The 55,423-nt window shown below is 48.7% G+C and carries 53 protein-coding genes and 1 tRNA gene (1 of these 54 running past the window's edge); 24 read left to right on the top strand and 30 right to left on the bottom strand.

Features of this window, described 5'->3' with window-relative positions; all coding sequences use genetic code 11:
• Positions 1–531 precede the first annotated feature (531 nt).
• From Q1A54_RS19130 to rpmH, 5 genes are all read right to left on the bottom strand, one after another.
• Positions 532–1,044: a DUF2480 family protein gene (locus Q1A54_RS19130; RefSeq protein WP_299991374.1), complete on the bottom strand. Its 513-nt coding sequence runs from the start codon at positions 1,042–1,044 to the stop codon at positions 532–534.
• Positions 1,045–1,053: 9 nt separating this feature from the next.
• Entirely contained in the window at positions 1,054–1,752 is a 699-nt protein-coding gene (gene tsaB / locus Q1A54_RS19125; protein ID WP_299991371.1) for a tRNA (adenosine(37)-N6)-threonylcarbamoyltransferase complex dimerization subunit type 1 TsaB, read from the bottom strand.
• A 105-nt stretch (positions 1,753–1,857) separates the two neighbouring features.
• A complete protein-coding gene (locus tag Q1A54_RS19120; RefSeq protein WP_299991369.1) occupies positions 1,858–3,507 on the bottom strand; it encodes a S41 family peptidase in 1,650 nt (549 codons plus the stop codon).
• Positions 3,508–3,536: 29 nt separating this feature from the next.
• Entirely contained in the window at positions 3,537–3,941 is a 405-nt protein-coding gene (gene rnpA / locus Q1A54_RS19115; protein ID WP_299991366.1) for a ribonuclease P protein component, read from the bottom strand.
• Between the two features lie 41 nt (positions 3,942–3,982).
• A complete protein-coding gene (rpmH, locus tag Q1A54_RS19110) occupies positions 3,983–4,141 on the bottom strand; it encodes a 50S ribosomal protein L34 (RefSeq protein ID WP_007659000.1) in 159 nt (52 codons plus the stop codon).
• A 229-nt stretch (positions 4,142–4,370) separates the two neighbouring features.
• Here rpmH and Q1A54_RS19105 point away from each other — a divergent pair, with 229 nt between their 5' ends.
• Positions 4,371–6,095: a M61 family peptidase gene (locus Q1A54_RS19105; protein WP_299991358.1), complete on the top strand. Its 1,725-nt coding sequence runs from the start codon at positions 4,371–4,373 to the stop codon at positions 6,093–6,095.
• Here Q1A54_RS19105 and Q1A54_RS19100 read toward each other — a convergent pair.
• From Q1A54_RS19100 to Q1A54_RS19060, 9 genes are all read right to left on the bottom strand, one after another.
• On the bottom strand, positions 6,092–7,327 hold the full coding sequence (locus Q1A54_RS19100; RefSeq protein WP_299991356.1) for an NAD(P)/FAD-dependent oxidoreductase: 1,236 nt from the start codon (positions 7,325–7,327) through the stop codon (positions 6,092–6,094). The genes Q1A54_RS19105 and Q1A54_RS19100 overlap by 4 nt on opposite strands.
• A 196-nt stretch (positions 7,328–7,523) precedes the next feature.
• Positions 7,524–7,748: a hypothetical protein gene (locus Q1A54_RS19095; protein WP_299991315.1), complete on the bottom strand. Its 225-nt coding sequence runs from the start codon at positions 7,746–7,748 to the stop codon at positions 7,524–7,526.
• 152 nt (positions 7,749–7,900) lie between these two features.
• A complete protein-coding gene (locus Q1A54_RS19090) occupies positions 7,901–8,824 on the bottom strand; it encodes a PfkB family carbohydrate kinase (protein ID WP_299991311.1) in 924 nt (307 codons plus the stop codon).
• A 153-nt stretch (positions 8,825–8,977) separates the two neighbouring features.
• Positions 8,978–9,054: transfer RNA gene (locus Q1A54_RS19085), tRNA-His, on the bottom strand.
• Positions 9,055–9,187: 133 nt separating this feature from the next.
• On the bottom strand, positions 9,188–9,556 hold the full coding sequence (locus tag Q1A54_RS19080) for a hypothetical protein (protein ID WP_299991308.1): 369 nt from the start codon (positions 9,554–9,556) through the stop codon (positions 9,188–9,190).
• A gap of 62 nt (positions 9,557–9,618) precedes the next feature.
• Complete coding sequence (locus tag Q1A54_RS19075) at positions 9,619–10,089, bottom strand: DinB family protein (protein ID WP_299991305.1); 471 nt, start codon at positions 10,087–10,089, stop codon at positions 9,619–9,621.
• A 23-nt stretch (positions 10,090–10,112) separates the two neighbouring features.
• A complete protein-coding gene (locus tag Q1A54_RS19070; protein WP_299991303.1) occupies positions 10,113–11,447 on the bottom strand; it encodes a dihydroorotase in 1,335 nt (444 codons plus the stop codon).
• 103 nt (positions 11,448–11,550) lie between these two features.
• A complete protein-coding gene (locus tag Q1A54_RS19065) occupies positions 11,551–12,783 on the bottom strand; it encodes a serpin family protein (RefSeq protein ID WP_299991300.1) in 1,233 nt (410 codons plus the stop codon).
• A gap of 64 nt (positions 12,784–12,847) precedes the next feature.
• Positions 12,848–13,267, bottom strand: coding sequence for a hypothetical protein (locus tag Q1A54_RS19060; protein WP_299991298.1), 420 nt, complete (start codon positions 13,265–13,267; stop codon positions 12,848–12,850).
• Positions 13,268–13,584: 317 nt separating this feature from the next.
• Here Q1A54_RS19060 and Q1A54_RS19055 point away from each other — a divergent pair, with 317 nt between their 5' ends.
• Entirely contained in the window at positions 13,585–14,925 is a 1,341-nt protein-coding gene (locus Q1A54_RS19055; RefSeq protein WP_196120701.1) for a DEAD/DEAH box helicase, read from the top strand.
• Between the two features lie 37 nt (positions 14,926–14,962).
• Here the strand turns inward: Q1A54_RS19055 and Q1A54_RS19050 are convergent, their stop codons facing one another.
• Genes Q1A54_RS19050 through upp form a run of 3 tightly spaced genes read right to left on the bottom strand, consistent with a single transcriptional unit; the run spans position 14,963 to position 16,574 of the window.
• Positions 14,963–15,412: a small multi-drug export protein gene (locus Q1A54_RS19050; protein WP_299991295.1), complete on the bottom strand. Its 450-nt coding sequence runs from the start codon at positions 15,410–15,412 to the stop codon at positions 14,963–14,965.
• Between the two features lie 40 nt (positions 15,413–15,452).
• Positions 15,453–15,896 carry a GNAT family N-acetyltransferase gene (locus Q1A54_RS19045; RefSeq protein WP_299991292.1) on the bottom strand — a complete coding sequence of 148 codons (444 nt, stop codon included), beginning with the start codon at positions 15,894–15,896 and terminating at the stop codon, positions 15,453–15,455.
• 15 nt (positions 15,897–15,911) lie between these two features.
• The gene (gene upp, locus Q1A54_RS19040; protein ID WP_299991289.1) at positions 15,912–16,574 is read right to left on the bottom strand and encodes a uracil phosphoribosyltransferase; all 663 of its coding nucleotides are present in this window, start codon (positions 16,572–16,574) and stop codon (positions 15,912–15,914) included.
• Between the two features lie 216 nt (positions 16,575–16,790).
• Here upp and Q1A54_RS19035 point away from each other — a divergent pair, with 216 nt between their 5' ends.
• The 8 genes from Q1A54_RS19035 to Q1A54_RS19000 all read left to right on the top strand — a co-directional run bounded on the left by Q1A54_RS19035 (position 16,791) and on the right by Q1A54_RS19000 (position 26,102).
• Complete coding sequence (locus Q1A54_RS19035) at positions 16,791–18,470, top strand: hypothetical protein (protein ID WP_299991286.1); 1,680 nt, start codon at positions 16,791–16,793, stop codon at positions 18,468–18,470.
• Between the two features lie 258 nt (positions 18,471–18,728).
• Positions 18,729–20,567 carry an ABC transporter ATP-binding protein gene (locus tag Q1A54_RS19030; protein WP_299991283.1) on the top strand — a complete coding sequence of 613 codons (1,839 nt, stop codon included), beginning with the start codon at positions 18,729–18,731 and terminating at the stop codon, positions 20,565–20,567.
• Between the two features lie 128 nt (positions 20,568–20,695).
• Positions 20,696–21,037, top strand: coding sequence for a hypothetical protein (locus Q1A54_RS19025; RefSeq protein WP_196120707.1), 342 nt, complete (start codon positions 20,696–20,698; stop codon positions 21,035–21,037).
• Positions 21,038–21,045: 8 nt separating this feature from the next.
• On the top strand, positions 21,046–21,621 hold the full coding sequence (gene lpcA, locus Q1A54_RS19020) for a D-sedoheptulose 7-phosphate isomerase (RefSeq protein WP_299991280.1): 576 nt from the start codon (positions 21,046–21,048) through the stop codon (positions 21,619–21,621).
• Between the two features lie 274 nt (positions 21,622–21,895).
• A complete protein-coding gene (locus Q1A54_RS19015) occupies positions 21,896–23,434 on the top strand; it encodes a YifB family Mg chelatase-like AAA ATPase (RefSeq protein ID WP_299991277.1) in 1,539 nt (512 codons plus the stop codon).
• 244 nt (positions 23,435–23,678) lie between these two features.
• Positions 23,679–24,263 carry a porin family protein gene (locus tag Q1A54_RS19010; protein ID WP_230392297.1) on the top strand — a complete coding sequence of 195 codons (585 nt, stop codon included), beginning with the start codon at positions 23,679–23,681 and terminating at the stop codon, positions 24,261–24,263.
• A gap of 357 nt (positions 24,264–24,620) precedes the next feature.
• Positions 24,621–25,286, top strand: coding sequence for a porin family protein (locus Q1A54_RS19005; protein WP_230392298.1), 666 nt, complete (start codon positions 24,621–24,623; stop codon positions 25,284–25,286).
• A gap of 156 nt (positions 25,287–25,442) precedes the next feature.
• Complete coding sequence (locus Q1A54_RS19000; protein WP_299991273.1) at positions 25,443–26,102, top strand: porin family protein; 660 nt, start codon at positions 25,443–25,445, stop codon at positions 26,100–26,102.
• Positions 26,103–26,194: 92 nt separating this feature from the next.
• Here the strand turns inward: Q1A54_RS19000 and Q1A54_RS18995 are convergent, their stop codons facing one another.
• The 7 genes from Q1A54_RS18995 to uvrA all read right to left on the bottom strand — a co-directional run bounded on the left by Q1A54_RS18995 (position 26,195) and on the right by uvrA (position 38,369).
• Positions 26,195–27,556, bottom strand: a complete 1,362-nt coding sequence (locus tag Q1A54_RS18995) for a dipeptidase (protein ID WP_299991271.1) — start codon at positions 27,554–27,556, stop codon at positions 26,195–26,197.
• 93 nt (positions 27,557–27,649) lie between these two features.
• Positions 27,650–28,294, bottom strand: coding sequence for a glycerol-3-phosphate 1-O-acyltransferase PlsY (gene plsY / locus Q1A54_RS18990; RefSeq protein WP_007655617.1), 645 nt, complete (start codon positions 28,292–28,294; stop codon positions 27,650–27,652).
• 162 nt (positions 28,295–28,456) lie between these two features.
• Positions 28,457–33,247 (bottom strand): hypothetical protein, encoded by a 4,791-nt coding sequence (locus Q1A54_RS18985; RefSeq protein ID WP_299991266.1) that lies wholly within the window; start codon positions 33,245–33,247, stop codon positions 28,457–28,459.
• An 18-nt stretch (positions 33,248–33,265) separates the two neighbouring features.
• A complete protein-coding gene (gene prmA / locus Q1A54_RS18980) occupies positions 33,266–34,096 on the bottom strand; it encodes a 50S ribosomal protein L11 methyltransferase (protein ID WP_196120713.1) in 831 nt (276 codons plus the stop codon).
• A 9-nt stretch (positions 34,097–34,105) separates the two neighbouring features.
• Positions 34,106–34,477: a DUF6150 family protein gene (locus Q1A54_RS18975; RefSeq protein WP_040574044.1), complete on the bottom strand. Its 372-nt coding sequence runs from the start codon at positions 34,475–34,477 to the stop codon at positions 34,106–34,108.
• Positions 34,478–34,569: 92 nt separating this feature from the next.
• A complete protein-coding gene (gene tpiA / locus Q1A54_RS18970; RefSeq protein WP_196120714.1) occupies positions 34,570–35,331 on the bottom strand; it encodes a triose-phosphate isomerase in 762 nt (253 codons plus the stop codon).
• A gap of 230 nt (positions 35,332–35,561) precedes the next feature.
• On the bottom strand, positions 35,562–38,369 hold the full coding sequence (uvrA, locus tag Q1A54_RS18965) for an excinuclease ABC subunit UvrA (RefSeq protein ID WP_299991262.1): 2,808 nt from the start codon (positions 38,367–38,369) through the stop codon (positions 35,562–35,564).
• Between the two features lie 347 nt (positions 38,370–38,716).
• On the opposite strand from uvrA, the gene Q1A54_RS18960 reads away from it, so the two are divergent.
• From Q1A54_RS18960 to nth, 6 genes are all read left to right on the top strand, one after another.
• On the top strand, positions 38,717–38,839 hold the full coding sequence (locus Q1A54_RS18960; RefSeq protein ID WP_196120716.1) for a 30S ribosomal protein THX: 123 nt from the start codon (positions 38,717–38,719) through the stop codon (positions 38,837–38,839).
• Between the two features lie 403 nt (positions 38,840–39,242).
• Positions 39,243–39,578: a hypothetical protein gene (locus Q1A54_RS18955; RefSeq protein WP_007655597.1), complete on the top strand. Its 336-nt coding sequence runs from the start codon at positions 39,243–39,245 to the stop codon at positions 39,576–39,578.
• Positions 39,579–39,736: 158 nt separating this feature from the next.
• A complete protein-coding gene (locus Q1A54_RS18950) occupies positions 39,737–40,126 on the top strand; it encodes a group III truncated hemoglobin (protein WP_299991258.1) in 390 nt (129 codons plus the stop codon).
• Between the two features lie 381 nt (positions 40,127–40,507).
• A complete protein-coding gene (locus tag Q1A54_RS18945) occupies positions 40,508–41,110 on the top strand; it encodes a sigma-70 family RNA polymerase sigma factor (RefSeq protein ID WP_007655595.1) in 603 nt (200 codons plus the stop codon).
• Positions 41,085–41,315, top strand: a complete 231-nt coding sequence (locus Q1A54_RS18940; RefSeq protein WP_196120718.1) for a hypothetical protein — start codon at positions 41,085–41,087, stop codon at positions 41,313–41,315. Before Q1A54_RS18945 ends, Q1A54_RS18940 begins: the two co-directional genes overlap by 26 nt.
• Positions 41,316–41,334: 19 nt before the next feature.
• The gene (gene nth, locus Q1A54_RS18935) at positions 41,335–42,021 is read left to right on the top strand and encodes an endonuclease III (protein ID WP_299991254.1); all 687 of its coding nucleotides are present in this window, start codon (positions 41,335–41,337) and stop codon (positions 42,019–42,021) included.
• A gap of 64 nt (positions 42,022–42,085) precedes the next feature.
• On the opposite strand, the gene Q1A54_RS18930 is transcribed toward nth, so the two are convergent.
• The gene (locus Q1A54_RS18930) at positions 42,086–42,610 is read right to left on the bottom strand and encodes a DUF4890 domain-containing protein (RefSeq protein ID WP_299991251.1); all 525 of its coding nucleotides are present in this window, start codon (positions 42,608–42,610) and stop codon (positions 42,086–42,088) included.
• Between the two features lie 306 nt (positions 42,611–42,916).
• On the opposite strand from Q1A54_RS18930, the gene Q1A54_RS18925 reads away from it, so the two are divergent.
• A complete protein-coding gene (locus Q1A54_RS18925; RefSeq protein ID WP_299991248.1) occupies positions 42,917–43,450 on the top strand; it encodes a hypothetical protein in 534 nt (177 codons plus the stop codon).
• A gap of 3 nt (positions 43,451–43,453) precedes the next feature.
• Here the strand turns inward: Q1A54_RS18925 and Q1A54_RS18920 are convergent, their stop codons facing one another.
• Together Q1A54_RS18920 and gldB are read right to left on the bottom strand one after the other, a co-directional pair.
• On the bottom strand, positions 43,454–44,656 hold the full coding sequence (locus tag Q1A54_RS18920; RefSeq protein WP_299991246.1) for a glycosyltransferase family 4 protein: 1,203 nt from the start codon (positions 44,654–44,656) through the stop codon (positions 43,454–43,456).
• 29 nt (positions 44,657–44,685) lie between these two features.
• Positions 44,686–45,681 (bottom strand): gliding motility lipoprotein GldB, encoded by a 996-nt coding sequence (gene gldB, locus Q1A54_RS18915; protein ID WP_299991243.1) that lies wholly within the window; start codon positions 45,679–45,681, stop codon positions 44,686–44,688.
• A gap of 67 nt (positions 45,682–45,748) precedes the next feature.
• Between gldB and Q1A54_RS18910 the strand changes: the two genes are divergently transcribed.
• Entirely contained in the window at positions 45,749–46,426 is a 678-nt protein-coding gene (locus Q1A54_RS18910) for a porin family protein (RefSeq protein WP_299991240.1), read from the top strand.
• An 83-nt stretch (positions 46,427–46,509) separates the two neighbouring features.
• Here Q1A54_RS18910 and Q1A54_RS18905 read toward each other — a convergent pair whose 3' ends face one another.
• The 3 genes from Q1A54_RS18905 to Q1A54_RS18895 all read right to left on the bottom strand — a co-directional run bounded on the left by Q1A54_RS18905 (position 46,510) and on the right by Q1A54_RS18895 (position 49,544).
• Entirely contained in the window at positions 46,510–48,096 is a 1,587-nt protein-coding gene (locus tag Q1A54_RS18905) for an Rne/Rng family ribonuclease (RefSeq protein ID WP_196120724.1), read from the bottom strand.
• A 208-nt stretch (positions 48,097–48,304) separates the two neighbouring features.
• Positions 48,305–49,165, bottom strand: coding sequence for a tetratricopeptide repeat protein (locus Q1A54_RS18900; protein WP_299991235.1), 861 nt, complete (start codon positions 49,163–49,165; stop codon positions 48,305–48,307).
• Positions 49,166–49,238: 73 nt separating this feature from the next.
• Positions 49,239–49,544: an HU family DNA-binding protein gene (locus Q1A54_RS18895; protein ID WP_007655567.1), complete on the bottom strand. Its 306-nt coding sequence runs from the start codon at positions 49,542–49,544 to the stop codon at positions 49,239–49,241.
• A 352-nt stretch (positions 49,545–49,896) separates the two neighbouring features.
• On the opposite strand from Q1A54_RS18895, the gene mutY reads away from it, so the two are divergent.
• From mutY to recG, 6 genes are all read left to right on the top strand, one after another.
• Positions 49,897–50,988, top strand: coding sequence for an A/G-specific adenine glycosylase (mutY, locus tag Q1A54_RS18890; RefSeq protein WP_299991233.1), 1,092 nt, complete (start codon positions 49,897–49,899; stop codon positions 50,986–50,988).
• Positions 50,989–51,099: 111 nt separating this feature from the next.
• Positions 51,100–51,591 (top strand): single-stranded DNA-binding protein, encoded by a 492-nt coding sequence (locus Q1A54_RS18885; protein ID WP_299991231.1) that lies wholly within the window; start codon positions 51,100–51,102, stop codon positions 51,589–51,591.
• A 143-nt stretch (positions 51,592–51,734) separates the two neighbouring features.
• Entirely contained in the window at positions 51,735–52,988 is a 1,254-nt protein-coding gene (gene gldE, locus Q1A54_RS18880; protein WP_299991229.1) for a gliding motility-associated protein GldE, read from the top strand.
• 25 nt (positions 52,989–53,013) lie between these two features.
• Positions 53,014–53,568, top strand: a complete 555-nt coding sequence (gene gldD, locus Q1A54_RS18875) for a gliding motility lipoprotein GldD (RefSeq protein WP_299991383.1) — start codon at positions 53,014–53,016, stop codon at positions 53,566–53,568.
• 101 nt (positions 53,569–53,669) lie between these two features.
• Entirely contained in the window at positions 53,670–54,287 is a 618-nt protein-coding gene (locus Q1A54_RS18870; protein ID WP_299991227.1) for an HNH endonuclease, read from the top strand.
• 119 nt (positions 54,288–54,406) lie between these two features.
• On the top strand, positions 54,407–55,423 hold the beginning of the coding sequence (gene recG, locus Q1A54_RS18865; RefSeq protein ID WP_299991223.1) for an ATP-dependent DNA helicase RecG. Its footprint extends 1,080 nt past the window's final position; the window shows 1,017 of its 2,097 coding nt (coding positions 1–1,017); the start codon lies at positions 54,407–54,409; its stop codon lies off the right edge, out of view.

Here is a 55,423-nt window from a genome sequence, read left to right as displayed (position 1 = left end):
CTGCCGGAGTCCCTTTTTCCCGACCCGTTGTACCGTGTGGGGAGTGCAAAGGTCAGAAAAAATCCCGTACATGCAAGGGCCCGCCCCCGTCTTTGCCCCCTCTCCCCGGGCGGTTTCGCTTAAGTGCCTGATCCGCACAGGGAATAGTTTCAAACTTTTTTTCGGGTTTTTGCCGTCTCTTAACAATACAGGCTGTTCTTTCCTGCAATGCTAAGAGTCTGTTTGTTTTCAGAGCTCTTTAAGACTCCAAAAAAGGTTGTTTAGTTGGCAACTACATAAGGAGACTGCTTATACAATCTATGGATATGCCCTATGCTTCTCGCTTCAGTTCCCCGCGCGCTAGAGTGTAACATCGTTTTCCCTCCCTGAAGTTCCAAACGCGATTTATTTTTTAATCTTTTCTTCTTCGCTTTCACTTGCGCTTCTCTATACCCTTTCAACTACTGCTCCTTTATTCCTACACTATATATAAAGCAGCAGGGCCCTTTCTTCAGGAAAGGGCCCTGCTATCTGTCTTATGCTAAAATCAGCTTACGCTGTTTTTGGCTTCTTATATAATGGAACCGTACTACATGGTTCGCCATACATCAGGCTACTTACAACTGGCAAGAGTTTTCGCATGATCTCTACATAAGCATATGTTGGAACAGGTATACTGCCGCATCCTTTAATAACAACTTTTCCATCCCGATATTCTTCCGGATCTATTTTAGCAATCGCTTCCTGCATTAATGCTTGCTCGAGTGCTTCCAGGTCGCCGAACACATAGTAATTAGCATGCGACTGAAGCTTAGTCGCGAGCAGCATATAGGCCCAGGTCGGCACGATGGCGTCAACTGAGCAAATGATGGCTACGTTCTTTCCTGCATACATGGACCAATCATGCTCTTTTACGAAGGCTCTGAAATCCTTCTCCCGAAGAATCAAACCCTGAAACAGGTTATCTTTAATATCATACACCACCCGCTCTCCCGGATGAAGCAGCTCTTCCAGGTTTAGCGTCACGAGTGCGCTTTGTGCTACTTTGTTTATTATATCTGACATTGCTATAGCTTATTTAATCGTGTTCTTAGTAGGACTTGTTATATAAACATCCTTCAGATAGAAGGGTTCATAATAGGCCACGTCTTCGAATGCCTGCTGCTCGTACTTCGCCATTGCCAGTTGACCGATCGTTTTTGCGGATGGCTGTATACTATCTACGAACAACGCATGCTTATTTCCCTCCACCATCTTTTTGAACTTGCCAGCTCCGTTGCCGAAGAAAATAATCGGTTGACTTGTTAGTTGCTCCTGAAAGCTTTGCTCGTCTAATACTACAGGAGTCACTGGCGTCAGCTCTTCCAGGTCGGAGCTGAGCAGACAGGTATAGACTTCCATACGGCGGGCATCTATCATAGGGCAAAACAAGTAGTGCTGCGCATTAGGTACACTATCGATCGCCTGCTTCGCCAACCCATATAAAGTAGAGACCTCCAGCAAAGGTATATCTAGAGAATAACAAAGTCCTTTGGCAGTAGAGCTGCCTATACGCAAACCCGTATAAGACCCCGGTCCTCCTGACACAGCTACCGCACTCAGGTTGTGCAAGGTATAGCCACAGTTCTCAACAAGCTGCGAGATCATGACCGTTATATGGGAGGAGTGGGACTTTTCAATCTGCAGCTCAGATGCCCCAAGCAGGTCTTCTCCTTTATATAAGGCAACAGAACATACAGTAGAAGAGGTTTCGAGCGCGAGCAGTAGTGGCATAATTGAACTTATAATGAATGTGATGACAAAAGTACGCCCGAAAGACCAAGAAACAAAAAGGGTGATACCGGACCGGCATCACCCTTTTATTTATACCTTATCCTTTTACTTCACTTTCAGGAAAGATGCATACTCCTGCTGATCGCTGAGCACACGCTTTGCCATCAATATATCCGGGTCGTCATCGAATGAAGATTCGATATAGCCTTTCTGCAGATAGTAGCGGGAAGCGATTTCAGCCTCCAGCATTTCCTGAATCTCAGCACGGAAACGCATCAGGTCATTCGACTTGTTATGCGAAACCTTCTTCTTAATGGCATCCAGTTCCAGTTTGATGTCATCCAAATGCTTACCATCTTTTGCCTGCTCTGTCAGATCTTCCAGCTCGCGTTCTATCTTAGTCGTATAGTTCACGTCTTTGTTATCCAGGAAAGCGACGAACTTCTGGTAGTCGGCATCAGTCAACTTAAACTGCTTGGCCGAAGGTATAGTGGGGTTCTCTGCTCTATACTTATTGGCGTACTCAAAGAAGTAACCTTTGGCTGCAATGGTTCTGGCGATTTCAGAGTAAGTTTTGCGGGTAACTTCCACATCCGGGCTTACGCCGCCGCCGTCGTAGACAATACGTCCACCGGCTGTTTTGTGAGCCACTTTAAGTGAATCCGGAATTTTGCCGGCGCTACCGTCTTCATTGCGATGCTTGTAGTCGATCGCCTGGATGCTACGGCCGCTCGGAATGTAGTATTTGGCAGTTGTTACTTTTAGTTGTGAGTTATAGGAAAGCGGACGGGTAGCCTGCACCAGACCTTTACCAAATGTGCGCTCCCCTACCAGCACGGCACGATCATAGTCTTGCATCACACCAGCCACAATCTCCGAGGCCGAAGCACTCCGTGAACTGGTCAGGATGACCATAGGCATGCTCTTGTCGAGTGGTTCATCCAAGGCCTTGTAAGTCTTGTTCCACTCCTTTACTTTGCCTTTGGTGCTAACGATATCCCGGCCTTTGTCAACAAACAGGTTGGAGATGTTCACGGCTTCGTGCAGCAAACCACCCGGATTGTCACGCAAATCGAAAATAATCTTCTTAGCTCCCTGCTCTTTCAGTTTCTGCACGGCGGTCCTTACCTCCTTAGAAGCATCGACGGTGAAGCCTGACAGTTGGAAGTAGCCGATCTCATTGTCAATCATGCCGTAGTAAGGCACATTGTCAACCATAATGTTGGCGCGGGTTAGCTCTACTGTTCGGGATTTACTCTGACCGTAGCTGCGCACTTCGAGTTTCACAGTGGAGTTGGCCTGCCCCTTGAGTAGTTTACTCACTTCAGAAGTAGTCTTGCTGGAAACGTTTACGCCGTCAATTTTAACGATCTCGTCGCCGATCACCAGCCCCGCTTTGTGAGCCGGGGAGTTTTCGTACGGCATTTGCACCACAATCTTGTTGTTGCGGCTACCGATGAGCGCACCAATACCGCCATACTGACCGGTGGTCATGGTACGAAAATCTTCAATATCGTCTTCGGGAATGTAGTTGGTATAAGGGTCGAGCGATTTGAGCATCGCGTCTATACCTGTGCGCACCAGTTTGGAAGGCGGCACCTCATCTACATAGTAGGTATTTACTTCTTTGAAAAGCGTGGCAAAAACGTCGAGGTTTTTGGCAATTTCGAAATAGCGCTCCGACTCTGTCTTAAAAGAGAAGAGGGTCAGCGCAAGGCAGCCAATGAGGAGGCCGGCTATAGACTTCTTGTACATAATATTCCGGGTTTAGGGGCGGGGTAAGACTATCTAGTCAAACAACGTTCCAAACCGGAAATTAGTTTTTTTTGGATTGTATCAAAGGATTTTTTTTCCTTGCCAATGTAAATAATGGCAAGGAGGCTGGGGGCCTGCCCTTGATGCTGGGTAAGAATGTGCTTGTTAAGGCGGTAAGCCTCACGTATCTGACGCTTCAGGCGGTTGCGGTCGACGGCACGCTTAAAATGGCGCTTCGAGACCGATATAACCAACTGTGTGCTGTCGGAAAGAGCATGTTCAGGTGTGTGGTACACAAACCTGAGCGGATACAAATTAAAAGAAGAACCCTTGCTAAACAGCAGCGAGATAAGGCGCTTACTGCACAAGCGTTCTTCTTTCGAATATGTATAAGAAATCGGCTGCTCTGCTGGTTTGTCTTTAGCTGGATCCATACGCATGACGGCTCCGGGCTGAGCAAAGCACAACCAGATTACTAAGCTTTGTGTCTTCTTTCGTCAGAAACAGTCAGTTTCTTTCTGCCTTTAGCTCTTCTGCTAGCTAGCACTCTTCTTCCGTTAGCGGTTTCCATTCTTGATCTGAAACCGTGCTTGTTTCTTCTTTTTCTCTGCGAAGGCTGGAATGTTCTTTTCATCGTCTGCCAATGGTTTTATTATGGCCTGCAAAATTAGGGAAGCTTTTCTAAAATAGCAATCCCACTTCCTATATTATTTCAAAAAATACAGAAAAAGGGGCTTGCTGATCATTCTAAACCATTAATAACGCGTAGCTATACCTTAATTTGGACATCCTGCGAGCCCCGTATACCTGGGTTAAGCGCAAATTACTTTAATTTTAAACCGAACCCCATACCATCATCTGTTATGATCCGGCACCATATTTCCTATACCAACCCGCTCACGCACTTTCTGGATATCACCCTCACCATACCTGATAACAGTCAGCAGGAGCTATACCTGCAGCTGCCCGCCTGGCGCCCTGGCCGCTACGAGCTGCAGCACTTCGCCCAGAAGCTGCGCGGTGTTACAGCCCATGCAGCCGGCGTGGCTATACCTGTGCGCAAGGTCACCAAGGACCGGTGGCTGGTTGAGACAAGTGGTGCAGCGCAGATCGAGATACGCTACAGCTTCTATGCCCGACAGATGGACGGAGGCGGTTCCTGGCTCGACGAGGAGCAGCTATACCTGAATGGCATCAACTGCCTGATGGCGGTGGAAGGCCGCGAGCAGGAGCCACAGCAATTGCAGCTCGCTATACCTGCCGACTGGCAGATTGCTTGCGGACTCCCCGAAACTGAGCGCCATACCTTGCAGGCTGAAAACTATGATCAGTTGGTGGACAGCCCACTGATTGCTAGCGCCTCGCTCAAAAAGGAAACCTATACCGTAGCCGATATACCTTTCCACATCTGGATACAAGGCGACTGCCGACCGGACTGGGAGCGAATCAAAAAGGATTTTGAGGCGTTCACGAAGGAACAGCTTGAGGTGTTTGGCGATTTTCCAGTAACAAATTATCACTACCTGAACGAGATCCTCCCCTACCGCTTTTATCAAGGAGTGGAGCACGTGAATTCCACGGTCATCACGCTTGGCCCAAGTGAACTGTTGGTGACGCCTGCTCTGTACAAGGAATTTTTGGGCGTTAGTTCGCACGAGCTCTTCCACACGTGGAACGTCAAGCAGATCAGGCCTAAAGAAATACTGCCTTATGATTTCACCGGTGAGAACTACTTCCGGACAGGCTATGTGGCGGAAGGTATAACGACCTACTACGGTGACTACATGCTGGCCCGCTCGGGTGTGTTTACAGCAGCACAATACTTCGACGAACTCAACACGACCCTCCAGCGCTACTTCGCTGACCACAGCCGAAATAATATGTCCGTTGCAGACTCCTCGTTTGACCTCTGGCTGGACGGCTACAAACCGGGTATACCTGATCGTAAGGTTTCAATCTATATTAAAGGAGCTTTAACGGCCCTGTTACTCGACCTGCAACTACGGCAGCGCACGAACAATCAAGCCAGCCTGGACGTGGTAATGCGCCAGCTTTGGGAAGAGTTTGGCAAAAAAGGTATAGGCTACACCGAACAGGATTATGAACAGCTCGTGCTACGTATCGGAGGGGAAGAGTTTAAGCATTACTTTGAACGGTATATCAACAGCACCGCTCCTATTGAGGAGGCTTTAGAGGAGGCGCTAAGGTATGTGGGCTGCACGCTCAAGGCAGAAGAAAACGCCATGATCACGGAGCGACTATTCGGTTTTAAAACGGTTGCTGATACCCAAATGACCAAAATAACAGCCATTGCACCTGACTCACCTGCTAGCAAGGCATTAGGTGTAGAGGATGAACTGATAGCAGTAAACGGACGGAAAATTGAGCAAAACCTGCAGCCTTTGCTGACTGACATGGACCTCAGACAAGGTATAGAGCTGATGCTGTTCAGGAATAAGCAGCTTCGCCAGGTAGTTCTGCAGCCAGCCCAGCAAACCTATTACACCAAGTATAGCGTTGCCAAGCGATCGGACGCGACAGATGCTGAGAAGCAAAACTTTAAGCTCTGGCTAAAACAGGAATTTTAGTTAAAAAGTAGCTTGAGGTAGAAAGACGGCTGCTTGAGCCGCTCTCGCAGGTCCAGGTCAGTGAACATGCAGGAAATGGTTTCGGCCAGCGCCTGGTTCTTGGAGGCTTTGCTGGCTACTTGGTTGAAAAGCCACGGATAGTCTAGCAGGCGCTGCATACGGCGGCTTAGCTTCAACTCCTTCCATAGGCGGTTATACACTGCCTTGTCGTAGCCTTGCATGAAGTCAGCAGAGAAGTTTTGCTGTTGCAGACACAGCTCGGCTTGTGTGGCAGCCCAGCGACCGCTGATCATGGCATTGCTGATACCCTCACCGGTAAAAGGGTCTATCAGGGAAGCGGCATCCCCCACCAGCATGTAGTTGTCGCCAGAAATCATGCGCTTCTTCGAGCCTAGCGGCAGGCCATAACCTTTGATATCGCCCATTAGTTCGGCACCAGCAAAGCGCTGCTTGAACTCCGGATGGCTCTCGATCATGCGGAGCATTTCCTTTTTCAGGTTTACCTTCTTCTGGCTCACCGTCTCGCTCAGCATACCCACACCTACGTTAGCATAGCCACCCGGCAGCGGAAAGATCCAGAAATAGCCCGGCAGAAAATCTTTGAGGAAGTGCAGCTCTATGAAGTTATCCTTGTCCAGCCCTGTTACATCTTTGTAGTAGGCTCGTAAGCCGGCGCAGTAGTGCTCCGGCTCCTGCTTTATACCTGCCTCGTGTCGCGCAAAGGCCGAGTGCGCCCCGTTGGCGACGATCAGCAGACGGGTGTTCAGTTGAAAATGCCCGCTCTTGTCTGTTAACGCAAAGCCATGATCATCACGCTCCACATTGGTGATGTCAACACCTTCCAGCAGTGTTATCTCAGGCCGCAGCCTTACCTGCTCGATCAGGAAGTTGTCGAAGTCTATCCGCTTGGAGATATAGCCGGACGGAGTATCCTGTGTAGGATCGTAATTATGCTTGAATGGTACGCTCAGTTTATGTCCGGCTGGCGAGATAAAATGAATACCCCACGAAGGCAGCTGTTCTTTTTGTTCGCCCAACAAAGCAGGCAAGCTGGCATCGATACGCTTTAGTTCGTTCACCACTTTGCCGCTCAGGGCATCGCCGCATACCTTGTCTCTGGGGAATGCGGCTTTGTCAAGAAGCACACAGGGTATGCCCTTATTGGCCAGGTGTAATGCTGCCGTAGCCCCGCCCGGTCCGGCTCCCAATATACAGATGTTGTGTTGCTGCATGCAGTTGAATTGAGACTAAAAATAAACAGCAAACCTGAGCCTAGCGCTATATCTGTTCAAAAAAGAACATAAAAAAAGGAAAGCCCTCAGGCCTTCCTCTCCTTTTCCATAGTCTTATTTTGTATTCCTAGTGTGCTTACTTATTGTAAGGGGTGTTGTTAATACCATCCACTAGGTTAGGTTGGGTCGCATTAATTTATTTTTTGTCGTAAGGCATGTTGTTACCGCCCTTTGCTAAGTTGCGGTTCGGATTCTGCACTTTAGAGTCATCCTCTTGCTGCAATTTTTTCGCTGGGTCAATGGCTACACGCTCGTTGTACCCTTCTTGCTGACGCTTATTCTCTATTTTAGAAGTAGCGTTCTGCTCTCCTTGTTTCTGCAAGTTTCCTTTTTGGTTTTGCTTATTTTTATCGTCATTCATAGTTGTCTTCATTTAGCGTTATAGTATAGGTTTACCACCGGAAGCTTTACTTTGTTACATTTCAATGCAATTCAGGTTGCTAGCTATACCTGCCAGAAAACGAAAAAGGGAAGCCGAAGCCTCCCTTTTAAAAACATATAAACTACTTATATTTAAGACAATACCGCATCGAAAGCCACCAGGCTCACAAACTGCTGCACGCGGTTATTAATCTCCTGCTGATCCAATTTCTTCAGACGTTCAGTACCAAATTTCTCTACGCAGAACGAAGCCATAGCCGAACCGTGGATGATGGCACGCTTCATATTCTCGAAGCTGATGTCACCTGTAGCGGCGATATAACCGATGAAGCCACCAGCGAAGGTATCGCCAGCGCCGGTTGGATCAAACACCTCTTCCAATGGAAGGGCTGGAGCGAAGAATACTTTGTCGTCGTGGAACAACAGGGCGCCGTGCTCTCCTTTCTTGATGATCAGGAATTTTGGTCCCATCGCCATGATCTTACGGGCAGCCTTCACCAAAGAGTACTCGCCGCTCAGCTGGCGTGCCTCCTCATCGTTGATTGACAGCACGTCTACCATACCAATCGTTTGCTGCAGCTCGTCCATAGCGATGTCCATCCAGAAGTTCATGGTGTCCATCACAATCAGTTTCGGACGGTTAGTCAGGCGCTCCAGCACTGTGCGCTGTACCTGTGGCGCCAGGTTGCCCAACATCAGGTATTCGCAGTTCTGATAAGCCTCAGGTATAATCGGATCGAAGTCGCCCAGTACGTTGAGCTCCGTTACCAGTGTCTCGCGGCTGTTCATGTCGTTGAAGTAGCGGCCAGACCAGAAGAAAGACTTCTCGTTCTCCTTTACCTGTACGCCTTCGGTACTGATGTTGCGCTGGTGCATCAAGTTGATGTGATCCTGATCAAAATCACCACCCACAACCGACACCACGTTCACGGGCTTTACAAAGTAAGAAGCCGACAGCGAAATGTATGTGGCAGCACCGCCAACGATCTTATCTGTTTTCCCGAAGGGTGTTTCCAGCGCGTCAAACGCCATCGAACCTACTACTACTAAGCTCATATTTTCTAATTGTTGATTGTTAACTTAATTGTTGATTGTTAAATGGTCAAATTGTTGTTTCACTAATGAATTTATTATCAACAATTTAACAATTCAGCCATTTAGCAATGCAATATAAATGAAAAAAGCCCCTGAAGGTTTGCTTCAAGGGCTTGGGGTGGAAGATGGGTCTCGAACCCACGACCCCCAGAATCACAATCTGGTGCTCTAACCAACTGAGCTACAACCACCGTGTCTCGTTTGAGAATGCAAATATACGTGTCGTTTTCTTATTTACAATACGCAGAACGCAATTTTTTGAATAAAATTCGTATCTCCCTGTTTGCTTTAGACTTACAAATCAGCCTCCGTAAGGTATAGCATCTACTTATTCAGTTTCGTGCCGCACCAAGGGCAGTAGTTGATCACGACCATGGTGGCGCTGCCGTTGTGCACAGGTATACCGTACAGTCCTTCATCCCACTGATTGATCACTACTTCCGGATCATCATACCTGATCTCACCGTCGGCATCCAGGCTTTCGTATACCTTGTCAGCCATCATCAGGCAACAGTAACTTTCATAAGCAAAGCCTTTGCTCTTTAGTTTATCGGTAATTGCCCAGTTATAGCAGGCCTCGTCTTCATGGATAGCTTCTTCGTACGCCTCGTACTCCTCCGACTGTAGCTCCTCCTCCGACAGTACTTTCCCGAAAAAGCGGGCGTGCAACTCCTTGAACTTTGTTAACTCCATTTACTTGTTCCCTATATTCTCCTACCTGAGGTTTTCTATCAAAGGTAATTCCCTTTTTTAATCTAACGCATAATGTCGGTATCAAATGGAACATAGCCCAGGTGCCGGCTCAGCGATAGGATTTGGCCTTTGTGGTGATACTCGTGCGTGATGACATGGGTAAACAGCTTGAGCGGATTGGCCTTGGTACTCGTATCGTCGATACTGACTTCTAGATTTGCAAGGTAACTTCGGCCAAAGCTCGCCACAAATTCCTCTACCAGTTTATCTACCTCATGGAACAGTAGCCAGGCATCTTTAATATTCTGAACGGCTTCGTAGGACGTAAATGTCATCTCTTTTTGCAGCGCCTGCTCACCAAGCCAGAATTCATAGGTATTGGCGATATGCACCAGCAGGTTACGGATGCTTCCTCTTCCGAAGGAGCTGTTTTCCTGGCAAAAGTCCGCTGCTGAAATGGTTTCACAGTATTGCAGGAGGACTTCTCTCGATCCTCTTACCCAATCATACTGCAGCGACATAATGCTCTCCATACCTTTCTTATTAAATCATGGAATTATCTGTCGAACAAAAGGCGCTCTCCTTTCTTGCTCTCGTCGAAGGTGCCGTTGGCGAAGGCCAGATGACCGGAAACCAAGGTATGGGTGATCGTGCTGCTAAAGGTATGGCCTTCGAAAGGTGACCAGTTGCACTTGTAATAAGTATTCTCTTTGCTAACGGTGTAAGGCTTGTTCAGGTCCACCAGCACCAGGTCGGCCCAGTAGCCTTCACGAATATAGCCGCGTTCGCGCACATTGAACAGAATAGCCGGCGCATGGGCCATTTTCTCCACCACTTTCTCGATCGTCAGTTTGCCCTGCTTCACAAACTCGAGCATCATCTGCACCGAGTGCTGTACCAGCGGCACACCACTCGGTGCCTGCTTGTACTTGCCCTGCTTCTCTTCCCAGGTATGCGGGGCATGATCAGTGGCGATCACATCGAGTTTGTCATCCAGCAGTCCTTGTAGCAGGCCCTCTTTATGACGGTGTTCTTTTATAGCCGGGTTACACTTGATCTGGGTGCCGAACGTGTCGTAGTCTTCTTTATCAAACCACAGGTGGTGCACGCATATCTCAGCGGTTATACGCTTCTGCTCCAACGGAATGTCATTGCGGAACAGCTTCAGCTCTTCTTCCGTGGAAATATGCAGAATGTGCAGGCGGGTATTGTGCTTCTCAGCCAGCTTTACGGCCAGGTAGGATGATTTGAAACAGGCCGCCTCGTTGCGAATCTCCGGATGGCACTTCACAGGTATATCCTCTCCGTACTTTTCCTCATAGATGGCCATGTTGTCGCGAATAGTCTGCTCGTCCTCGCAATGCACGGCAATCGGCAGTTTGGCCTTCGCAAAAATTTGGTCCAGCGTCTGCTCATTGTCCACGAGCATGTTCCCCGTGGAAGAGCCCATGAAAATCTTGATGCCGCAAACAGTATTGGGGTTGGTGAGCAGTACCTCCGCCAGGTTATCGTTGGTGGCACCTATGTAGAAGGAGTAGTTCGCCAGTGAGGTCTCGGCTGCAATCTTGTACTTATCTTCCAGCAGTTCCTGCGTTATGGCATTTGGCACCGTGTTCGGCATCTCCATAAACGACGTAGTACCGCCAGCCACAGCTGCTCTTGCTTCTGTCTCGATATTGGCTTTGTGCGTGAGACCCGGCTCACGGAAGTGCACCTGGTCATCGATGGCACCAGGAATCAAGTGAAGCCCTGTAGCATCAATCGTCTGGTCGGCTTCGGCTTCTATACCTTGGCCGATCTGTGCGATGCGGCCTTCTTTTACCAGCACATCGGCTGTGGTGGTGCTTCCTTCGTTTACAAGCTGTGCGTTCTTTATCAGGATAGATTTCATGCTGCTAAGGTATGTGCTAGACAAAGTTAACACACATTAGCAAAGTTTCCCGCACAAAAGCACTCTGATTGCTATACCTGGAAGATAAAAGCTATACCTGCCACTACTCCGGCTGCATCAGTTTGCCGATGAAGAGAATGGCACCGGAGGATTTCTCCCGGATCATGAACACGAAGGGACGGTCTACACGGTAGCTGGCTGGCATGGATGTTAACTCTATACCTACAGAAGTGACGGCTGCGGCTTCTGTGCCTTCTTCGTTTACTTCCACAAAGGTTTTATGCTTCACCTGTGAGATTGCCAGGTTGCTGTGCCCTTCTATCATGCGGCTGAAGTTCGCCCCGCCTGAAAAGGCGACGCCCATACCCAGATCGATCAGCATGGAGTTCAACTCTTCTTCGTATTCCATCTTAAATTTCGGCATATGGAGTTCCCAGCTTACATTGCGCCCTTCTCCAAGCCACTTCGACAGGTTGTCTGGGTTTAGCTGCGGGATAATGCTCTGCACAGTATTTTCTTCGCTCGGCATCACGATTGTCATACTATACTGCTCATTTCCGTAAGGCAGGTCGATCATATCCACGGTGTTGTCGCGGTAGTGCAGGTACTCGCCCTTCTTCATGGTCATGAAATCGTGGGTCACGCTGCTGCCGTTTTCGAGCAGGAATTGCCCCGGCTTAGTTAGTGCCTTATCGAAAGGATAGGTCCAGGTGCCTTTAAAATAGATGGCATTAATCAGGAACAAAACCTGATCCCGCTTTATCTCATCCAGTATTTTATCAATCTTGTTATTGGTGCTGTTTTTCACCCAGTTATTAATCTGCCCAACGGAGGCGGGCGATGCAAAGTCAAGGCCTTGCACAGTGGCGTTGAAATACTCTTTGTTCGTTTGGATAAACGGCGCTTGCAGCCGCACCAGGTTGCTATGCCATAGTGAGTTGGCAGAGGTAAAAATCACTTTCCTGTCTATACCTTGCAACAGAGCAATCAGGTCTTTGAAGGATTTGTTAATGTCTTCATCAGAGGCGGCCTCGAATCCGAGCGTTCGCCCGATGGCTTGTTTTGTCTCGCCATCCGCCCCATTATAGGTCATAGTCAGTGCCATGCTGATGCTGAGCGGTGAGATGAAAATATTTTCATCCTCTTCGGCTTTGCTCAGCTCTGCAAAGGACCTAAAAGCGAAGTCATTGGAGCTGGTTACCGTTTTCTGTTCCTGTACTGTCAGCGGACGGATATTGGGTGTATTGGGCCCCTCGTCCACCATCTCTTTTTGACAACCTGATAATATACTCATCGCCGCAAGGGCTATACCTGACAATAATATGCTTTTGCTCATGGGGAACATTGGATTAAGGTCTATACCTGAAAGACCCTAATGGGGGTGGGATGGTTGCATAAGGTCAATCATGATATAACTTCTTCAATTCAAAAATCCTCTCTATGTCCTCTATCTCACCAGAAAACAAACCCATATGCCCAGTTCTATCTTTATTGAATTTCCCAATAATCATGACATACTTCCGGTTCAAAGCATCAATGGAAGTTTGTGAGCCTTCTTTATCTTCTACACGTATGTTTTTGCCAAGATTCACCCAAATAGCATTTTCGGTACTTAGATAATTAGCATGCTCTCTAGAGAAATATAAACTGTTATCCTCTAATTCCAGATGCAGAAAACCCGTCACCATAATCTTTTTACCATGGTATTCATCAGGATTTGCCAACAATTTGATCAAAGAAACCCGCTCAGGAAAAACTCCCTGAAAAGAGCTGAGACAGGTAAAACAAATAATGAGTAGAAATATTGAGAACGTTCTCATTGGCTTCTCCTTATACCTTGTTATAATTCATAATACTACAAACTCTCTGAAGTCTTGGCTGAGCATCTTTTTTCATGAATTGGATATATTGATTTCTCAGAGTCTCAACGGCAGCTAAACGTTCTTCCATCAACTTAGTCTGCCAAAAGGCAAAGCCCGATTACTGTTCTCGCAGCCCATTTTTCTTAACTCCTTTCTCCATTAGAATTAGTATTCAAAAATACAATATACGCATAATTACCTGCTCGTCTATACACGCTTTCGCACCCTCCCGTAAATTTCCCGTACCTTTGCATATCAACACGATTAGAAATACCATGGCAGAAGAAGCCGAAAAAGAAATAAGCACATTCGAGGATTTTAAGCTGAACCGTCAGCTGCTCAACGCCATTGAGGAGGCAGGCTACGAGAAGCCTACTCCCATTCAGCTCAAAGCTATACCTGTAATCATGGGCGGGCACGATGTGATGGGCATCGCCCAGACAGGCACGGGCAAAACTGCAGCCTTTCTGCTGCCAATCCTGATGAAAGTGAAGTATGCGCAGGGCACCAACCCGCGTGCTGTCATCCTGGCACCTACCCGCGAACTGGCTATGCAGATCGAGGAGAACATCACGCTGCTGGGTAAGTATACCGACTTGCGACACACCGTTATTTATGGCGGACTGGGCCCAAAAACTCAGATTGAGACAATCAACAAGGGCATTGACATACTGGTAGCCACACCCAAGCGCCTGATGGAGCTATACCTCAAAGGCGAACTTATATTAAAGGAGATCAAAACGCTGGTGCTGGATGAGGCCGACAAGATGATGGACATGGGCTTTATGCCGCAGATACGTCAGTTGCTGGAAGTATTGCCGCGCAAGCGCCAAAACCTGCTCTTCTCGGCCACGATGCACCCGAAAGTGGTGGAGCTGTCTGAAGAGTTCCTGGAGTTCCCGACCCGCATAGAGGTGACGCCGCAGGCCACGCCGGTGGAAACGGTGAGCCAGGTGCTGTACCAGGTGCCGAACCTGCGCACCAAAATCGCCATGCTCGAGCACCTGATTCAGGACAAAGAAACTTTCAACCGCGTGATCATCTTTACCCGCAGCAAGAAAAATGCTGAGAACGTGGCCAAATTCTTAGAGCGGCGCGAGTACGGCGAAGTGCGTGCCATCCACGGCAACAAAGGCCAGAACACACGCATCAATTCCATGGAAGCCTTTAAAAGCGGCGAAGTTCGCTTCCTGGTAGCCACCGATGTAGCCTCCAGAGGTATAGACGTGACGATGGTGAGCCATGTAATTAACTTTGACGTGCCGTTTGTGTACGAAGACTACGTGCACCGCATCGGCCGTACCGGTCGTGCCGAGAACGTAGGCGCCGCCATCACGTTTGCAAACCCAGCCGAGATGTATCATATCCGGAAAATCGAGAAACTGATCCGGATGCAGATACCAGAGGAGCCGATGCCAGCTGAAGTTAAGATTCACGACATTACTTTTGAGGAGCAGCAGGCCATCGCCCGTGATATTGACCACCAGAAACGCAGCGAGAACCCGGACTTTAAGGGTGCCTTCCACGAAAAGAAAGCTATACCTAAAAAGCGCCCCGAGAGCAAGCGCGACCCCAGAGCCTCGTTCTGGCAAAAGACGAAAAAGAAGAAGAGATAAGATAAGCACCCTGTCCGATGTGGCGGGGTGTTTTTGTTTAAAGATACTCGAGCGCTATTTCCTGAAAACGGTACACCAGACCTGTCAGAACAAAGCCCCACATGATGCCGCTCCAGAGCATGTGCAGGAAGATCTGCCGACGTGGCACGCCGAACACTGCAGCTACTATAGTACCAAAAACAGGTGTGAGAACAAGCGGAGTAAAGAAGGCGACACCCACTACACCAAAGTTGCGCCAAATGCGCACCACCCGGCGGCTCCGGCGGCTGAAAACTGGGCGATTGTAGTTTCGTCGATATCGGGAGTACCATCGGGCAGCTTCTCTTCCAACAAATGAAAAAACCAGCACGCTCGTCATCATCCCGGCCACGGTCAGGAGCACGGTTTCGAGGTAAGCCACCCCCAGCGATATCCCTGCCAAAGGTCCACCAATGAACTTGACCATGCTGATCAGGTATACCGACATGTATTTGAGAAGCTCCTCCAATCCCTACTGAACGCTGTGCGAGTTTAGTTATGTGCAGGCTCTAAGCGCCCAGAATCATTTTCATTTGATACAGATCGATACCCGGCGCCCAAAAGTTCTGCTCCACCTTCTCCAGTTCAAAGCCCAGCTTCTGGTAAAACGGATACACCAACTGACTCGTCCGCACCTGCAGCCATTGCATACCGGGCATCTCCTTTAGCTTTGCGATGCGAAACAGCGTCAACTTCCGACCTATGCCTTTGCCCTGAAATGCAGGGTGGATTAAATCCCAGGACAGCCTGGCCCAGGTATAGCCTTCGAAATAATTGATGCCGCCGGCACCTACCACCTGTCCCTCCTGCTCTACCACAAAGTAATCTTCGCGGCGCTCCTGCAGGTATAGCACCAGGTCGGCTTCCTCTTTAGGAGCAAAGTAAGCTGGCGTGTTGAGTCGCAAAAGCTGCAGAAGCGCCTCCTGGTCGGCTGGGGTATAGGGCCTGATCATAGCCAGCAGGTATGGCTATACCTTCGGCCCGAAAGCCAGGTCACCGGCATCGCCCAGACCGGGTACGATATAGAAGTTCTCGTTCAGACGCTCATCCATGGCGCCAAGCCAGATATGCGCTTCAGGCACTTCCTGTTGCACATAAGCTACTCCCTCTGGTGAGGCAATAGCGGCGGCAATGTGCACTTGCACCGGTTTACCGTGGCGCAACATCCCTTTGTAAGATTTCACAAGCGAGCGACCAGTGGCCAACATCGGGTCCGCCAGGATCAGGATCTTGTCGTGCAGGTCCGTTGAGGCCAGGTACTCCATGTTGATCTGCAGTTCGGTGTTCTGCTCCTCCACTCTGTAAGCGCCCACAAACGTGCTGTAAGCTTTGTCAAAGTAATTAAGCATACCGTTGTACATCGGCAGGCCGGCTCTGAGGATCGTGGCCAGTACTGGTTGTGCAGTCAGCAGTTGGGTTTGGGTAGTAGCCAGAGGCGTTACAATGTCACAGGTTTCGTAAGGCAGCGTTTTGGATATCTCGTAAGCCAGCAGCTCACCCAGGCGCTCCAGGTTGCGGCGGAAGCGTAGGCTGTCGTGTTGTACCGATACGTCGCGCAGTTCAGCTACAAAATGGTTGGCAAGCGACGGGGCTGCTGTGAGTATGTGCAGGTTATCTTTTTGCATGGGCATGGCTGTTTTTAATGACCTAAAGATAAGGTCTTTCGGGCGTACGACAATCCCCGGCTGCCAAAAACGTTGAACCGTGCAGGCGCCATACCTGTATAAGTCTGACCTATACCTGCTTTCGGCAATCTGCATCATGCAATTTCATGTGTTTTTGTTAATATTGTGAATTCTAAATAAGTACTTTACAAATCGCTTTCCCCTGATTAGAACTTTCCTCTTATGAGAAATATACTTGCCGCCATGGCACTTAGTCTGCTGGCTATACCTGCCGTGCAGGCGCAGGATGTGTATGTGCCATACGACCGCGACACCTATCACCTGATAGACCGCTACCAGATCAAGCTGGGCTCAAAGGTGCCGCAGATGCACACCAACGTACGCCCGATCGGCCGCAGAGAAGTAGCTGAGCTGGCCGAGGCAGCTATTGGTGAGCCGCGCTCTAACGCCGACATGTTCAATATCCAGTACCTGCTCAACGACAACTGGAACTACACCACACAGGCAAACGATAACATCAGCGAGCGCCCGATCTTCAACACGTTTTACCGTAACAAAACGGACCTCTATCATTACGACTCTGAGGATTTCACCCTGCGCGTAAACCCGGTACTGCACCTGGAGCTCGGCAATGACAGCGAGAGCGATGGCATACGCTATGTCAACACAAGAGGTATTCAGATCGAAGGAAGCATCGACAATCGCTTCGGCTTCTATACCTTTATCGGAGAGAACCAGGCCCGTTTTGCTGATTATGTGGAGGACCGCATCCGTCGTGATGGGGTGGTGCCGCACGAAGGACTTTGGAAAGATTTCAAAGGCGACGGCTACGACTTCCTGACGGCACGCGGCTACATGAACTACTCCCTCTCGAAACACGTGGAGATACAGCTGGGCCACGACCGCCACTTCATCGGCGACGGCTACCGCTCACTGGTATACTCTGACTACGCTCCCCCGGCATTCTTCCTCAAACTGAATACCCGAGTATGGAAGCTGCACTACATGAACCTGTTTCAGGAACTCACTGCCGACTACCGCCGTCGCGGGGGCGGCGACCGCCTGCTGCCTAAGAAGTACATGGCCCTGCACCGCCTGGGCATCAATATCACCGATAACCTTAATGTAGGCTTATTTGAGCAGGTCATTTTTGGTCGCGAACGAGGCCGGTTTGAGCTGCAATACCTGAACCCGATTATCTTCTACCGCAGCGTGGAGCATAACCTCGGCAGCCAGGACAACGCCTTACTCGGTCTCGATTTCCGCTGGAACCTGTTCAACACTGCGCAACTTTACGGCCAATTGGTGCTCGACGAATTTGTGCTCGACGAAGTAACTGGCGGCAACGGTTGGTGGGCAAACAAGCAAGCCGGTCAAATCGGTGCGAAGTACATCGATGCTTTCGGGCTTTCTAATTTTGACCTGCAGGGCGAGGTGAACATCATACGCCCTTATACCTACCAGCACCGCGATGGCAGCTCCAACTATCAGCACAACCGCCAGCCGCTGGCCCACCCGATGGGTGCTAACTTGTATGAGTTTGTAGGTATAGCCCGCTACCAGCCGCTGCCACGCCTCAACCTGGTGGGCAAGGCCATCGCAACCCGATTCGGTCAGGACGAGATCACGGCAGAAGGTGACACCATCAATTGGGGCAATAACGTGAACCTGGACTATAATCTGCGCCCTTATACCTACGGGCACGAGATTGCGCAAGGCATTACTACCAACCAGCTACACCTCGACCTGACAGCCACCTACCAGTTCAGGCACAACCTGTTCGTGGATCTGAAAGGCATTATTCGCCGCACAGAGGCTGATGTAAGCACACTGAGCAAAAACACGGTATTCACGTCAGTAGCACTGCGTTGGAACATTGCCCAGCGCCTGCATGAATTTTAACAGACAGGTATAACTATCACCTGAGCGGGGAGCCTTTAGAAATAAAGGCTCCCCGTTTTCGTTTTAAAAGCTCGCTATACATACCTGTCCTAATTTAGCTATCTTTGCAGCGGCTAAGCATACAGCAGGTATAGCGCGGCCTACAATATTGTAATTCGTTAATACTTAAAAACTTCCGTCAAGATTCCCGTGTGCATTACGGGGAGCAATTGGAGCAGCCTCCTATACCTGCAACAGGTAAGGATGGCATATATCAACATGAAGACTTATCTCCGGATACTGCAGTTCGCAAAGCCTTATAGCCGCTTTGTGCCGCTTTATACTATTTATACCATACTGGGCATCATTTTCGGCCTGCTCAACTTCACGCTGCTCATTCCGCTGCTCAACGTGCTTTTTGGTACCGTGGGCGCCGATGAAGCTGCGACCATGGTAACGACCAAGCCTGATTTTAGCCTCTCACTTGAGTATTTCAAAGACTTCTTTAACTTCCACTTCGGGCAGGTCATTCTGGAGCAGGGACGGCAGGGGGCACTGCTTTTCGTCTGTGTGATTGTGGTGATTTCGGTTTTCCTGGCAAACTTATTTAAGTACCTGGCTTTTCGGGTCGTAGGCGCTCTCCGGGCACATGTAGTAAAGAAGATCCGCCATGCCACTTATGAACGGGTGACACAGCTGCACATGGGCTATTTCAGCAACGAACGCAAAGGCGATCTGATGACACGCCTGACCGTGGATATTCAGGAGGTGGAAAACTCAGTGGTGAACACCATGACGGTGGTTATTCGTGAGCCAATTTCTATTATCGCTTTCTTTGTCGTGCTCTTTACCATGTCGGTGAAGCTCACGCTTTTCACACTGATCCTTCTTCCGCTCTCAGGTATACTCATCGCAGGTATAGCCAAGCGCCTGAAGCGGGCTGCCCAGCAAGGACAGGAGTCACTGAGCTTTATACTGACTATTATCGACGAAACGCTGAGCGGCATCCGGGTGATCAAAGCCTTTAATGCTGAGCCCTATATCCTCGACAAGTTCCATGACCAAAACAGTCGCTATGCACGATTACAGCGCTCTATTGCCTACAAGCGTGATCTTGCCTCTCCGTTCTCGGAGTTCATGGGTGTGACGGTAGTTGCCTTGCTCCTATACTTTGGCGGCACCATGGTGCTGAACCAGGAATCTGATCTTAGCGCGGCGGAATTTATAACTTACATCATCCTGTTCTCGCAGGTGCTGGTGCCAGCTAAGGCCATGTCTGCGGCGTTCAGCAACATACAGCGCGGCCTGGTATCCGGCGACCGCATCCTGCAGGTGATCGACACAGAGCCGCAGGTAAAGAACAAACTTAACGCGAAAGTACTGCCGGAGTTCCGTCACGAGATCGAGTTCCAGAATGTGAGTTTCAGCTACGGAGACCACGCTGTGCTGCAAGACATCAACTTGTCGATCGAGAAAGGCAAAACCGTGGCTTTGGTTGGTCCTTCCGGTGGTGGCAAGTCTACCCTGGCCGACCTGATCCCACGCTTCTACGACCCGACGGCAGGCAGTATCATGATTGACGGGCACGACATCCGTGACTATACCATGGAGTCGGTTCGCGATACGATGGGTGTGGTGACGCAGGAGTCTATACTTTTCAACGACAGCATTTTCAACAACATCGCCTTTAGCAAAACTGACGCTACAGAAGAGGAAGTGATCGCAGCTGCTAAGATTGCCAACGCGCACGAGTTCATTGTGAAGACGCCGGAAGGTTATCAGACCATGATCGGCGATCGCGGTAGCCGCTTGTCTGGCGGACAGCGCCAGCGCCTGAGCATTGCAAGAGCGATTCTGCAAAACCCACCGATCCTGATTCTGGACGAGGCTACCTCGGCGCTGGATACTGAATCGGAGAAACTGGTGCAGGAAGCACTGACCAATCTGATGAAGAACAGAACCTCGATTGTAATTGCGCATAGACTGAGCACTATACAGCACGCCGATGAGATTGTAGTATTACAACAGGGCCGCATCGTAGAGCGCGGCAGTCATGAGGACCTGCTGCAGCACGGCGGATTGTACGCAAAACTTACACAAATGCAACTGGTGTCATAGCAGCACTTAGTGCTTTTGTGTTACCAACCATTGCTTTAAATTAAATTTTAGTGTTAACGTTTCGGTATATTCATATTTTTTTATAGCTTAGCCCGATACAGTTTTGCACCAAAATCCAACCTTGAAGCATGAAAGAACTTAAGACACTCTCTGATGTGGTCGTTTTTTGCTACGCTATGTTTATAGCACTTTTGCTAACAGACTTGCTAGACCATAAAGCCATATTTGAGATTGCGACTGAAGAACAGGCGCTCACCCTTTACAAAGCACTCGGAGCAGTAGGCGCCGGATTAATGCTGGTAAAGTTGTTAATTGGAAAACTTTACATTACGTCGCTCAAATACGACAGGCACATGGCTCAGGTAAAAATCAACGAGTTGAAAGCCGATCTGTATGAGCGTAAACAAGCATACAGAAGCAACAGCTACAAAGAATCTGTCCGGATGGAGATGGCTGTAGCGAGCAACTAATATAATACATGACCCAGATCGTACTTCAGGAGCTGCAGGAAGCGCAACAGACGCTCAACAACTTTATTGCAGACCCTAATAATATTGCCGCCATCGAAAAAGCGGCTAATGCCATGGCTGATGCTGTAGCAGCAGGTGGTAAGATCCTTTCGTGCGGCAATGGTGGCTCCATGTGCGATGCCATGCACTTTGCAGAGGAACTGACAGGACGCTACCGCAACAACCGCCAGGCTATTCCTGCCATCTCTATCTCCGACGTGAGCCACATGAGTTGCGTGGGCAATGACTATGGGTACGATCATGTTTTTTCCCGCTACATCGAAGCTTTAGGCAACAATGGCGATGTGTTGCTGGCCATCAGTACCAGTGGCAACTCTCCCAATGTGCTAAAAGCCGCCGCAGCCGCCAAAGCCAAAGGCATGACGGTAGTTGGGCTCACCGGCAAGGACGGCGGCAAACTGGCCGCCCTATGCGACGTGGAAGTGCGCGTACCACACCAAGGCTACGCCGACCGTGTGCAAGAGATTCATATCAAAGTCATTCATATTCTCATTCTTCTCATAGAGAAGAGAATCTGTGCTTAAATAGTATAAGACATCGTAGGGCAGGTAGTTTCAGGTATAGCTATACCTGAAACTACCTGCCCTTTGTTTTGTCCCCTCTTTTATAAAGCATGCTCCAAGGTAAGTGCGCTATACCTGCGTTTCATACAACCTAATAGCCAGTTGATTGCTGTTTGCGCCAACGGTCAAACTACATTTTGTATTTTTACCCTATCGACTCGGAATCAATTGGCAGTGGCCAATGTTGCGAATCTGAATTATCAAAATCGCATTTATAGATCAACATCTAACCCCTATGCTTATCAAGACGTTTGGCAGCGCCGTACAAGGCGTGAACGCCTATACCGTAACCGTGGAAGTGAGTGTGAGCGCCGGCGCAAAGTACTTCCTGGTGGGCCTACCCGACAATGCCATTAAAGAAGGCGAACAGCGTATCGAATCAGCATTGGCTCAGTACGGCTATAAGCTCAAACGCCAGAAAACCATCATCAATATGGCACCTGCCGACATCCGCAAAGAAGGTGCTGCCTATGATCTCACCATCGCGATGGGTATGCTGGCTGCCGGTGGACAGCTAGCCGCTGATAAGCTCTCACAATACATGATCATGGGGGAATTGTCACTCGACGGTTCGCTCCGGCCGATCAAAGGCGTGCTACCTATTGCCATCCAAGCCCGCAAAGAAGGATTCAAAGGCATCATACTGCCTTTCCACAATGCCCGCGAAGCGGCGATTGTGAATAACCTGGATGTGATCGGGGTTGAGAACATCAAAGAGGCCATCGACTTTCTAAATGGTGAGCTCGACATCCAGCCTGTAAAAGTAGACACCCGCGATGTGTTTCAGAATTCGGCTAACCAGTACGCGGCCGATTTTTCGGATGTGCAGGGGCAGGAGAACATCAAGCGGGCGCTGGAGATCGCAGCCGCCGGTGGTCACAATGTAATCATGATCGGGCCTCCGGGAGCGGGCAAAACCATGCTGGCCAAGCGGCTACCTTCTATCCTCCCGCCGCTGTCGATGCACGAGGCACTCGAAACAACCAAAATACATTCAGTGGCAGGCAAGTTGGGCGAAGTTTCTTCCCTGCTTTCTACCCGACCATACCGGGCACCGCACCATACCATATCTGATGTGGCCCTGGTGGGCGGCGGCGGTATACCGCAGCCCGGCGAGATCTCCCTGGCTCACAACGGGGTACTTTTCCTCGACGAGCTGCCAGAGTTCAAGCGCACTGCCCTGGAGGTAATGCGTCAGCCATTAGAAGAGCGCCGCGTAACTATATCCAGAGCCAAAACCACCCTGGACTTTCCGGCCAACTTTATGCTCATTGCCAGCATGAACCCTTGCCCCTGCGGATTTTACAACCACCCCGAAAAAGAGTGCGTCTGTGCTCCTGGCCTGGTGCAGCGCTATCTCAACAAGGTAAGCGGCCCACTGCTCGATCGAATAGACCTACATGTAGAAGTAACGCCCGTAACTTTTGATGAAATGACCGCAACCCGGAAGTCGGAAGACAGCGAGACCATACGACAGCGGGTAGTTCGGGCAAGAGAGATTCAGCGGGAGCGCTTCAATGAATTTGACTACATGCACTCCAACGCCATGATGCCTTCACAAATGGTGAAAGAGATCTGTCAGATATCTGACGCCGGACGCACGCTACTAAAGACCGCCATGGAGCGTCTTGGACTTTCGGCCCGTGCCTATGACCGCATCCTGAAGGTGAGCCGGACCATAGCCGATCTGGCTGATAGTGAAGAAATTAAAATTGAACATTTAGCAGAAGCTATTCAGTACCGCAGCTTAGACAGAGACGGTTGGGCAGGCTAACGCACCTCAAAACTCAACTATCTATATATTAAATACTTACAAAGTTCAACATCCTAAAAAGGTGTTGAACTTTTCTTTTTAATGCCGTTTTAATTTACTTTTTTAATTGCACTGTATGCCACGCGAAATCTAAAACTTTTTTAGACTTTTCTTGGGAGGCTGCGTAATATGGGACGTCAGGAACATAAACCGAAGAAGACAAGACCTGACGGTAATACACTTAACCTACTAACCATTTACTACTATGAAGAAAAGAATTTTAATGCTCGTTTTAGCCATGACCACAGTGGTTGCGGCACATGCACAGGGCCCACGACTAGGTATCAGGGCGGGTGTAAATTATGCTGGCTTTGGCGGATCTGATGCCGACAACCTGGATCGCATCTGGGGTGGACACGCTGGTCTGACTGCTAACTTCCCATTATCGGTTGACAACTTTTTCTCGATACAGCCAGAGGTGCTTTACTCTATGAAGGGTGCCGAAACCAGTGCAGATGATGTGAAGTGGAAAATCAATTACCTGGATGTGCCAGTGCTTGGCCGCGTAAACGCTGGTCCGCTTTATTTTGAGGCAGGTCCGCAGGTGTCATTCAGGATAGGCGGTGAAGTAGATGTAAATAACACAACCATTACTGAAGACTTAGATGACTACAAACGTACTAGTTTTGGATATGCTGCCGGTGTTGGTTTGCAGGCAACTCCACTAGGCTTAAGCATTGGCGTCCGTTACAATGGCGATATTTCTAAGCTTTATGACAACACAAACATAGGCAACTATCGTAATGACGTATTCATGCTGACGCTCGGCTACCTGTTTGGCGGCAGATAAAAGCGCTATTAGTACAAAATAAAACTATATTACTGAAGCCCCGGTTCGTGCCGGGGCTTTTTCAGGTATAGCTACCATACCTACTCCCCTCCTTCTTTCGACCATCCTACAGGCGCCACTCACTAAGTACGTGCAACAAAGCAAGCCACTGTTTGTAATAAGGTATAGCTTATTTCCACTCCAGAGATCAGGCGAATGGAAAAAGAGTAAAATAAAGTGCAATTATTAAAAAATTATCAAACTGATAGTCAATCAGATGCCACATTAGCGCTAAAAATACTGCCCGCATTTACTCAATAAAAATATAGTTCTGCACGTATATTGCTCAGATTATACCAAAATAACCAATACCCAATTATGAAAAAGCTATTATTAATGTTCGTGTTTGCAGTAGTAACTGCAGTTGGTGCCCAAGCACAAAGTGCAAGCTTCGGTATACGAGGCGGTGCAAATATCTCTAACCTGTCAGGCGACCTGCGTGACGAGGATCGTTTCAACAACAAAGTCGGCTTTCATGCCGGTATCATGGCCAACTTCGGCATCGTAGACAATTTCTTCTCGATACAGCCAGAGTTACTTTATTCTGTTAAGGGTTTTAAGAATGAGGATTCGGAGTTTACATTGCTTGGTCAGACAAGAAGACGTGAAGGTAAAGTAAACTATAACTATATCGATCTTCCAGTGCTTGCCAGAATTAAAGCAGGTCCTCTTTATTTCGAAGCAGGTCCGCAGGCCTCATATCTGTTGAGCGTGAATAATGAAACCAGAACGTATATAAACGGTACGCTACAGTCGACCAATCGGGACGAGAAAAGCAAAGAAGGGCTTTCTGAGTTTGAAGTAGGCTACGCAGCCGGCATAGGCTTCACCTCAGCTAACAATGCCATCAGCTTTGGGGTACGCTACAACGGCGCTTTCAGTGATTTCGTGAAGGAAGACGTGAACTTTGAGGGTGACCTGACTAATGCCCGCCACTCTACCTTTATGGTAACAGTAGGGTTTGCACTGCCAACTAATCGCTAATTATCTTTCCCAATGAGAAAGCCGCCGGGTGCTAAGCACCCGGCGGCTTTTTTTGTTTCGGCTATACCTACTATACCTACTGCTTAACTAAATGCCGCCCTCAGGAGTACTATTAACTACAGCTCTATACCTAATTTTTTTACTATACCCGAAACTATGAAAAAGATCATACTCCTGACGGCCTTGTTGCTAGTCACTTCACTTTCGGTGCAAGCTCAATACTACCGCTATGGCGTAAAGGCTGGGGGTGGCTTCTCTAAAGCAGTTGGCTCCGATGCCCCCTCTGACCAAATCAACCATCTGGCTGGTATACACGGCGCTTTTGTGTTCGCTTACGAGTTTGCCTCCCGCTTATCAGTACAGCCCGAACTACACTTCAGTCGCAAGGGCTTTACCTACGACAACTATACCTTAAACACAGCTGCTGAGACGGCCCTAACCGGCGACCTCCGGCTCGATTATATAGAGCTTCCACTTATGATCAAGTTGCAGAAAGCAGCTCTGTTTGTAGAAGCCGGTCCATACATGGGCTACCTGCTCAATGTCGGCAACAAGGTCAACATTGTCAGCACCGACCCTTCCGTTGATCCTCCTGTAGTTTTTGGGCGGGAAGATTTCAGCCGCGATGACTTTAACAGCTTTGATGCCGGCTATGCTATAGGCGGTGGTTTGATGCTCGAGAGTGGTTTTTTCCTGAACGTACGCCACACAGCTAGTCTGCGCCCATTCCCTAAAGCAGACCTGAGCCAGCGCAACCTTGTGTGGCAACTCTCCATCGGTTTTATGGTGCCATCACGCCGGCCGGGCAACTGGTAAGGGCGGTCTGCTATACCTTAGCTATACCTAAAAACAAAACAGCCCTGTTACTTAACTTAAGTAACAGGGCTGTTTTGTTTTAGCGAAGATGCTTACTTGCTCATCGCTGCATAGTATTTATAGAACTGCGGGATCGTCTCTATACCTTTCATAAAGTTGAATACACCGAAGTGCTCATTTGGTGAGTGGATCGCATCCGTATCCAGACCAAAGCCCATTAGCACCGAATCCAGTCCGAGCTCAGACTTGAACATAGCCACGATCGGAATAGAACCACCGCTACGCACTGGCACTGGCTTCACACCAAATGTTTCTTCATAAGCTCTTGCAGCAGCTTGATAAGCAACCGAATCGGTAGGCGTCACCACTGGCTCGCCACCATGGTGCGGACGAACCACTACCTTCACGCTTTTCGGCGCAATGCTTTCAAAGTGCTTCTTGAATTTCTCTGTGATTTCCTCAGATGTCTGATTTGGCACAAGGCGCATCGAAATTTTAGCAAAGGCCTGCGAAGGTATAACCGTTTTAGCACCTTCACCGATATAGCCACCCCAGATGCCATTCACATCCAGTGTCGGACGGATGGAGTTGCGCTCCATAGTGGTATAGCCTTCCTCGCCATGCACATCCGGCAGGTCAAGCGCCTGCTTATATTTGTCGAGGCTAAAAGGGGCGCGGGCCATCTCGGCACGTTCCTCCTGGCTCAGCTCCTCCACATTGTCATAGAAACCAGGTATGGTGATATGATTATTCTCGTCGTGCATCGACGCGATCATCTGGCACAGGATATTGATCGGATTTGCCACCGCACCGCCATACAAGCCGGAGTGCAGGTCACGGTTCGGGCCGGTCACTTCTACCTCCACATAGCTCATTCCACGCAGACCAGTTGTAATAGAAGGCGTGTCGTTGCCCAGCATACCAGTGTCAGATATCAGGATCACATCGGCGGCCAGCTTCTCTTTGTTGTTCTTCACGAACGTAGCCAGGTTGGCGGATCCTACTTCTTCTTCACCCTCGATCATGAACTTCACATTACAGGTCAGGGCATTGTTCTGCATCATCACTTCAAATGCCTTTACATGCATGTACATCTGACCTTTATCGTCGCAGGCACCGCGGGCGTAGATTTTGCCGTCCTTGATCACAGGCTCAAACGGAGGCGAGTGCCACAGTTCGTAAGGGTCAGCAGGCTGCACATCATAGTGGCCGTACACCAGTACAGTAGGTAATGAGGGGTCCACTATTTTCTCACCATACACAATCGGATAACCGCCGGTCTCACACAGTTCCACCTTGTCAGCACCAGCTTCGCGCAGCTTTTGGGCTACAAAATCAGCTGTGCGCTGTACATCTTGTTTGAACTTCGGGTCGGCGCTTACGGAAGGCATGCGCAACATGTCCAGCAGTTCGTTTATAAATCGGTCTTTGTTGTCAGTGATATATTGATTCATAGTCTAGATAAATGTCTTGCCTTAAAGGTACGAAAAAAGCCACCCTTCGGAAAGAGTGGCTTTTAGAATGCTTATACCTGCGAACTGCTATACCTATTTTCGCAGCCCCAACTTAATGTTAGCTTTGCTTTCTTCGCCGTTGATCAGGCGGTTGATATTCTTACGGTGCGTTAAAACCACCACGGCAAACACCACAAATCCGAATATGATCAGGATCGGGTTGTCAGGGTGAAAGCGTGGCAGCAACAACAGTATCGGGAATGCCAGTGCCGCGATCATAGATCCCAAGGACACATACCGGGAGGTAAAGAGGACGATCACAAAAATAACCATGCACATCAGCGCCACTTCCAAGTGTATGGCCAGCATCATACCTAGCAAAGTTGCCACTCCTTTTCCACCCTTAAAGCGCTCATACACCGGAAAGATATGTCCTACCACTGCCAGTGCACCCATTGCCAACTGATAGATGATCAAATCTTCGGCGGGCACAGCGTTAAATATCACCAGTAAAGCTGCCAGCGAAGTAGCCACCCATCCCTTAAAGATGTCGATCAGCATCACGATTGTGCCTGGCTTTTTGCCCAGCACCCGGAATGTATTTGTTGCTCCGGAGTTACCACTACCGTGCTGGCGAATATCAATTCCGTAGTAAGCTTTGCCGATCCAAACGGCGGTAGAGATTGATCCGATCAGGTATGCTACTATAAATAAAGCGGCAATTAAAAGTATGTTCATGACGCGTGTGTCAGCTTTTTGTATGCATTAACTATACTTAACAAAGTTAAGTGCAGTTTACGTGTGTTTTTTTAATCTAAAAGAACCCAAATATAGGGACTTGTTAATTTAATATCCAAAAGAGGGCTATCTTTCCCTATACGGCCGGAGTGCAGGTATCGGTTATTGCCAGCCTTCTTCCTCCTCCACATTTCCTTTTTTCTTCTTCTTTTTCTTTTTGGTATCTTCTACTTCATCTTCGGCAACATTAAACCCACCTTGCTCTGCTACTGGTGCCTGAGTTGCCATCTTGAATGCATCTTTACCGTTCAGGTAGTCGTGTTTGAACTGGTCTACAAAACGGTTTTTGTCAATGTTCTCGCCCATGTACATGCCATACTTGCGGCTGCGGCCACCACTGGCTTTGGAGCGGATGGTCTTGTTCAGGTCAGCGTCAGATGATACGATTACCAATCCGTTCTCCAGATAGCTCATGAACACCCAGGTATACGGATCGGCTTGCAGGTATAGGTTCACCACCGGTTCGCCGTTCAGGTCCTGCTTGATCTCCATAAAGCCGTCCATGTCAGCACCTATCTCTTCTTTCAGCACATTAGAGAGACCTAGTTTTCCTACGCTGTACCAGGCATTGGTCTTGTTGGACCAGCGCAGGTCTACGTTGTGGAACACCATGCTGCGCACCAACTTGTTCGAAAGCTTTGGCAAAGTGATCAGTCCGCCTTGCTCACGGTAGCGCTGTGCATCGCGGTTGCCGATGATGTTACCCAGTTTGTAAAGCATCTCTTCAGTACTTGCCTGGTCACCGCCTTCGCGTATAGCAGCTTCATTTAACTTTTTGCCAAGCGCACTGATCACCTGCGAATGCATGTTCATGTCAAAGGCCATCAGCGCATCAACAGCATAATAGCCGCTATCAGTTTTGGCTATACCTGTACCTGCCGACTCTATTCCGAAATCCTTCAATGAGTTCACCAGATTAAGTTTGCCTTCAAATGCTACGGTTTTAGTGCCTTCATTGTAACGGAGTTCGTTGCCTTCATAAGATCCGGCAGCTGATCGGGCCGCATCAGTGATCTTAAACTCGCTGTTCGCCTTATCATATGACAGGTCGCCGCTCACAGTAAAGATGTCCAGGTCATCGTCGTACTGCTTTTTCGAAACAAAAGTATTGTAAGGTTTGAACGTGCCACGCGACAGGTGCAGGCCAGTGTAGAGTTGGTTGCCGTCCGGGGCCTTCTGCTTCATGATCGGGATGCGCACATTATCCGGGTTCAGGGAGTCTCGCTTGAAAGGGAACCAGTCTGAGTCTTCCTCGTTTCCCGTAAAGTTCAGCTTCAAATCGCCGTCAAAGTCCATGTGCGGACGGTAAGCATACATTTTCACGTTACCTCTGTAGCGGATGTGCGGGAAGATGTAGAAGTTGTCAGTATCACGCACCAATGCCTGCGCATAGGTCGTATTGATGTTCTCTTTCTTTTTTAGCTGGTGCTGCTTGTACACGAAATCTGCGAATTGCAGCTTGAACGAATCGGAAGCAGCATTCTGATAATCATGCACGGCTGTACCACTGAAGGCATTACGTGACAATACGTCGATGTTGCCGGAATACAGCTTATGGAACTGCTGCAGGGAGTCAGCCATCACACGGGCATTGCGCAGTGTCGTGATGGTAGCGCCTGCCGCTACGGCTACTTTGCCACTGTCAGGTATAATGTGTACATCGCCTACAGGTATGTAAGGCACACCACCAGCCAGAATAGAGTTTACTTTCAGGTCATACTCCCCTGTAGCTGCGCTGAAGTAAAGGCCGTCCTGCTCCGGATGTTGTGAGTAGAAGTAATTTTTCCCTCCTGCACCATCGGCTGCCAGGCTTACCTTTTGCTGTTTCATGTCCCAGGTAGCACGGCTCATCGAAGTCTTGTACTGCGCTTTAGGGAACTCGATACTGGCTACGCCCTTCTGCTCACTGCCAAACTCCACAAAGCGTTTATCCAGGTCATAGCTGATAGCCATATCTGTCGCTTTCATGGCAGGCTTACCTTCCACGTCCGACTTCACGATCATCTGTGCATTGTTGCCTGAAAGGCTACGCCCTTTAATGGACAGCTTCTTCGACACGATATTGGCATCGGTATTATCCATTTCACCATCGCCATATAGGCCGCCCGGTGAAAGTTTAGCCGTGCCCGTAAACTTGAACTCCTCTTTGTAGATCTTCATCGGGTCTTTGGCAGCGGCCATCACGTACATGGTGTCCTGCTTCGGCATCCAGATCATCTCGTAGTGCCCCAGGCTTGCCACAGGGAAGTTGGCCTCGCCTCCTCCCGGTTCCATTTTGGCACTAGCTCCCTTCTGTGTCACTACTTTATCGAGGTAGTAGGTATACTCCGGCGCTTCAAAGGTTGAGGTCAGGTACTTGAGGGTGCCCCGGCTCTGTATACCTTCGGAGCTCATCATGATGGTGTCGTAGGCTATACCTTTACCACCGAAAGCTGGCAGTCCGTTAGGGCCCGGCTGGTAGTAGAAGCCCAAGGTCTCATCCGGCATCATGGTCAGCTTAGTTTTGATCGGCGGAAAGATGCTTCCCGAATGGAAAGTACCACTGAAGCCGATCATGCTTTTACCTTTGCTCAAGCTGTCGAGTTTGTAGGACGGGATGTCGAAATAAACAGTGCTATCATAGGCTCCTCCCAGTACGTCTGGTCTGGCAAAGGCCACCTGTCCACCCATCGGCGAGTCAAATTTAGGGTACTCCGGATAGTGCTTGCGTCCCGACTTATTGTTTGGTTTATTGATATACAGCTTACCGGACATGTTACCCGAACGGCTGGTCATCACCTGCTCCAGTTCTTTCTTTCTGCCAATTGCGCGGCGCTTCTTCGTTACAAAGGCTACCGTGTCAAGCTTCTGCATGTCGATCATGAACTCATTGTAATCGAACTTGAACTGGGAGCCCCGGAAGTTAAGGCGACCGGCGTAAAGCTTACCCCCAAACTCCATGTTACGGTTGTCGAGCAAGTGCACAATGTTGCTATCGGGCACGGCGTATACCGCAGATGAGTCGTTATTGAATGCCATCTTCTCCACACCACGCACCGTCAGGCGGTTGTTGCTTAGGTTGAGAGTAGCATTGCGGCCGGATGGCACCACTGACTTGATCACCAGGTGGTCATAGTCGCTCAGGTTCTGCGCAGAACCCACATAATGCCAGGCTTTCGGCTTTAGGGAGATAAAGTGTGACTGTCCATCGTAAGTCAGATACCCTTCCCGTGCCAGGCTGATAGCTGCCTCTTGTACGGCCTTTTCGTTCAGTTTTGAGGCCTTCGCTACATCAAATGCATAGAAATCGTTGGTTTTGGCTTTGGCCGCATAAGATACCAGCACCTGCAGCGGGTGAAAGCTAGCCACCCCGACTAACTGCTGAAAACGCATGTTGGAGAAATACTGCGCCGATTCTAACTGTACTGGTATAAGTGTTTTCGTGTTGAGGATCGAGAAGTTAATATGCGGTGTGCCCAAGTTCCAGGCAAGGCGTTCGGCTGTGATCTCAAACTTGTGGTAGCTGTCGTAGAATGGTGTTTTACTATACACACCCTTGTCGCGGGTTAGCACCAGTTCGCGGGTTGGCTTGGAGTAGCGCAACTGCATGGCCGGATGCGTCAACGAGTCTCGTCGTTGGTTCTGGTAAATGGCCACATAGGCTCTGTTAGCAAAGATAATAGAGTCGTTCAGGTTGTAGTTGTGCGCCATCGACCGGAATTTCTTTTTCCCATCTTCCAGTACGGCTAAGGCCGACACACTACCATCCAAGGGCTTACTGCCAATCAGGTCACCGGCCAGCGTGAAGCCACCGGTATAAACGATGTCCTTGCCCAGGCTTTTCACTTTCGCATCATTCGTGAAAGAGGCAAAGCGTGGGTAGGATTTCTCTCCATTAGTGCCAGCTTTTGAGCTTCTGAACTCAAACACGCCTTCAATCGGCGCATCCAGCACAGCGTTGTAGGTAATGGTTGCGTCAGGCACTTTAAAAGCGGCTGCTGTAATATCAAAATTGAAGGCTTTAAAAGCAGCTGAGACAGGCTTGCCGTCCACTTCCCACGAGAATGACCCGCCTTCCCCTACAAACAGGTTATTGGCCAGCATCAGGTGTCCGCTCGTTTTCATGATGGCGGTAGAATCGTGGATGGTTGCAAAGCTCAGGTTCACGTTTTCCAGTTTCATCACCGGTCCGCTTACCTTCGGCTGAGCAGGCACGAACATCTTTTTAAAATCGTCGCGGCGCTTCTTCTCTGCTACCTTCGGGTCTACTTTTTTGGCTGCGGGCTTTGGCGTGTCCCAGGCATCACCCCAGTCGTCGGCGGTGGCCTCGCTGCTCTCACCCGCTACCTCATCATCCCATGAGAAGCTGTCCCAGTCACTCACCTCCGCAGACTTTTCTTTGTCTTTTGGAGCCGCCTTTCCTTCATAGGCAAAGCTTACGCTCCCGCCTACGGTGCGTAAGGTATACTGTTTGTTCTGGTACAGTATACCTGAGCTAAGATAGCTGCTGCTGGTCTGGAAGAAACGATCGAGCGCTATACCTTCATCCTGTTGCACAGCCTTGGCCACTACTTCCAGCATGTTGTCGATCTGAGCGCCGCGCATGTTGTGATGATTCACGGCTCCCACCAGCATCTCGTAGAAGTTCTCGTAATGCGGATTAACGCGCATTTTCTTGCGGTACATCAGCTGCGAAATATCAACCACTTGCTGCTTCTGCTTTTCGGAGAGTCGCTGGTTGCCCCATACACTTTCCAAGGCAGCACCGAGAGCTTCGGCATTTTTGGCCTTCCCGGTCACCAGCATGTTTTTGGCATCCGTGATGTACTGCTCTGGGTCGGTAGACAGTTTGGTCTGGGCTTGTGCTGCGAACACAGCCAGAAAGAATAAAAAGGGTAGAAGTTTATATTTCATAGGTCGGAAGGATTTCGATTAGCTGTTCTTGAAAATAGCAGACACCCAGTTGTTCTTTGTCCGGTGGGATACATAAGTCAGGCCCAGCTCGGCTGCACGCTCCTGCAGCGCCGGCAGGTCTTCAGTATAAAAGCCGCTCAACAACAGCGTACCTGCTGGTTTCAACACCGCCACATAAGCCGGCATGTCATCAAGCAGCACGTTGCGGTTAATATTGGCCAAAATAATATCGTAAGGCTGGTCTCCTTCAATGGTCTCGGCACCTCCCAATCGCACGTCAATGTTTCCGTAACCGTTCAGTTCCGCATTTTCGCGGGCATTCTCTACTGTCCAGTCTTCTATTTCTACGGCAACGATTTCAGAAGCGCCTAACTCGCCCGCCATGATCGCCAGTATACCTGTACCACAACCCATGTCCAGCACACGCTTGCCTTGGTGGTCCAGTGTTAGCTGGTTCTCAATCATCAGGGTGGTTGTCTCGTGGTGGCCTGTACCGAACGACATTTTCGGATTGATCACGATGTCATACTTTGCCTCGGCTGGTTTCTCGTGAAACGAAGCTCTTACCGATGCCTGCCCGCCGATGAAAAGCGGCTCAAAATTGCGCTCCCATTCGGCGTTCCAGTTCTGGCGCTCGATTTTCTGCACTTGATACTCAACCGTGGTATAGCCAGCATAGCGGGCTATCATGTTGTCCAACTCGTGCTGGTCGAATTTATCTTCATCAATGTAAGCGTTGAACCCCTCCTCTGTTTCCACAAAGGCGTCAAAACCCAACTCGCCCATCTCGGCAGTGAAAATGTCGGCAAACTCAGGGTTTACTTTCAGGGCTACTTCTATAAAATCCATGTGCGATAATTAAGGGCGGCACGCTGCGTAAGAGCGCACGTTGGTAAAATGTACAGTAAAATCAGCGAAATTTCGGTTATCAGTCACGTAGAGCACGTGGTCGGCAAAGGCTTTTTTGTTGGTAATGTGCCAGATGCCAGTACCGTCGGCAAACAGTTTGTTGCTCTCGCGGTACACTACCATAGAGGCAAAGGCTTCTTCATCGCCCAGGTACACCGTGTAAGCGGCTGTGTTTTTATACTTCGGGTCACGCTCCAGGTATACAGAGCCATAGATGCGGCAAATGTCGTTACCAGCCACCCTTACAGACGGCTCAGCTGCCGGCTGTGGCGCTGTCAAATACGGGAGCAGCGAAAGCCAAAAGGATATTATTAGAATCATAACAGATAATTTAGCCAAATATAACTATATCTGCAATAAAAAAGGCTGCCAACTATATAGCGGGCAGCCTTTTTTCCTGTGTTATCTGATTATTAGAACGATTTGATGATATCGGTAAAGTCTCTAGACTTAAGTGATGCCCCCCCGATCAGGCCGCCGTCCACATCTGGCTGAGAAAACAGTTCTTTGGCATTGCCCGGGTTGCAGCTGCCCCCGTACAGGATGGAGCAGTTGAAAGCCGCCTCTGCATCGAACATGCGCGAAAGCTGCTCACGGATGTAAGCGTGCATTTCCTGCGCCTGCTGGCTGCTGGCAGTACGGCCGGTACCAATGGCCCAGATCGGTTCGTAAGCGATCACCACTTTATCAAACTCCTCGTTGCTCAGGTAAGAAAGGCTATCGTGCAGCTGCTTGCCCACATAGTCGAAGTGGCGGTCAGCATCGCGCTCCTCCAGTGGTTCACCGCAGCAGAAGATCGGGGTTATACCCTGTGCGATGGCTGCTTTCAGTTTTTTGTAAAGTGCCTGCGCGTCTTCGTGGTGGTACATGCGGCGCTCACTGTGACCAATGATCACATATTGCACCCCTACTGACTTCAGCATGGCAGCTGATACCTCTCCGGTATAGGCGCCGCTGTCGTGCTCACTCACGTTCTGAGCAGCCAGGTGCATCAGGTCGTTGCCCTGTGTTAGCTTACCCACGCTCTGCAGGAAAGGGAAAGGCGGCGCCACGATTACGGTCACATTGCCGTTCACTTCGTCCTTCACCATATTATCGATCTCCGATACCAGCGAAAGTGCCTCCTCGTAGGTCTTGTTCATTTTCCAGTTTCCTGCAACAATTTGTTTTCTCATGTTTTATGCTTTGTTGATGATAGTATAACTTAATGGAACAGTCTCCGCTGCTTTACGGCAAGTTAGGAAAATTTGCTATACCTATTGTCCGCATTTTCACGCAAGCCAGGTATAGCGTAGAAAGTAAAGAGTGAGGAGAGCACCCTTATACCTGTTTCTGAAAGCCATTAAACAAAAATGCCGAAGTAACGGATGTTACTTCGGCATTTGCTATACGCTGATGGTATACCTTACAGTCTCTCCTTCAGGAACCTGGCGGTATGGTTATCTTCCAGTTTGGCCATTTCCTCTGGCGTACCTTCAAAGAGCAGGTGACCGCCGTTGGTGCCCCCTTCCGGCCCTAGGTCAATAATCCAGTCAGCTGATTTAATGATGTCCATGTTGTGCTCAATGATGACAACCGTGTTGCCGTTCTCGATCAGCGCATTGATGGACTGCAGCAGCTTGTTGATGTCGTGGAAGTGCAGACCGGTGCTCGGCTCGTCAAAGATGAACAGAATATCCTCCTGGTGCGCTTGCACGCCTTTTGTCAGGAAGGACGCCAACTTCACGCGCTGCGCCTCACCACCCGACAAGGTGTTGCTCGACTGCCCCAGACGAATGTAGCCTAAACCCACATCGTTCAGCGGCCTCAGCTTCTCGATGATCTTCGACTGGTCGGCAAAGAAGTCGATGCTATCGGCGATGGTCATATCCAGTACTTCCGAGATGCTCTTCTCTTTATACTTCACATCGAGTACATCCTGCTTAAAGCGGTGGCCGTTGCAGCTCTCGCAGGTCAGGTAGATGTCGGCCATGAACTGCATCTCGATCTTTACCTGCCCCTCACCCTGGCATACCTCGCAGCGACCGCCCTCGATATTGAACGAGAAGTGCGACGGCTTAAATCCACGGGACTTAGCCAACGGCTGGTCGGCGTAAAGAGAACGGATGGCATCGTAAGCCTTCACATAAGTTACCGGGTTGGAGCGCGACGATTTGCCGATCGGATTCTGATCCACGAACTCCACGTGCTTGATCTTGTTATAGTCGCCTGCCAGTTTATCAAACTTGCCGGTGGCCTCGGCTGTGTTGCCGTGCAACTTCATCATGGCCGGAGCCAGTATCTTTTTGATCAGGGTCGACTTACCGGAACCACTCACACCTGTCACCACGGTCATTACGCCTAACGGCACTTTCACGCTTAGGTTTTTAAGGTTGTTCTCACGCGCACCTTGTATCTCAATGGCATTGCGCCATTTGCGGCGCTTGGCCGGCACTGATACTTCCATCTCCCCACTCAGGTACTTAGCGGTATAAGTATCGGCGGTGCGGGTCATCTCCTCCAGCGTACCCTGGAACATCAGGTTGCCGCCACCGGAGCCAGCCTCAGGTCCAATGTCAATTAACTGGTCAGCGGCACGCATCATTTCCTCCTCGTGCTCCACCACAATCACAGTATTGCCCAGCTTTTGCAAAGTACGCAACACACCAATCAGCTGCTCAGAGTCTTTAGGGTGCAAACCGATGCTCGGCTCATCCAGAATGTACATGGACCCTACCAACGCACTGCCCAGCGAAGTAGCCAGGTTGATGCGCTGGCTTTCACCGCCTGAAAGTGTATTAGAAAGTCGGTTGAGCGTGAGATAGCCCAAACCAACTCGCACCAGATAGCCCAGTCGGTTGGACACTTCAGTTACGAGCCGCTCAGCCACATTGCGTTCGTGCTCGGTCAGTTGCATGTTCTCAAAAAACGGCAGCGCCTGTGTGATCGGCATCAGCACCAGATCAGTGATGCTTTTATCATTGATCTTTACATAACTGGCGTCCTTGCGCAGGCGGGAACCTTTGCAGTCAGGGCAGGTGGTGCGGCCACGGTAGCGAGACAGCATCACGCGGTACTGTATTTTGTGCGTCTGCGCTTGCAGGTGCTTAAAGAAGTCGTTGAGTCCTTCGAAATATTTGTTACCGGTCCAGAGTAACTCCTGCTCTTTTTCAGACAGTTCGTTGAAAGGACGGTGAATCGGGAAATCGAAACGGATGCCATTCTTCACGAGCGGCTGCAGCCATTCGTTCATCTTTTCAGAACGCCAGGGGGCAATCGCTCCTTCATAAACCGTAAGGCTCTTGTCAGGAATCACCAGGTCCGGGTCTATACCTAGCACACTACCAAAACCTTCGCAGGTCTGGCAGGCACCATAAGGGTTATTGAAACTGAAGAAATTGACAGATGGCTCCTCGAACACGATGCCGTCCAGCTCAAAGCGGTCAGAGAATACTCGCTCTTCGCCATCGCCAAACTTCACACGGCATTCCCCGTGGCCTTCAAAAAAGGCTGTCTGCACCGAGTCAGCTATGCGGAACTGCAGGTCTTCATCTGATTTATAGATCACTGCCCGGTCTACCAGGATGTACACCTCATTGCCTAGCTTCGGTTTTTTCTCTTCGAGTAGTTCTTCGATAAAGTATACCTGCCCGTCGGCGTAGATGCGCGAATAGCCCTTCTGCAGCAGTAGGTCCAGCTCTTTGGCCAACGTGCGCTCCTTATGCAACTGAAGCGGCGCCAGGATCATGACACGGGCTTCGTCCTCCAGCGAAAAGATAAAGTCTACCACATCTGCTACGCTGTCTTTCTGCACCACCTCTCCCGACACAGGTGAGTAGGTTTTGCCGATACGGGCATAAAGCAGCTTCAGGTAATCGTAGATTTCGGTACTGGTGCCCACTGTAGAACGGTTGTTCTTGATGCTCACCTTCTGCTCAATGGCAATGGCCGGGCTAATGCCTTTGATGTAGTCCACATCAGGCTTATCCATACGCCCCAGGAACTGGCGGGCGTAGGAACTCAGGCTTTCCACATACATGCGCTGCCCCTCGGCATACAAGGTGTCAAAAGCCAGCGATGACTTACCGGAGCCGGAAAGGCCGGTCACGACGATGAATTTGTTGCGCGGCAAAGCCACACTGAGATCTTTAAGATTATGCACGCGGGCGCCTTTGATAATGATGTGCTGGCGCGGATCGAGCGTATCGAGGTTATTTTCGGATGTGTTTGCCATAGAGTATAGCGCAGGCAAGATAAAGCCCACGCATGACGAACTGAGTTTTATACGATGTAAAGATACAAATACCCTGTCGCATTCAGAAGGCTTTTTAGCCTTTGGCCCTATACCTGGCATTTCGCCATAGCATGCAACATGGCATCCTTTTGAAACACCTGCAGCTGTAAAAAGGTTTAGCTTTCTATGACTATTTACAGGTATAGCATCATCCTGATTTCAACACACGCCGCACAGGCTTCACCTGCAGTTCCTGAAGGCGATTCCATTCTAAAAAAAGCCTGAACTGCAGCTCTCCGCTTTCGTATGTATGGGTTGCTAACTACAACCATTAAAACCAATACAACATGGGAAAAGGAGATAAAAAATCGAAGAAAGGTAAAATTGTGAAGGGCACTTATGGCAACAGCCGCCCAAGACAGGCAACCAAAAGGAAAGCCGCCGAGAAGAAAGAGGCCGCTGCCAGCTAAGGCTTAGGCTGTTTAAAATTTAAAGCATGGCTATACCTTGTTCGCTGCAAAGGCAACAGGTATAGCCATGCTTTTTATGCTTCCTGCCCCCTAGCTTGCATGCCTTTTCAGAGTGATGATCCTAAATAATTAAATATTTTATTTTTTAGGCTTTTTACTGTAACACTCACCCCAGTATAGAAGTATAATTTTTTAGGGAGCGGCAACCCCCTCAGCCAGCAGCCGACTCCTGCATGCCAGCCATCGCCAACCTATGCCTACGCATGCTTCCGGTGCTGATAGCGCCATATTATTCTTTTATTAACAATCCTTTTGTGGGTTAACGCAGCCAATTCAGGACCGAATCCTGAGCAGAGGAACTGCCGACTCTATTGATAAGTAAAAATTTAAAAATATTAACACCATGGAACAACTGGACATCCGCAATTTATTGGAGAACATCGAGAAGAAGGTGTACCAGCAGGAAATTACTTCAAGCACTGACGTAACTAAACTGATTAACACCGAGATCGCAAAAGCAATTAACCTGAACAGCAAAGTAGCTGACGGGGAAGGCCTTCAGTTTCAAAATATCTCCTGCACGACAATTGAGTGCTATCTGGAGCACCTGAAAGCTGTAGAGGCTAAATTGAAACGCCCTGCCGATATCACTGCACAGTGCAAACCTGTGGAGGAGCGCGACATTAACCGCCGCCTGCTCCTGATCCTGAACCGCCTGAAACGTTATAACCGCGAATAGGCTGCATCAATTGCATTTACAAACTTATCCTTCGTACAGATTTCAACTCTTGCGAAGGATTTTTTATGCCCCTTGTATTCATATAGTGACGAATGTCATTTTTATCGCGCTCCTGTGCTGGTATTTTTGTAGCCCTATAAGGTTTCGATTTGCAGCAAATGAAGGAAGATATAAGAGATGAACAGGATATAAAACTGCTGGTTGACTCGTTTTACGCCAAAGTAAACGAGGACGACCTGTTGGGACCTGTATTCAATGGCTTTGCGAAAGTAAACTGGGAGCACCATCTCCCCATAATGTACAGCTTCTGGAGTTCGGTGCTGTTCGGCACTATGGCCTACAAGGGGCAGCCTTTCCCCAAGCACATGCGCCTGCCAGTAGACAGACAGCATTTTGCTCGCTGGGTAGTGCTGTTTACTGAAACTGCAGATGAACTGTTTGAAGGAGATAAAACAAAGGAATTGAAGCAAAAAGCCACCAGCATTGCGCAGGTGTTTCAGATGAAAATGGGTCTGATCGGCATTATAGGCAAGGAAGTAACTCTATAAGGTAGTCCCATAAAAATCAAAGTGGCAGCTTTACCGATATAACCGGTAAAGCTGCCACTTTGATTTTAGCCGCACCTGATCAGCTCAGCATATACCTCTTAATTATCTCCTTATCAATATTATATATAGCTGCACTATATGTTGAAAAATAAATTTAACTGAAAGCATATACGTTTATATTATCTTGCCGTATATTAGGGAACAGTAATTCTTAACTGGCACATAGCTTCTTTAATATTTTTTATTAAGGGCACCCGGCTATAGTTGCACAGTCAAAATGCATTCCCTATATTTGATTTACACTTCAAAAAAATATTTGTTCTAACAGCCTAACGCAACAATATGGTATAAAGCTCTACGTTAAACTAATGTAGCTTTACGATGAATACAACTACCCAGCTGAGCGACTCTGCTTTAGTCTCGCTCTACATCGCAGGTAACGAAAATGCGTTTGAACAGCTAGTAAACAGACACAAGAACAAAGTATTCACTACGATCTTACTGATTGTTAAAGACACGTATACCGCTGAGGACCTCATGCAGGACGCTTTTATCAAGGCTATCCATACCATGAAGGGCGGCAGGTATAACGAAGAAGGCAAGTTCTCGTCTTGGATATGCCGCATTGCCCACAACCTGGCAATCGACTTTTTCCGTAAAGAGAAACGAAGCCCGATGATCACGCTGGAGGACGGTAGTAATGTGTTCAATGCCTTGTCTTTTGCTGAAGACTCCGCTGAGTCACAGCAGATCAAGGAGGACACCCATGCCAGACTGCGCGAGCTGATCCAAACGCTGCCACAGGCGCAGCGGGAAGTACTCATGATGCGTCATTATGCCGATATGAGTTTCCAGGAGATAGCCGAAGCAACCGGTGTGAGCATCAACACAGCTTTAGGTCGTATGCGCTACGCATTGATCAACCTAAGAAAAAAGATGCTAAACAGCACGATTGCTTATGATAAAAACCTCTACTCAGAATGAGCTGATCCAGTACGTATACAATGAGTTGGCAGACCCTGCGCTCGAGCAACTGGAAACAGCATTGATGCACGACAACGAGCTGGCAGATAGCTGCTCTGATCTCATGCTACTCCAGCGACTGCTTGACGGCGCGGCCAAAAGCCCAAGCCAGCGGTCTATCGACAACATTTTAAATTACTCAAAAAGCTTAAGTTTGCAGTCTTAACCGACTGCAAACTTTTTTTATGCGCAAACAAGAACGCTACAAGCTGCTGATCGAGCACTTTACGCAGAACTTTCCGGACCCGGAAACTGAACTGGCTTACTCCAATCCCTATGAGCTGATACTAGCCGTTGTACTCAGCGCCCAGTGTACAGATAAGCGTGTAAATATGGTAACGCCTGCCCTGTTCGAGGCATTCCCTACACCCGAGCACCTGGCCGCCGCGACTCCGGAAGAGATTTTCCCAATTATCAAAAGCATTTCCTACCCGAACAATAAAGCCAAGCACCTGGCTGGTTTAGGCAGGATGCTGGTGGAGCAGTTCAACTCAGAGGTGCCAAGCACGGTGGAGGAACTGGTGAAGTTGCCTGGCGTGGGTCGCAAAACCGCCAATGTGATCGTCTCGGTGATCTGGAACCAACCAGCTATGGCCGTGGATACGCATGTGTTTCGGGTGAGCAAGCGCCTCGGTCTGGTATCAAAAACAGCCAAAACTCCCCTTGAGGTGGAAAAGGAGTTAGTAGCCAACCTGCCACAGGAACTCATTGCGAAAGCACATCACTGGCTCATACTACATGGGCGTTACATCTGCATCGCCCGTAGGCCCAAGTGTGAGGAATGCCCGCTCACGCATTTCTGCGCCTTCTTCCAGAAGCACTATCCCAACATACCTGACGATCCTGAAAACAAAGTTGGAGGTATAGCCTAATAAAAAAGCGCGGGCAGACACTATATGGTCCACCCGCGCTTTAACTATGGGATCTTATAAGGGATTACTTTCCCTGCTGTTGCTTCTTGTATTCGCCTCTTTTTTTGTGCTCGCCAGATTTCTTATGCTCACCTGATTTCTGGCCTTTTCTGCCATCAGCACGCTTCTGCTTCATCTGCTCACGATCGGCTTCGTGCTTCGCATACTGCTCTGCAGTCAGGATGCTTTTCAGTTCAGCCTGCCACTGATCGTGGTTTGCTTTTCTGGCTTCCTGCATCTGAGCTCTCTGCTCTGGTGACTTTTCTCCGGTTGCTTTATGGCTCTCGCGCATAGCTTTCATTTCCTGCGCCTGACGCATGTTTAGTGCCTGTAACTGGCTTTTCTGAGCTGCGTTCAACTCTAGCCTCTGAGCCATTCTATCAGTTTTCATCTGGGCCATCTCTTCAGGGCTTTTCTGGGCTCTGTCCTTCATGGCTGCACGCATTTCACTGCGTGGCTTTTGGTCTTGCGGTTTGGTTGAGGTCTGAGCAAAAGCGCTACCACCTGCAACTAACATACCTAGCGAAAGGGCTGCTATTATCTTCTTCATCTTTATTTCTCCTTCAATATTTTATAGTAAGTTCGATTAGTAGCAAAGCCCAGGCCTGAAAATATGCTCTGCTATACCTGCATATTCAAAGGCCATGCCAAAAACCCGCACTCTCCTCATGCCTCGCCACAAGTAGCTGTGTTGCAAAGCAATAAACAAAATCAAAAGCCCACAGACTTTAATACCCAGGCAACACCTGAGCAGTTTTTATACCTGTCTTTGAGTTATTGAATCAGAAAAATAATTGCACCAAAATAAATGCAACTTCCTATATTTAGCTATTCATCATTATACTTTTATAAGCTTATGCAAACTTTTACTCCCGCTAAACTATTAGCCTTCTTCCTGCTCCTCCTGGGCAGTTACTCTGCCGTGCATGCTCAAACGCAGTTTGCTGAGCGCAAAGGAGGTCACTCCTATTCAATGGAAATACCCAGCTACATGGTCAAAACTTATGAACTGAACGATGTTGCCAGTCTGCAGTATTTCAATAAGAATAAAGAGGCTTATACCATCGTGATAGAGGACTCGAAAGAAGAGCTTGAACTGAAGGGCATGAGGTTCGAGAATGCAGCAGACTTTCTGGACAGCTTTGCCGCCGACTACAAAAAGGAGGAAAAGAGACGCAAACTGAGCAAGGCCAAGGTTTTCGAATCAAATGGAAACCATGTTGCGCAAAGCGAACTGAAGTGGACTGATGAAGATGGCGACTTCTTTATGCTCATCACAGCTGTAGAAACAAAAACACACTTCTACAAAGTCATTTGCTGGACGCTGGCCGCAAACGCACCACAGCTTAAAGAAGACTTCAGACACCTGTCGGCGAGTATCAAAGACTAAAGCCTATACCTTACCTGCCACCTGCAACAAAATCTGCTCTACCTGGGCAGCAAGTTGCTGGCGGTCGAACAGCTGCCGGGCGATGGACTGCCCATTGGCCCCGGCCTGTCGCCGCATTTCACGATCAGACATGATCTCTTTTATCTTCTTAGCCAACAGTTCAGGCTGACTCGCAGGACTGTACCAGCCACAGTTATATTGCTCCACGAATGTCTTTGTCCAACCGGGATTAGTCACCAGCACCGGAACACCGCAGGCCAGGCTATCATAAAGCTTGGCCGGAGAATTAGAAGCGAGCACAGGCAAATCGTTGAAGGTAATGAGCGCCAGATCTGCCAGTTTGAATAGGGTGAACACATCAGGGCGCGGTTGTGGCGGCATAAGCACCAGGTTAGGCAGGCGCAGCGACAGCTTCCGCAGTTCGTCGTTATAGTAGCCTCCTCCTGCCAGCACAAACACAATGTCCTGCTGGTTAGACATTGTCTCAGCTGCCTGCATAATAGTAGGTATATCATTCGCACGGCCAAAGGTGCCTGCATAGAGCACTACTTGCTTGCCCTGCAGCTGATATTGCTTTCGCAGTGCTGCTACTCGCTCAGGAGTCGCAGCATCGGCCATTTCCAAGTCAGTGCCATTCAGGATAGTGCTTACCTTATCCCGCGCTATACCTTGCCTCACCACATAATCTTCCATATCCGGAGAAAGCGTGATGATGTGGCTGGCATTCTGGTAAAGATTCTTCTCAAGCCTGAACAGGCGTCTTTTTAGCCACTCCTTCTTTACTGCTCCCATTTCAATCGGGAAGCTAGGCCACAGGTCCTGCACCTCAAACACCCACGGAATGCCACGCATCTTTGCGACACGGGCTGCCATCCAAGGCGTAGAAAGTGGCGTTGATACCCCCCAAACTACATCAGGCTTAGGTATAGAAAGCCCTTTGGCCAGGCTGTAGGCTGCAAAGCCGCCATAGGAAACCAAGCGTCTGCGCACACCCATTTTGTTGCTGTAGGGCACCTCCTGTTCGTACAGTTCCACTCCCTCCGGCACCCACTTATACCTGTCTGTGATGCGAAGCTGCTTCCAGGCGCTGCTCGTTACCAGACTCACCTTATGCCGCTTGGCCAGGTACTCCAGAAAGGTGTAGTGCCTGCAGGTAGAGGGGCAGTCCGGATTGTGGTGATGCTGATTGAAAATAGCTATGTGCATGCGCGCAGGTATAGAGGCGAGGTATAGAACTATCGCTTCTCAGGCTTGTATTTCGATTCGTTGAATATTTTCTGGTGATCGTCGTCGGCCATTAGTTCCTGCAAGGTGACCTTCGGATTGCGCTCCATATACCTGCGTACAATCTGCCAGCCTACCCAGGTACCGAGGCGGCCAGGAGAGGTTGGGTCGATTTCGGGCGTATTAGGTCGCTCGCCGATATACTTGTTCACTACGAATGGGCTTTTCTCATAGAGCAGTTTCTTTTCAACGAAGTGCGCCCAGATACGGCCCTCGTTGTGATGCACATCGGCCAGTTGCTGCCCACTATACCCTATGATAGTAGAGTCCGGCGTGCAAGGCATAATGGATTTCACAAAATAATAAGCTTTGCCTGTATTCACCATTTCGGCGAGCAGACTACGCTCCAGAAAACTGGTTTTGTTGAATCGGTTAGACAGCAGCAGCATGGCGGCTGGTACCATGTTCGGGCGCTCGTAGCGTTTCAGGATGTAATCATAGGTATCGGGTCGGTAACTGGCGTCTTTGCCGATAAAAAAGTCAATGCCGAAAACCAGCAGACTGTCTGATACCATCAAATCCTGGTTGAGGCCAGAGACAAATGTCTTTACCTGCGGCTCCTTAAACTCAGGATAATAATGTTTGATATGCTTGAAAGCGGTTTCGAGCTGCTGCTTTTCTGTGGACATGTCGCCAAAAGCCTGGTCTGCCTCCTGAGCCAGCTTCTGAAGCTCAGGATTAGTCGCCAGCCCATGCATCGCATTGATCACGGCTGAATCCGAAGGGTAGTTCCGGCGCTGGATGAAACGCTCCGCAAAGATGGGATTGCTATCAAGGAAAGTAGCGATGTCCTGCTTTGAGCTTGCCGCAAAAAAGGGCTTCTCCAGTCGCTCGATCTCCACCGTTACAGGTATACGTTCTATTTCTTCAGGTATGTCGCAGCCCTCCTTCTTCTTGCAGCTAAAAAGCAATAGGATGGTTGCGAGTAATAATAATCTGTGATACATTGCCGAATATTTAATACAAAAATACAGGGTTATCCCGTATTAGAATAAATTAACGCGACAAATTAACATGCAATTCAAAAAACTCGCATTCCTGCTGCTCTTTTTGGGCTTTACATCCACTGCTATGGCCCAAATGGAAATCGGCATTCAGTTCTCCCCTACCATTTCAGGCAATCGCTTTATAGCTGAAGACAGACACGGTTTTGAAAAAAGCAGCAATACACTGCGTGTTGGTGTAGGTGTGGTTGGTGATTATTTTTTCTCCAACAACTATGCCTTCAGCTCAGGTTTGATGTTCCGCAGCAAAGGCTCTAAAATCAAGTATGATTTTACTTCACAAGATCCGAACGGCCAGCCAACGACAGTGCCAGTAGAGGATGACCTGACAGTGCAGTATCTGGAAATACCGCTCACGCTTAAGCTATTCACGAATGAGGTAGCTCCTGATGTGATCCTGTACTTCCAGGTAGGTGGTGCTCTTGGCACCAAGGTGTCAGCCCAGGTAAACAACCAAAAAGTGATCAATGGTGAAAAGACAGCGAAGCGCTTCAATATCTTTGAAACCAGCGCTTTGTTAGGCACTGGTGCCGAAATGCAGCTCGGCCAGAGCACTAAACTATTTGGCGGTGTTACTTACCTGCGTGGTCTGAGTAATATTGACGATTTCTATAGTGACCGACTAGGTGACAAAAATATTGCAATCAAGAACAATGGGGTGTCCCTTGATGTGGGCATCAAGTTCTAAGTATAGACTTGTTACAAATCAAAAAGGCCGCTCTGAATGAACAGAGCGGCCTTTTTGTTGCCATCGAATCTGATTAAAATTTTTTATTCCTGCGTCCCGTTCACCTCCGTCAGGGCGGTGCGCAGCTCTATTTCTTCGCCTTTATCGTCCATTACCTTAAAGTCAGTAATACCGAGCGAAGTGTCTTTTACAAATTTCACCCACTTGAAGTAGTGGAAGAACCATTTCATCTGTTTTGAAACGACACCTGATGTATAATAAGAATACAGGAAAGGGTGTACGTACAATGTCAGGCTCTTATGGTTGTGTCTCGTAAGCAGGTCGTCTACCGCTACGTCTATTTCATCAGTAATCAGAATACTGGCAGATATTTTACCGGTACCGTTACAAGTAGGGCATACTTCACCGGTCACGATATTCTGCTCTGGCCTTACACGCTGACGCGTAATCTGCATCAGGCCAAATTTAGAGATAGGCAGAACTGTTGACTTGGATCGGTCTCTCTTCAGTTCCTCTTTGACTACCTCGTATACTTTCTGGCGGTTTTCGGGCGACTTCATGTCGATGAAGTCAATTACAATGATACCACCTATATCCCGGAGTCTCAGCTGACGGGCCACCTCTCTGGCAGCCATCATATTCACATTCAGCGCGGTAGCCTCCTGATCGGTTTCGGTATTAGATTTATTCCCACTGTTCACATCGACTACGTGCAGGGCTTCGGTGTGCTCTATCACCAGGTATCCGCCGCCTGGTATGGTCACTGTTTTACCGAATGCAGCCTTTAGTTGCCGCTCAATGTTAAAGTGTTCGAAGGTTTTTGTCTTACCGGTGTAATGCTTCAGAATTTTTACTTTATCTGGCGCAATGCTACCGATGTATGCTTTGATCTCGTCATAGAGCGACTCGTCGTCGACTACTATGTTGTCAAAGCTCTCGTTCATTAAGTCTCTCAGTATGGACGAAGAACGTCCCAATTCCCCAATGATCTTGTCATTGGGCTTGGCAATCTTCAGCGATTTAAAGCCTTCTTCCCAGCTCTCCACCATGTTTCGCAAATCTCTGTCGAGCTCTGCTACCTCACGGCCTTCTGCCACTGTCCGGATGATCACGCCAAAGTTCTCGGGCTTGATCGAGTTGATCAGGCGCTTGAGGCGCGTGCGCTCTTCCTTGCTTACGATCTTTTTGGATACACTTACCGTGTTAGAGAACGGTACGAGCACCAGGTATCGACCGGCGAGCGAAAGCTCACATGAAAGACGCGGTCCTTTGGTTGAAATCGGTTCTTTGACAATCTGTACCAATACCTGCTGTCCTTTTTTCAGAACATCAGCGATCTTGCCCAGTTTGTCAATTTCTGGCTCAAATTTAAGCTGGTTAAGCTTTGCAGAAGCGTTCTTCTGTGTCTGTGCCGCTTTCACATACTTGTTCAGGGTTTTGACATTGGCTCCCAGATCATGGTAATGCAGAAATGCATCCTTGTGGTAGCCAATATCAATAAAAGCGGCGTTTAGGCCTGGCATTACCTTTTTTACAGTTCCCAGAAAGATATCCCCTACAATGTAGTTCGTATCCTTTTTCTCGTGGTGAAACTCTACTAGTCTCTTGTCCTGTAATAGGGCGATGCGCTCTCCATCCTGAGTAGAATTGATAATAAGCTCGTTACTCAATTTCTCTCAAAGATTAGTTGGATGTATAGACCAAAGCCCACAATTGCAGAAGCAATGTGGGCCTCAATAAACGCAGAAGAAATTACTTCTTCTTATGTCTGTTTTTTCTTAGACGCTTCTTTCTTTTGTGAGTAGCAATCTTATGTCTTTTTCTTTTCTTTCCGCAAGGCATAGTCTTGAAATTTTTATTAAATGATTATTTCTTTTATTACAGTTTTGCCAGGTACTCGTCAACGGAAGCTGTCAGAGCAGGGTCGCTGCTCATGGTCTTCACTTTATTGAAAGTCCTGATCGCTTCTTCTTTCTTACCGGTTTCAGCAAGTGACACAGCCAGGTAGAAAGTGCCTTCCACGTGTTCCGGGTTAACGGTTGTCAACTCCTGGAAACGCTCAGCGGCTTTGTCCCACTGCCCTGACTGAACTGACAGAATACCGAGGTTAAACAGCGCCTTCTGGTTTTTCGGGTCTGCCGAAATTACCTCACGCAGCAGCGTAATACCCTGCATAGGGTTTTCACTGGCAATGTAAGTCATGGCTACGTTTGTTTTCGCATCCATGTCCGAAGGATTATTCTTCAGTACCTGCTCGTACATTCTACGGGCCTTACCACCCATTTCGCTGGCACGCTGCTGTGTTGCTGCATAAGTAAAAGCTTCGAAGTACTGGTCACCTGCTTTACGGTAGTTCTTCTCACCCGGACGGGCTTCAGCAGCTAGCTCGTAATAGTAACCTGCACTGTCAAACTTACTTGCTGAGGCATAAGCAGCTGCCAGTTCACTGGCTAACAGGCCGCGCGTCTTGGCATCAGATGCTTTGTTGTAGCGTGCACGTACAGTAGCAAGCTCCATCATTTGTTCTGGTGTGGCCGTGGAGTGCACTCCGTCAGCCGCTGCGGCTGGAGAAGGTCCATGGTCATGCCCATCATCTTCAGAGTGTCCCTCAGGTATGGCAGAGGCTTGTTCTGCAGCCACTGTGCTATCATCCTTCGTCACAACCACTTTAGGCAGAAAGAACATAGCCGCTGCCAAAGCAATTGCTGCTACAAGTATCAGTATTTGAGCGCGTGACATGTATTTCTGTGTTTTTGTAAATGACTGTTTTTAAAGGATAACCAAACAGGCAACCGGCAAATATACGAAAGAATTAAGAATGAGCCAGTTCTTTGATCTTTTTGCTGTTCTTAATCTTAGCAATAAAGGTCTTAGATGGCTTGAAGCTTGGAATAAAGTGCTCATCAATAATGATGGAAGTGTTCTTCGAAATGTTACGAGCCACTTTCTTAGCGCGCTTCTTGTTTACAAAGCTTCCAAAACCTCTCACGTAGATGTTGTTGCCATCGGCCATAGAGTCTTTCACCACTTTGAAAAATGCCTCAATGGTAGATTGCACATCAGCCTTATCAATCCCTGTTTTATCAGCAATTTCTGATATTACTTCTGCTTTAGTCACTTTCTTAGATTTTTATAAATTAGTAATAAGTTAACTTTCTCTTTTTCAGGAGATACAACAGCGCTGTCGTTCCCCATTTTTCGGGGCACAAAGGTATACCTACTTTTCGACAAGTAAAAGCTTTAGCACTAAATTATTACAGAATTAGCCTTGCCGTTCATATACCTTCTTTACACCTTTTGACTGACGGTTCTCTTGCAATACCCATGCCAGCTTGCCCTCTTCCTAACGCCACGTATCTACTTATATTTTAATAAGATACAAAAACTGACGCCAATACATTCCTTCTGCACTCAGAACAATGTCTTACATTTGTCTGTTCAAGCTGCCTGAGCCTAAGGGACCATTTTTTATGAAAAACACTCCTAGCACATACTTCTCAAACACCTTGCTGACATGGTACCAGCGTCACAAAAGAGCCTTGCCCTGGCGCGACACCACCGATCCATACCTGATCTGGCTGTCTGAAGTGATCCTGCAGCAGACGCGCGTAGCCCAGGGACTCCCCTACTTCCAGCGCTTTGCCGAGGCCTACCCAACCGTGCAGCATCTGGCGGCGGCCCCTCAGGATGAAGTGCTACGCCTCTGGCAGGGACTTGGCTACTACTCCAGGGCACGTAATATGCACCACACGGCTAAACAGATCGTGCAGGAGTATGGCGGCGTGTTCCCAAACAAGTATGAAGAGCTCCTCAAACTGCGGGGCGTGGGAAGTTACACAGCTGCCGCTATCGCCTCTTTTGCCTTTCGGGAGAAGGTTGCCGTCCTCGATGGCAATGTTTTCAGGGTGCTGGCCCGTGTATTTGGATTATCAGATGACATTGCGGCGCCTGCTTCGCGCAAGGTATTTCAGCAACTGGCCGACGAACTCATCCCGGCCGAAGCGCCTGACACCTTCAACCAGGCCATTATGGAATTTGGCGCCATTCAATGCACCCCCGTCATGCCCGATTGCCTGTTCTGCCCGCTGCAGCAGTCCTGCTTCGCCTTCACACACGGCTTGGTGCAGGAGCTTCCTGTCAAATCAAAGGCAAAGGCCGCCCGCCCACGCTTTTTCCACTACATGGTTTTTGTGCACGAGGGGCAGTATTACATGCGTAAGCGCCTGAGTGGCGATATTTGGGAAGGATTGTATGATTTTTACCTGCACGAAAGCGACTCGAAAATCCTGGATACCGTTAGGCTGCTGAAAGAACTGAACGATGCAGGTATAGCAGTGCAGGAATCACATCTTTTGCCACCGCGCAAAGACTATAAGCATGTGCTCAGTCACCAGAAAATAACAGCCCGGTTTTACCTCATTCAGCTCGATTTTCGTTTAAGTAAAGAGGTTTTGCAGGAGGCGCGACTGGCACCTTATTCATCTGAAAAAATAGAGGCATTGCCGAAGCCAATTCTTATCGACAGCTATTTGAAAGATGAGAAGATTTTACTAAATTTATAAACTGAAACTTTTCTGCATGAAAATGCATTTTAAAGGTTCAGTAGCCATAATTGCCTCCGGCTTGGTTGTCGGAGTAGCCCTAATTCAATTTAATATTTAACAAAAAAAGACATGGCAAGTGTTAACAAAGTAATCCTTATCGGAAATCTTGGTAAGGACCCAGAAGTTCGCCACCTTGAAGGCGGCGTAGCTGTAGCGCGTTTCCCGATTGCTACTTCTGAAACATTCAAAGACAAAAACGGCGAGCGCCAGGAGCGCACCGAGTGGCACAACATCGTGCTATGGCGCGGTTTGGCCGAGGTAGCCGAAAAGTATGTGCGCAAAGGGCACTCAGTTTACATTGAGGGCAAGCTTCGCACAGACAACTACCAGGACAAAGACGGCGTGCAGCGGTACAGAACCGAGATTGTCGCCGATAGCATGACTATGCTGACGTCCCGTACTGAAGCCCAGGTAGGTGGCAATGGCAACTCTGGAGGCTTCCAGGGCGGCTCTTCATCACAATCATCGGGACAAGCCTCAGGTCAGGGCAGTGCCGCCGCATCAGGTAAGGGCAATGCATCTGCCTTCCAGAACGACGAGCCAGACGACCTGCCGTTCTAACCTATGTTTAACCTAACTATCTAATTTTGGACAGTTTAGATTCCGGAGACCCCCTAAGTTATAGCTTACTGCAACTTTTACAAAGCGCAACAGCTTTACTTAGAATTGAATATATCGCAGCCATCTCGGTTTGCTTTATCTTATTGCTGCTCTCTGCCCTCACTTCGGGGGCGGAGGCAGCTTTTTTCTCTCTCACCCCTCAGGAGATTGAAAAAGCCAGAACAAGCAAAGACAAAAAGCTTCAACTGGTACACCACCTCCTGCAGAGCCCGCGCCAACTACTGGCTTCGCTCCTGATCATCAACAATGCGATCAATGTTAGTATCATCACGCTCTGCGCCTACATTGCGTGGCAGTTAGTCGGCTCTACTTCGCTGGCAACCTCCACGATGCTAGTCAGTGTGCTGGTAGTTACGTTCCTGATCGTTTTCTTTGGGGAGGTAATTCCTAAGGTATATGCCCGCAAGCACGGCACTGCCATTGCGCAGCGCATGGCTCCGATACTGGATGCTTTGCGGCCTGTGCTACGACCGCTTGCCTGGTTGATGACTGGTATCAGCAATTTCATAGACAAGCGCTACCGTGTGCGTGCTTATAGCCAAACACTGGAAGAATTGCACCATAGTCTGGATGTGGCTCTTACCAACGAAGAGACGTCACCTGAAGAGCGCAAGATTCTGAGGGGGATCGTAAACTTCGGTTCGATCACGGTAAAACAGATTATGCGTCCGCGTATGGATATCGTGGCTTTCCCACAGAGCGCTACACTGCCAGAGTTGCTTCCGCAGATCATCAAGTGGGGTTATTCGCGCGTGCCGGTTTATACCGAAAGCACCGACAGCATCGACGGCATACTCTATGTAAAAGACTTACTGCCGCACCTCGACAAAGGAGCTGACTTTAAATGGCAGAACCTGATCAGAGCGCCTTTCTATGTGCCGGAGACCAAGCACATCTCTAACCTGCTGCAGGACTTCCGGGAAAAGCACGTGCACATGGCAATTGTGGTGAACGAGTATGGCACTACGGTAGGACTGCTTACCATGGAAGATGTTATCGAGGAGATTGTAGGTGAGATTAATGACGAGTTTGATGACGAGGACGAGATCATTTACTCACAACTCGACGAAAATACCTTTATATTTGACGGTAAAACATCGCTGCATGATTTTTGTAAGATAACAGAAGTTCCGTTCGATGCCTTTAACGAAGTAAAGAGCGAGCACGAAACAGTGGCAGGCCTGATGCTCGCACTTTTTGGTCGCATACCATACGTAGGCGAAGAAGTGTCGTATGGCCGCTACTATTTTACGGTTGAGTCGGCGGACAATAAGCGTGTAAAACGAATCAAGATTAATGTCGCAAGCAAAAAAGAGCACTATCATAAAGTCAGCTAAATTACAGTTGGCCCTGTGGGCAGGTATGGCCCTGGCCATTGCCGGCTGCTCCGCCGAGTACACCCCAAAACCGAAAGGCTATAACCGCATAGACCTACCGACAGTCGCCTACCAGCAGCTTCAGGACGAGCATCCCTATACCTTCGAGTACTCAAAGCATGCTAAAATCCGCCCTGACTCATCGATGATTGCCCAGCCGCATTGGATCAATATCATTTATCCGAGCCTGGGAGCTAACGTGCAGCTGACATACAAGGCCATCAACAAAGATCCGAAAATGCTGAATAACCTGATAGAGGATGCCCGAAAGCTGACTGGCAAACACCAGATAAAGGCATATTCGATAGAGGAAACGGAAATCCGGACACCGCAGGGCGATGTTGCTTCAGTGTTTGAACTGGAAGGCGAAATCCCAAGCCAGTTCCAGTTTTATGTAACCGATACAACTACGCACTTTTTCCGTGGAGCACTTTACTTCAGGACCGCTACTCAGAATGACTCACTGGCTCCAGTGATCGAGTATGTAAAGAAGGATATTGTGCATCTGTTGAACACGCTGGAGTTTAAGGACAGAAAGTAGAAAGATCATAGCGTTCTCATAAGAAAATGAATGAAGATCAGTACTTTGAAAAGAGTAGAAAAGTAGAACTCCCTAGTAGGTGTCCTTTGCTAAACCAGTGTATGAGACGAGCATATACTATCTATCTGCTAGGAGAATATGATAAAGTATCAAGAGGACGGGATGTAGTTACTACTCTTCAGCAGGAAGGAATTTTGTCTGAAAACTTTGATCAGTCCAAGATAGATCTTCAAGGGGAAGCGCCTGAAGTATCAAGGGGTAATACTTATCAATATTACAATAACGTATGCCCTGAGGTTAACTTATTTGATCTAGCACATAGTCTTTTAAATGGAGTTGCAAGCTCTTGTGGAGAATGGGATAAGCTTGGGACTAAGAGTAAATTCCAAAACCTTAAATCAACGCATTACTCAGATTGCCCTGAATTTAGCAAGCATATATTTGATCTTAAGTTCAACCCAAAACAGAAGCCAGTCCAAAAATCTACTAATAAAAGAAGAGTAAGCATTTCTAAGAAGCTAAGATTTGAAATTTTTGAAAGAGACTCCTATACTTGCCAGTATTGCGGTCGTAACAAATCGGATGGTATCAAATTAAATCTTGATCATAAAATCCCTATCTCTGTAGGCGGCACCGATAGCTATAGTAATTTAGTAACAAGCTGCGAAGACTGTAACCAAGGAAAGAGTGACAAAATTATAGCGCTAGATTCTAAGTAGAGGAATTCACCTGAATATAAAGCAAAAGCCCCGATAGCGCTTACACCTGTCGGGGCTTTTGCTTATTTTTGTCAGGTATACCTACCATACCTCTTTTAACTAACGACAAGCTTACACCCTTGAACAACTTCTTCCATACCAAGATCGAATTTCTGAAAGGCGTGGGGCCGCAGCGGGCTGAGCTGCTGCAGAAGGAGCTTAATATCTATACCTACGGCGATCTCATTCAGCACTACCCTTTCCGGTATCTTGACCGCACCCAATTCTACAAAATAGTAGACTTGGACGAAAGCATGCCTTATGTGCAGGTACGCGGACGTGTGCGGGGCAAGGAGGTGCTGGGCGAAGGCCGTAAGCAACGCCTTGCCGCTATCCTAGTGGATGAAGACGGCAACGAGATGGAGCTGGTTTGGTTCAAAGGGGTGAAGTGGATGCAGAAATCGCTAAAGAACCACACCGATTACATTGTGTTTGGCAAGCCTACTTCGTTTAATGGCAAGTGGAGCATGGCGCACCCCGAACTGGAGGAATTGGGGGAAGAGAAACAGACGACCTCTTTTCTGCAACCGGTATACCATACCACCGAGAAGCTGAAGGCATTCCGTGTTGAGAGCAAGGTCATAGCCCGCTACATGGAAATGCTGCTGAAGGTGGCGGTGCCAAATATTAACGAGACGCTTTCACCGGAGCTGATAGACCATTATCGCCTGATGAGCAAGCGGGATGCGTTGATCAACATTCACTTTCCGCAATCAGTCGAGAAGTATAATGCCGCAAAGTTCAGGCTCAAATTTGAAGAGCTCTTTTACATACAACTACGTCTGCTACGCCAGAAAACGGTGCGTCGTGCCGACCTGGCCGGACAGATATTTAAGCAGGTACCGACGGTAACAGAGTTCTACAAGAATCACATGACCTTCGATCTGACCAATGCACAGAAGCGGGTTATCAAGGAAATACATAAAGACTTGACAGCCGGCAAGCAGATGAACCGCCTGCTGCAGGGCGATGTGGGTTCAGGTAAAACCATCGTGGCCTTTATTACCATGCTGATCGCTGCTGACAATGGAGCACAGTCTGTGCTGATGGCACCTACTGAGATTCTGGCGGACCAGCATTATACCGGCCTCAAAGCT

The organism is uncultured Pontibacter sp., from assembly GCF_947502515.1.
Lineage (GTDB): Bacteria > Bacteroidota > Bacteroidia > Cytophagales > Hymenobacteraceae > Pontibacter.
Note: the sequence above shows the minus strand (reverse complement) of the source record. Positions and strands in the feature narration are given on the sequence as shown.

Bases quoted from the DNA above. Each gene is read 5' to 3' on its own strand.
- Q1A54_RS19005 (WP_230392298.1), top strand. From the start codon at position 24,621: ATGAAAAAGCTATTATTAATGTTCGTGTTTGCAGTAGTAACTGCAGTT.
- Q1A54_RS19080 (WP_299991308.1), bottom strand. From the start codon at position 9,556: ATGGAGTTAACAAAGTTCAAGGAGTTGCACGCCCGCTTTTTCGGGAAA.
- tpiA (WP_196120714.1), bottom strand. From the start codon at position 35,331: ATGAGAAAACAAATTGTTGCAGGAAACTGGAAAATGAACAAGACCTAC.
- Q1A54_RS19035 (WP_299991286.1), top strand. From the start codon at position 16,791: ATGAGAAATATACTTGCCGCCATGGCACTTAGTCTGCTGGCTATACCT.
- Q1A54_RS18885 (WP_299991231.1), top strand. From the start codon at position 51,100: ATGGCAAGTGTTAACAAAGTAATCCTTATCGGAAATCTTGGTAAGGAC.
- Q1A54_RS19060 (WP_299991298.1), bottom strand. From the start codon at position 13,267: ATGAGAACGTTCTCAATATTTCTACTCATTATTTGTTTTACCTGTCTC.
- upp (WP_299991289.1), bottom strand. From the start codon at position 16,574: ATGCCCATGCAAAAAGATAACCTGCACATACTCACAGCAGCCCCGTCG.
- Q1A54_RS18995 (WP_299991271.1), bottom strand. From the start codon at position 27,556: ATGAATCAATATATCACTGACAACAAAGACCGATTTATAAACGAACTG.
- gldB (WP_299991243.1), bottom strand. From the start codon at position 45,681: ATGTATCACAGATTATTATTACTCGCAACCATCCTATTGCTTTTTAGC.
- Q1A54_RS19095 (WP_299991315.1), bottom strand. From the start codon at position 7,748: ATGAATGACGATAAAAATAAGCAAAACCAAAAAGGAAACTTGCAGAAA.
- Q1A54_RS19030 (WP_299991283.1), top strand. From the start codon at position 18,729: ATGAAGACTTATCTCCGGATACTGCAGTTCGCAAAGCCTTATAGCCGC.
- Q1A54_RS18950 (WP_299991258.1), top strand. From the start codon at position 39,737: ATGAAGGAAGATATAAGAGATGAACAGGATATAAAACTGCTGGTTGAC.
- Q1A54_RS19065 (WP_299991300.1), bottom strand. From the start codon at position 12,783: ATGAGCAAAAGCATATTATTGTCAGGTATAGCCCTTGCGGCGATGAGT.
- nth (WP_299991254.1), top strand. From the start codon at position 41,335: ATGCGCAAACAAGAACGCTACAAGCTGCTGATCGAGCACTTTACGCAG.
- tsaB (WP_299991371.1), bottom strand. From the start codon at position 1,752: ATGCCACTACTGCTCGCGCTCGAAACCTCTTCTACTGTATGTTCTGTT.
- Q1A54_RS19130 (WP_299991374.1), bottom strand. From the start codon at position 1,044: ATGTCAGATATAATAAACAAAGTAGCACAAAGCGCACTCGTGACGCTA.
- Q1A54_RS18940 (WP_196120718.1), top strand. From the start codon at position 41,085: ATGATAAAAACCTCTACTCAGAATGAGCTGATCCAGTACGTATACAAT.
- Q1A54_RS19000 (WP_299991273.1), top strand. From the start codon at position 25,443: ATGAAAAAGATCATACTCCTGACGGCCTTGTTGCTAGTCACTTCACTT.
- Q1A54_RS19105 (WP_299991358.1), top strand. From the start codon at position 4,371: ATGATCCGGCACCATATTTCCTATACCAACCCGCTCACGCACTTTCTG.
- prmA (WP_196120713.1), bottom strand. From the start codon at position 34,096: ATGGATTTTATAGAAGTAGCCCTGAAAGTAAACCCTGAGTTTGCCGAC.
- Q1A54_RS18985 (WP_299991266.1), bottom strand. From the start codon at position 33,247: ATGAAATATAAACTTCTACCCTTTTTATTCTTTCTGGCTGTGTTCGCA.
- rpmH (WP_007659000.1), bottom strand. From the start codon at position 4,141: ATGAAAAGAACATTCCAGCCTTCGCAGAGAAAAAGAAGAAACAAGCAC.
- Q1A54_RS19120 (WP_299991369.1), bottom strand. From the start codon at position 3,507: ATGTACAAGAAGTCTATAGCCGGCCTCCTCATTGGCTGCCTTGCGCTG.
- rnpA (WP_299991366.1), bottom strand. From the start codon at position 3,941: ATGGATCCAGCTAAAGACAAACCAGCAGAGCAGCCGATTTCTTATACA.
- gldD (WP_299991383.1), top strand. From the start codon at position 53,014: ATGGCCCTGGCCATTGCCGGCTGCTCCGCCGAGTACACCCCAAAACCG.
- Q1A54_RS19100 (WP_299991356.1), bottom strand. From the start codon at position 7,327: ATGCAGCAACACAACATCTGTATATTGGGAGCCGGACCGGGCGGGGCT.
- Q1A54_RS19070 (WP_299991303.1), bottom strand. From the start codon at position 11,447: ATGAAATCTATCCTGATAAAGAACGCACAGCTTGTAAACGAAGGAAGC.
- Q1A54_RS18945 (WP_007655595.1), top strand. From the start codon at position 40,508: ATGAATACAACTACCCAGCTGAGCGACTCTGCTTTAGTCTCGCTCTAC.
- Q1A54_RS18960 (WP_196120716.1), top strand. From the start codon at position 38,717: ATGGGAAAAGGAGATAAAAAATCGAAGAAAGGTAAAATTGTGAAGGGC.
- mutY (WP_299991233.1), top strand. From the start codon at position 49,897: ATGAAAAACACTCCTAGCACATACTTCTCAAACACCTTGCTGACATGG.
- Q1A54_RS18925 (WP_299991248.1), top strand. From the start codon at position 42,917: ATGCAAACTTTTACTCCCGCTAAACTATTAGCCTTCTTCCTGCTCCTC.
- Q1A54_RS19075 (WP_299991305.1), bottom strand. From the start codon at position 10,089: ATGGAGAGCATTATGTCGCTGCAGTATGATTGGGTAAGAGGATCGAGA.
- Q1A54_RS18870 (WP_299991227.1), top strand. From the start codon at position 53,670: ATGAGACGAGCATATACTATCTATCTGCTAGGAGAATATGATAAAGTA.
- plsY (WP_007655617.1), bottom strand. From the start codon at position 28,294: ATGAACATACTTTTAATTGCCGCTTTATTTATAGTAGCATACCTGATC.
- Q1A54_RS19090 (WP_299991311.1), bottom strand. From the start codon at position 8,824: ATGAGCTTAGTAGTAGTAGGTTCGATGGCGTTTGACGCGCTGGAAACA.
- Q1A54_RS18955 (WP_007655597.1), top strand. From the start codon at position 39,243: ATGGAACAACTGGACATCCGCAATTTATTGGAGAACATCGAGAAGAAG.
- uvrA (WP_299991262.1), bottom strand. From the start codon at position 38,369: ATGGCAAACACATCCGAAAATAACCTCGATACGCTCGATCCGCGCCAG.
- Q1A54_RS18910 (WP_299991240.1), top strand. From the start codon at position 45,749: ATGCAATTCAAAAAACTCGCATTCCTGCTGCTCTTTTTGGGCTTTACA.
- Q1A54_RS19055 (WP_196120701.1), top strand. From the start codon at position 13,585: ATGGCAGAAGAAGCCGAAAAAGAAATAAGCACATTCGAGGATTTTAAG.
- Q1A54_RS19010 (WP_230392297.1), top strand. From the start codon at position 23,679: ATGAAGAAAAGAATTTTAATGCTCGTTTTAGCCATGACCACAGTGGTT.
- Q1A54_RS18930 (WP_299991251.1), bottom strand. From the start codon at position 42,610: ATGAAGAAGATAATAGCAGCCCTTTCGCTAGGTATGTTAGTTGCAGGT.
- Q1A54_RS18975 (WP_040574044.1), bottom strand. From the start codon at position 34,477: ATGATTCTAATAATATCCTTTTGGCTTTCGCTGCTCCCGTATTTGACA.
- Q1A54_RS19045 (WP_299991292.1), bottom strand. From the start codon at position 15,896: ATGATCAGGCCCTATACCCCAGCCGACCAGGAGGCGCTTCTGCAGCTT.
- lpcA (WP_299991280.1), top strand. From the start codon at position 21,046: ATGACCCAGATCGTACTTCAGGAGCTGCAGGAAGCGCAACAGACGCTC.
- Q1A54_RS18920 (WP_299991246.1), bottom strand. From the start codon at position 44,656: ATGCACATAGCTATTTTCAATCAGCATCACCACAATCCGGACTGCCCC.
- Q1A54_RS19025 (WP_196120707.1), top strand. From the start codon at position 20,696: ATGAAAGAACTTAAGACACTCTCTGATGTGGTCGTTTTTTGCTACGCT.
- Q1A54_RS19015 (WP_299991277.1), top strand. From the start codon at position 21,896: ATGCTTATCAAGACGTTTGGCAGCGCCGTACAAGGCGTGAACGCCTAT.
- Q1A54_RS18900 (WP_299991235.1), bottom strand. From the start codon at position 49,165: ATGTCACGCGCTCAAATACTGATACTTGTAGCAGCAATTGCTTTGGCA.